The sequence below is a fragment of the Curtobacterium sp. ER1/6 genome (assembly GCF_001742745.1).
In the GTDB taxonomy this organism is placed as follows: Bacteria; Actinomycetota; Actinomycetes; order Actinomycetales; family Microbacteriaceae; genus Curtobacterium; species Curtobacterium citri.
In genome coordinates this window covers 56,004-111,534 of record NZ_MJAK01000006.1, presented here as the reverse complement: position 1 = coordinate 111,534, position 55,531 = coordinate 56,004, and the positions used below count along the sequence as shown (strand labels likewise).

55 protein-coding genes and 3 tRNA genes (2 of these 58 only partly in view) are annotated in these 55,531 nt (G+C 71.6%); 28 read left to right on the top strand and 30 right to left on the bottom strand.

Annotation, left to right across the window (positions count from 1 at the left end; all coding sequences use genetic code 11):
- On the top strand, positions 1 to 328 hold the 3' portion of the coding sequence (locus Cus16_RS10945) for a VOC family protein (RefSeq protein WP_069712691.1). 41 nt of this gene lie to the left of the window's left edge; only the last 328 of its 369 coding nucleotides appear in the window; its start codon lies beyond the left edge, outside the window; the stop codon is at positions 326 to 328.
- A 28-nt stretch (positions 329 to 356) separates the two neighbouring features.
- Here the strand turns inward: Cus16_RS10945 and Cus16_RS10940 are convergent, their stop codons facing one another.
- Together Cus16_RS10940 and Cus16_RS10935 are read right to left on the bottom strand one after the other, a co-directional pair.
- Positions 357 to 707, bottom strand: a complete 351-nt coding sequence (locus Cus16_RS10940) for a hypothetical protein (protein ID WP_069712690.1) — start codon at positions 705 to 707, stop codon at positions 357 to 359.
- A gap of 105 nt (positions 708 to 812) precedes the next feature.
- Positions 813 to 1,253: an NUDIX hydrolase gene (locus Cus16_RS10935; protein ID WP_069712689.1), complete on the bottom strand. Its 441-nt coding sequence runs from the start codon at positions 1,251 to 1,253 to the stop codon at positions 813 to 815.
- Between the two features lie 294 nt (positions 1,254 to 1,547).
- Here Cus16_RS10935 and Cus16_RS10930 point away from each other — a divergent pair, with 294 nt between their 5' ends.
- Positions 1,548 to 2,831, top strand: a complete 1,284-nt coding sequence (locus Cus16_RS10930; protein WP_069712688.1) for an alpha/beta hydrolase — start codon at positions 1,548 to 1,550, stop codon at positions 2,829 to 2,831.
- Positions 2,832 to 2,850: 19 nt separating this feature from the next.
- Entirely contained in the window at positions 2,851 to 3,618 is a 768-nt protein-coding gene (locus Cus16_RS10925) for a DUF4184 family protein (protein ID WP_069712687.1), read from the top strand.
- Positions 3,619 to 3,671: 53 nt separating this feature from the next.
- Here Cus16_RS10925 and Cus16_RS10920 read toward each other — a convergent pair whose 3' ends face one another.
- The 3 genes from Cus16_RS10920 to Cus16_RS10910 all read right to left on the bottom strand — a co-directional run bounded on the left by Cus16_RS10920 (position 3,672) and on the right by Cus16_RS10910 (position 7,075).
- The gene (locus tag Cus16_RS10920; protein WP_069712686.1) at positions 3,672 to 4,262 is read right to left on the bottom strand and encodes a TetR/AcrR family transcriptional regulator; all 591 of its coding nucleotides are present in this window, start codon (positions 4,260 to 4,262) and stop codon (positions 3,672 to 3,674) included.
- Positions 4,263 to 4,361: 99 nt separating this feature from the next.
- Complete coding sequence (locus Cus16_RS10915) at positions 4,362 to 5,684, bottom strand: carboxylesterase family protein (RefSeq protein WP_069712685.1); 1,323 nt, start codon at positions 5,682 to 5,684, stop codon at positions 4,362 to 4,364.
- Positions 5,685 to 5,782: 98 nt separating this feature from the next.
- Complete coding sequence (locus Cus16_RS10910; protein ID WP_069712684.1) at positions 5,783 to 7,075, bottom strand: MFS transporter; 1,293 nt, start codon at positions 7,073 to 7,075, stop codon at positions 5,783 to 5,785.
- A 243-nt stretch (positions 7,076 to 7,318) separates the two neighbouring features.
- Here Cus16_RS10910 and Cus16_RS10905 point away from each other — a divergent pair, with 243 nt between their 5' ends.
- Complete coding sequence (locus Cus16_RS10905) at positions 7,319 to 8,119, top strand: sugar phosphate isomerase/epimerase family protein (RefSeq protein ID WP_069712683.1); 801 nt, start codon at positions 7,319 to 7,321, stop codon at positions 8,117 to 8,119.
- Entirely contained in the window at positions 8,116 to 9,231 is a 1,116-nt protein-coding gene (locus tag Cus16_RS10900; RefSeq protein ID WP_069712682.1) for a Gfo/Idh/MocA family protein, read from the top strand. The genes Cus16_RS10905 and Cus16_RS10900 overlap by 4 nt, the downstream gene beginning before the upstream one ends.
- A gap of 119 nt (positions 9,232 to 9,350) precedes the next feature.
- On the opposite strand, the gene Cus16_RS10895 is transcribed toward Cus16_RS10900, so the two are convergent.
- Both Cus16_RS10895 and Cus16_RS10890 read right to left on the bottom strand, forming a co-directional pair.
- Complete coding sequence (locus tag Cus16_RS10895) at positions 9,351 to 9,575, bottom strand: DUF2530 domain-containing protein (protein WP_069712681.1); 225 nt, start codon at positions 9,573 to 9,575, stop codon at positions 9,351 to 9,353.
- Entirely contained in the window at positions 9,566 to 9,964 is a 399-nt protein-coding gene (locus Cus16_RS10890) for a hypothetical protein (protein WP_141718941.1), read from the bottom strand. Before Cus16_RS10890 ends, Cus16_RS10895 begins: the two co-directional genes overlap by 10 nt.
- 481 nt (positions 9,965 to 10,445) lie before the next feature.
- On the opposite strand from Cus16_RS10890, the gene Cus16_RS10885 reads away from it, so the two are divergent.
- On the top strand, positions 10,446 to 10,901 hold the full coding sequence (locus Cus16_RS10885; RefSeq protein ID WP_069712679.1) for a hypothetical protein: 456 nt from the start codon (positions 10,446 to 10,448) through the stop codon (positions 10,899 to 10,901).
- 34 nt (positions 10,902 to 10,935) lie between these two features.
- On the opposite strand, the gene Cus16_RS10880 is transcribed toward Cus16_RS10885, so the two are convergent.
- Positions 10,936 to 11,739 (bottom strand): SDR family NAD(P)-dependent oxidoreductase, encoded by an 804-nt coding sequence (locus Cus16_RS10880; protein WP_069712678.1) that lies wholly within the window; start codon positions 11,737 to 11,739, stop codon positions 10,936 to 10,938.
- A 147-nt stretch (positions 11,740 to 11,886) separates the two neighbouring features.
- Here Cus16_RS10880 and Cus16_RS10875 point away from each other — a divergent pair, with 147 nt between their 5' ends.
- On the top strand, positions 11,887 to 13,410 hold the full coding sequence (locus Cus16_RS10875) for an MFS transporter (protein ID WP_223246590.1): 1,524 nt from the start codon (positions 11,887 to 11,889) through the stop codon (positions 13,408 to 13,410).
- Positions 13,403 to 14,395 carry an alpha/beta hydrolase gene (locus tag Cus16_RS10870; protein ID WP_069712677.1) on the top strand — a complete coding sequence of 331 codons (993 nt, stop codon included), beginning with the start codon at positions 13,403 to 13,405 and terminating at the stop codon, positions 14,393 to 14,395. The genes Cus16_RS10875 and Cus16_RS10870 overlap by 8 nt, the downstream gene beginning before the upstream one ends.
- Before the next feature lie 91 nt (positions 14,396 to 14,486).
- Here the strand turns inward: Cus16_RS10870 and Cus16_RS10865 are convergent, their stop codons facing one another.
- The 4 genes from Cus16_RS10865 to Cus16_RS10850 form a co-directional block, all read right to left on the bottom strand.
- Complete coding sequence (locus Cus16_RS10865) at positions 14,487 to 15,413, bottom strand: carbohydrate ABC transporter permease (protein WP_223246589.1); 927 nt, start codon at positions 15,411 to 15,413, stop codon at positions 14,487 to 14,489.
- A complete protein-coding gene (locus Cus16_RS10860; protein ID WP_141718940.1) occupies positions 15,410 to 16,393 on the bottom strand; it encodes a carbohydrate ABC transporter permease in 984 nt (327 codons plus the stop codon). Before Cus16_RS10860 ends, Cus16_RS10865 begins: the two co-directional genes overlap by 4 nt.
- Positions 16,394 to 16,461: 68 nt before the next feature.
- A complete protein-coding gene (locus tag Cus16_RS10855) occupies positions 16,462 to 17,790 on the bottom strand; it encodes a sugar ABC transporter substrate-binding protein (RefSeq protein WP_069712676.1) in 1,329 nt (442 codons plus the stop codon).
- Between the two features lie 34 nt (positions 17,791 to 17,824).
- Complete coding sequence (locus tag Cus16_RS10850; RefSeq protein ID WP_069712675.1) at positions 17,825 to 18,973, bottom strand: ROK family transcriptional regulator; 1,149 nt, start codon at positions 18,971 to 18,973, stop codon at positions 17,825 to 17,827.
- Positions 18,974 to 19,188: 215 nt separating this feature from the next.
- Between Cus16_RS10850 and Cus16_RS10845 the strand changes: the two genes are divergently transcribed.
- The 4 genes from Cus16_RS10845 to Cus16_RS10830 all read left to right on the top strand — a co-directional run bounded on the left by Cus16_RS10845 (position 19,189) and on the right by Cus16_RS10830 (position 24,548).
- Positions 19,189 to 20,094, top strand: a complete 906-nt coding sequence (locus Cus16_RS10845; protein ID WP_069712674.1) for an ROK family protein — start codon at positions 19,189 to 19,191, stop codon at positions 20,092 to 20,094.
- Between the two features lie 82 nt (positions 20,095 to 20,176).
- Positions 20,177 to 21,541: a hypothetical protein gene (locus tag Cus16_RS10840; protein ID WP_083263889.1), complete on the top strand. Its 1,365-nt coding sequence runs from the start codon at positions 20,177 to 20,179 to the stop codon at positions 21,539 to 21,541.
- Complete coding sequence (locus Cus16_RS10835; RefSeq protein ID WP_069712673.1) at positions 21,538 to 22,821, top strand: hypothetical protein; 1,284 nt, start codon at positions 21,538 to 21,540, stop codon at positions 22,819 to 22,821. Before Cus16_RS10840 ends, Cus16_RS10835 begins: the two co-directional genes overlap by 4 nt.
- Positions 22,822 to 22,844: 23 nt before the next feature.
- Positions 22,845 to 24,548 (top strand): beta-N-acetylhexosaminidase, encoded by a 1,704-nt coding sequence (locus tag Cus16_RS10830; protein WP_069712672.1) that lies wholly within the window; start codon positions 22,845 to 22,847, stop codon positions 24,546 to 24,548.
- A gap of 102 nt (positions 24,549 to 24,650) precedes the next feature.
- On the opposite strand, the gene Cus16_RS10825 is transcribed toward Cus16_RS10830, so the two are convergent.
- The 3 genes from Cus16_RS10825 to Cus16_RS10815 all read right to left on the bottom strand — a co-directional run bounded on the left by Cus16_RS10825 (position 24,651) and on the right by Cus16_RS10815 (position 26,128).
- Positions 24,651 to 25,265: a TetR/AcrR family transcriptional regulator gene (locus tag Cus16_RS10825; RefSeq protein WP_069712671.1), complete on the bottom strand. Its 615-nt coding sequence runs from the start codon at positions 25,263 to 25,265 to the stop codon at positions 24,651 to 24,653.
- 75 nt (positions 25,266 to 25,340) lie between these two features.
- Complete coding sequence (locus tag Cus16_RS10820) at positions 25,341 to 25,898, bottom strand: MarR family winged helix-turn-helix transcriptional regulator (RefSeq protein WP_069712670.1); 558 nt, start codon at positions 25,896 to 25,898, stop codon at positions 25,341 to 25,343.
- Positions 25,899 to 25,945: 47 nt separating this feature from the next.
- Positions 25,946 to 26,128: a hypothetical protein gene (locus tag Cus16_RS10815; protein ID WP_069712669.1), complete on the bottom strand. Its 183-nt coding sequence runs from the start codon at positions 26,126 to 26,128 to the stop codon at positions 25,946 to 25,948.
- 154 nt (positions 26,129 to 26,282) lie between these two features.
- On the opposite strand from Cus16_RS10815, the gene mgrA reads away from it, so the two are divergent.
- Complete coding sequence (gene mgrA, locus Cus16_RS10810; RefSeq protein WP_069712668.1) at positions 26,283 to 27,326, top strand: L-glyceraldehyde 3-phosphate reductase; 1,044 nt, start codon at positions 26,283 to 26,285, stop codon at positions 27,324 to 27,326.
- Between the two features lie 103 nt (positions 27,327 to 27,429).
- Here the strand turns inward: mgrA and Cus16_RS10805 are convergent, their stop codons facing one another.
- Together Cus16_RS10805 and Cus16_RS10800 are read right to left on the bottom strand one after the other, a co-directional pair.
- Positions 27,430 to 28,221 (bottom strand): alpha/beta hydrolase, encoded by a 792-nt coding sequence (locus tag Cus16_RS10805; protein WP_083263904.1) that lies wholly within the window; start codon positions 28,219 to 28,221, stop codon positions 27,430 to 27,432.
- The gene (locus tag Cus16_RS10800; RefSeq protein ID WP_069712667.1) at positions 28,221 to 28,748 is read right to left on the bottom strand and encodes a phenolic acid decarboxylase; all 528 of its coding nucleotides are present in this window, start codon (positions 28,746 to 28,748) and stop codon (positions 28,221 to 28,223) included. The genes Cus16_RS10805 and Cus16_RS10800 overlap by 1 nt, the downstream gene beginning before the upstream one ends.
- A 62-nt stretch (positions 28,749 to 28,810) precedes the next feature.
- On the opposite strand from Cus16_RS10800, the gene Cus16_RS10795 reads away from it, so the two are divergent.
- From Cus16_RS10795 to Cus16_RS10785, 3 genes are all read left to right on the top strand, one after another.
- A complete protein-coding gene (locus Cus16_RS10795; RefSeq protein ID WP_069712666.1) occupies positions 28,811 to 29,281 on the top strand; it encodes a MarR family winged helix-turn-helix transcriptional regulator in 471 nt (156 codons plus the stop codon).
- 108 nt (positions 29,282 to 29,389) lie between these two features.
- Positions 29,390 to 29,830 (top strand): Hsp20/alpha crystallin family protein, encoded by a 441-nt coding sequence (locus Cus16_RS10790; protein ID WP_069712665.1) that lies wholly within the window; start codon positions 29,390 to 29,392, stop codon positions 29,828 to 29,830.
- An 11-nt stretch (positions 29,831 to 29,841) separates the two neighbouring features.
- Positions 29,842 to 30,156, top strand: coding sequence for a hypothetical protein (locus Cus16_RS10785; RefSeq protein ID WP_069712664.1), 315 nt, complete (start codon positions 29,842 to 29,844; stop codon positions 30,154 to 30,156).
- 98 nt (positions 30,157 to 30,254) lie between these two features.
- On the opposite strand, the gene Cus16_RS10780 is transcribed toward Cus16_RS10785, so the two are convergent.
- Positions 30,255 to 31,136 (bottom strand): manganese catalase family protein, encoded by an 882-nt coding sequence (locus Cus16_RS10780; protein WP_069712663.1) that lies wholly within the window; start codon positions 31,134 to 31,136, stop codon positions 30,255 to 30,257.
- 148 nt (positions 31,137 to 31,284) lie between these two features.
- On the opposite strand from Cus16_RS10780, the gene Cus16_RS10775 reads away from it, so the two are divergent.
- From Cus16_RS10775 to Cus16_RS10765, 3 genes are all read left to right on the top strand, one after another.
- Positions 31,285 to 31,968: an SDR family NAD(P)-dependent oxidoreductase gene (locus Cus16_RS10775; protein ID WP_069712662.1), complete on the top strand. Its 684-nt coding sequence runs from the start codon at positions 31,285 to 31,287 to the stop codon at positions 31,966 to 31,968.
- 316 nt (positions 31,969 to 32,284) lie between these two features.
- Entirely contained in the window at positions 32,285 to 33,574 is a 1,290-nt protein-coding gene (locus tag Cus16_RS10770; protein ID WP_083263888.1) for a sensor histidine kinase, read from the top strand.
- Positions 33,571 to 34,257, top strand: a complete 687-nt coding sequence (locus Cus16_RS10765; RefSeq protein WP_069712661.1) for a response regulator — start codon at positions 33,571 to 33,573, stop codon at positions 34,255 to 34,257. Before Cus16_RS10770 ends, Cus16_RS10765 begins: the two co-directional genes overlap by 4 nt.
- 7 nt (positions 34,258 to 34,264) lie before the next feature.
- On the opposite strand, the gene Cus16_RS16035 is transcribed toward Cus16_RS10765, so the two are convergent.
- On the bottom strand, positions 34,265 to 35,260 hold the full coding sequence (locus Cus16_RS16035; RefSeq protein WP_083263887.1) for a matrixin family metalloprotease: 996 nt from the start codon (positions 35,258 to 35,260) through the stop codon (positions 34,265 to 34,267).
- Positions 35,261 to 35,500: 240 nt separating this feature from the next.
- Positions 35,501 to 35,587: transfer RNA gene (locus Cus16_RS10755), tRNA-Leu, on the bottom strand.
- Between the two features lie 110 nt (positions 35,588 to 35,697).
- Between Cus16_RS10755 and Cus16_RS10750 the strand changes: the two genes are divergently transcribed.
- The 7 genes from Cus16_RS10750 (at position 35,698) to pknB (ending at position 44,923) form a co-directional block, all read left to right on the top strand.
- The gene (locus tag Cus16_RS10750; protein WP_069712660.1) at positions 35,698 to 36,378 is read left to right on the top strand and encodes an FhaA domain-containing protein; all 681 of its coding nucleotides are present in this window, start codon (positions 35,698 to 35,700) and stop codon (positions 36,376 to 36,378) included.
- The gene (locus Cus16_RS10745; RefSeq protein WP_069712659.1) at positions 36,375 to 36,932 is read left to right on the top strand and encodes an FHA domain-containing protein; all 558 of its coding nucleotides are present in this window, start codon (positions 36,375 to 36,377) and stop codon (positions 36,930 to 36,932) included. Before Cus16_RS10750 ends, Cus16_RS10745 begins: the two co-directional genes overlap by 4 nt.
- A 7-nt stretch (positions 36,933 to 36,939) precedes the next feature.
- Positions 36,940 to 38,310, top strand: a complete 1,371-nt coding sequence (locus tag Cus16_RS10740) for a Stp1/IreP family PP2C-type Ser/Thr phosphatase (protein ID WP_069712658.1) — start codon at positions 36,940 to 36,942, stop codon at positions 38,308 to 38,310.
- Positions 38,307 to 39,746 (top strand): FtsW/RodA/SpoVE family cell cycle protein, encoded by a 1,440-nt coding sequence (locus Cus16_RS10735; RefSeq protein ID WP_069712657.1) that lies wholly within the window; start codon positions 38,307 to 38,309, stop codon positions 39,744 to 39,746. The genes Cus16_RS10740 and Cus16_RS10735 overlap by 4 nt, the downstream gene beginning before the upstream one ends.
- Positions 39,743 to 41,197 carry a peptidoglycan D,D-transpeptidase FtsI family protein gene (locus Cus16_RS10730; protein ID WP_069712656.1) on the top strand — a complete coding sequence of 485 codons (1,455 nt, stop codon included), beginning with the start codon at positions 39,743 to 39,745 and terminating at the stop codon, positions 41,195 to 41,197. The genes Cus16_RS10735 and Cus16_RS10730 overlap by 4 nt, the downstream gene beginning before the upstream one ends.
- Positions 41,194 to 42,966 (top strand): protein kinase domain-containing protein, encoded by a 1,773-nt coding sequence (locus Cus16_RS10725; protein WP_069712655.1) that lies wholly within the window; start codon positions 41,194 to 41,196, stop codon positions 42,964 to 42,966. Before Cus16_RS10730 ends, Cus16_RS10725 begins: the two co-directional genes overlap by 4 nt.
- A gap of 121 nt (positions 42,967 to 43,087) precedes the next feature.
- Positions 43,088 to 44,923, top strand: a complete 1,836-nt coding sequence (gene pknB / locus Cus16_RS10720; RefSeq protein WP_223246588.1) for a Stk1 family PASTA domain-containing Ser/Thr kinase — start codon at positions 43,088 to 43,090, stop codon at positions 44,921 to 44,923.
- Positions 44,924 to 45,094: 171 nt separating this feature from the next.
- Here pknB and Cus16_RS10715 read toward each other — a convergent pair whose 3' ends face one another.
- Entirely contained in the window at positions 45,095 to 45,739 is a 645-nt protein-coding gene (locus tag Cus16_RS10715) for an anthranilate synthase component II (RefSeq protein ID WP_069712653.1), read from the bottom strand.
- An 82-nt stretch (positions 45,740 to 45,821) separates the two neighbouring features.
- Here Cus16_RS10715 and Cus16_RS10710 point away from each other — a divergent pair, with 82 nt between their 5' ends.
- A complete protein-coding gene (locus Cus16_RS10710) occupies positions 45,822 to 46,076 on the top strand; it encodes a cell division protein CrgA (protein ID WP_069712652.1) in 255 nt (84 codons plus the stop codon).
- Positions 46,077 to 46,413: 337 nt separating this feature from the next.
- On the opposite strand, the gene Cus16_RS10705 is transcribed toward Cus16_RS10710, so the two are convergent.
- Together Cus16_RS10705 and Cus16_RS10700 are read right to left on the bottom strand one after the other, a co-directional pair.
- A complete protein-coding gene (locus Cus16_RS10705; RefSeq protein ID WP_069712651.1) occupies positions 46,414 to 47,280 on the bottom strand; it encodes a rhomboid family intramembrane serine protease in 867 nt (288 codons plus the stop codon).
- 5 nt (positions 47,281 to 47,285) lie between these two features.
- Positions 47,286 to 47,825, bottom strand: coding sequence for a peptidylprolyl isomerase (locus Cus16_RS10700; protein WP_069712650.1), 540 nt, complete (start codon positions 47,823 to 47,825; stop codon positions 47,286 to 47,288).
- A gap of 117 nt (positions 47,826 to 47,942) precedes the next feature.
- Between Cus16_RS10700 and Cus16_RS10695 the strand changes: the two genes are divergently transcribed.
- Complete coding sequence (locus Cus16_RS10695) at positions 47,943 to 48,518, top strand: hypothetical protein (RefSeq protein WP_083263886.1); 576 nt, start codon at positions 47,943 to 47,945, stop codon at positions 48,516 to 48,518.
- Positions 48,519 to 49,067: 549 nt separating this feature from the next.
- Here the strand turns inward: Cus16_RS10695 and Cus16_RS10690 are convergent.
- From Cus16_RS10690 to recF, 7 genes are all read right to left on the bottom strand, one after another.
- Positions 49,068 to 49,140: transfer RNA gene (locus tag Cus16_RS10690), tRNA-Ala, on the bottom strand.
- Positions 49,141 to 49,172: 32 nt separating this feature from the next.
- A tRNA-Ile gene (locus Cus16_RS10685) sits at positions 49,173 to 49,249 on the bottom strand.
- A gap of 76 nt (positions 49,250 to 49,325) precedes the next feature.
- Positions 49,326 to 49,733, bottom strand: a complete 408-nt coding sequence (locus Cus16_RS10680) for a DUF3566 domain-containing protein (RefSeq protein WP_069712649.1) — start codon at positions 49,731 to 49,733, stop codon at positions 49,326 to 49,328.
- On the bottom strand, positions 49,726 to 52,383 hold the full coding sequence (gyrA, locus tag Cus16_RS10675) for a DNA gyrase subunit A (RefSeq protein ID WP_069712648.1): 2,658 nt from the start codon (positions 52,381 to 52,383) through the stop codon (positions 49,726 to 49,728). The genes Cus16_RS10680 and gyrA overlap by 8 nt, the downstream gene beginning before the upstream one ends.
- A gap of 133 nt (positions 52,384 to 52,516) precedes the next feature.
- On the bottom strand, positions 52,517 to 54,526 hold the full coding sequence (gene gyrB, locus Cus16_RS10670; protein WP_069712647.1) for a DNA topoisomerase (ATP-hydrolyzing) subunit B: 2,010 nt from the start codon (positions 54,524 to 54,526) through the stop codon (positions 52,517 to 52,519).
- A 133-nt stretch (positions 54,527 to 54,659) separates the two neighbouring features.
- On the bottom strand, positions 54,660 to 55,160 hold the full coding sequence (locus Cus16_RS10665; RefSeq protein WP_069712646.1) for a DUF721 domain-containing protein: 501 nt from the start codon (positions 55,158 to 55,160) through the stop codon (positions 54,660 to 54,662).
- Positions 55,160 to 55,531, bottom strand: the 3' end of a protein-coding gene (gene recF, locus Cus16_RS10660; RefSeq protein ID WP_069712645.1) for a DNA replication/repair protein RecF. 807 nt of this gene lie beyond the right edge of the window; the window shows 372 of its 1,179 coding nt (coding positions 808-1,179); its start codon lies off the right edge, out of view — the gene reads right to left on this strand; it ends in the stop codon at positions 55,160 to 55,162. The genes Cus16_RS10665 and recF overlap by 1 nt, the downstream gene beginning before the upstream one ends.

The window sequence follows — 55,531 nt, the reverse complement described above, 5'->3', positions numbered from 1 at the left end:
TGACGTGCCCGAGGCCCGGGCCTTCTACGAGGGCGTGCTCGGGCTCCCCGTCCGCGAGGACCACGGCATGCTCGTGCTCGAGGTCGGCGACGGTCCCGGGGTGCTGGTGTACCCGAAGGGTCCGGCGCACGAACCGGCGTCGTTCACGGTGCTGAACTTCCCCGTGCCGGACGTCGACGCCGCGGTCGACGAGCTCACGGCGAAGGGGATCGCGTTCCTCCGGTACGAGGGCGTCACCGACGAGCGGGGCGTGAACCGACGGGGCGGCCCGCTCATCGCCTGGTTCACGGACCCGTCGGGCAACGTGCTCAGCGTGCTCGAGTCCTGACGCGGCCGGGTCCGGCACCCGATCCGGTTCAGCGCGGGGCGGACCGCAGTCGGTCCCACCGATCCCCGACCGGACCGACGGGCACGATGCCGTCGAGCTCGGCCGTCAGCGTCGTCAGCGCCGCCAGGTGGTCCGGCAGGAGCAGGTCCCACGGCGGTGGCGCGACGCGTTCCAGGGACCGGAGCGTGGCGGTGTCCGGAGCGGCCCCCCACTGCTCGGCGAGGGCGTGCACGAGGACGTCCTGCTCGAGGCGCAGCGTCTGCAACCGGTCGAGCAGGGGGTCGGCGCGGGCCGCGTCGTCGACCGCGAGGACCAGGCGCCCGAGCACGTCGCGTTCGTCCCAGAGGCGCGCGGACAGGTCGGTGGCAGCACCGCTCACGTCCGTCCTCCTCGGTTCGTCACGCCGCCGAGGGTACCCGGACGCCCTCAGCGGTCAGTGGTCAGTGGTCCGGGCGGTCGGCAGCCGGACGGGCGGGCACCGCGCTCAGGCGCGCAGGGCCCCCGCCCAGCCGAGGGCGATCGGGACGAGCAGCCCGTGCCGGCGACGGGGCAGCTCCGCGACCGGCACCCACGCGGCCTCGTCCGTCGAGCCGTCGGTCTCGTTGCGCAGGGTGCCGCCGGTGACGGTCGCCCGGAAGACCACCTGCACCGCCTTCATCGGCCGGCCGTTGTCGTGCATCCGGCGCTCCTTCGGCACGATGTGGTGCCGCACGCCGAGCAGGGGGCCGCAGATGGCCTCGTACCCGGTCTCCTCGAGGACCTCGCGCACGACGGCCTGCTCGACGGTCTCGTCGAACTCGACCCCGCCGCCGGGGAGCGTCCACGTCCCGGCCTCGGGGACGCGCAGGCGGGCGAGGAGCACGCGGTCGCCCTCGGTGACCACCGCGTAGGCGGCGAGCCGGGTGTCGTAGTCCGTGTACTCCATCCGCCGACCCTGCCAGCACGGACCACCCGCGGCTCCCAGACGCGCCGCGCACGTCGGGCTCGAGGCGCCGGTGCGTCCACCGTCGGCCGCCGATCGGTGGCCGACCGGAGACGGCGGTCCCGTCACCCGGCCACGTTCGGTGCGGGCCTGCTCAGGGTCAGCCGGGAAGGCGCCGAGGAAGCTCGATCCCGGCGCCGTGCGGACACCTCCGCTCGCTACGGTCGCGGGACGACGCCGCTCCCGCCCGTCCCCCGCCGCCGGCACCCGGGAGGGCCCCGACCGCCGGAACCACCCGTGACGACCCTGCCGCTCCTCTCCGCCCACGTGCTCCTGCCGCTGTACGCGCTGACCCTGCTGGCCGCGGTGGTCGTCGCCGCCGCGGTGCGCCGGTCGTGGCGGTGGGTCGCGGTGGCGGTCGTCGCGGGCGCACTGCTCGGGACGCTGCTGTCGTGGTTCCTCGGCGACGTGCTGGACGTCCTCGGCATCCCGCCCACCTGGGTCGACCGGGTGTGGACCGGGGTCGTGTGCGCCCTGCTCGCCGTCGCGGTGGTCGGGCTCGTGCGCGGACGCCTGCTCGCCCGGACGGTGGCGGTCCTGCTGGTGCCGCTCGCGCTCGTCTCGGGCGGACTCGCGGTGAACCGTGACGCGGGACTCTTCCCGACGATCGCGGACGCGCTGGGCGAGTCCCACGTGCCGGCGCTCCGTCTGCCGACGGACCCGCACCCGGGGCCGCGGCTCGCCGACGCGTCGGACTGGCGGCCGCCGCACGACCTGCCCGCACACGGTCGGTACGGTTCGGTGCGGATCCCCGGGACGGTCTCGCACTTCCGCGCGCGTCCGGCGCTCGTGTGGCTGCCGCCGGCCGCGCTGGTCGACCACGCCCCGGAACTCCCCGTCGTCGTGATGCTGTCCGGGCAGGGTCCGGGGGCGGCCCCGGCGAACATCCTCGAGGCCGGACGGATGGCGGACCGGCTCGACGAGGTCGCACGGCGGCACCACGGGCTCGCCCCGATCGTGGTGATGCCGGACCAGCTCGCCGAGGCGACGAACAACCCGATGTGCGTCGACGGTCCGCTCGGCAACAGCGCGACCTACCTGACGCGGGACGTCCCGGCATGGGTGCAGGCGCACCTGCACGCGGCGACCGACGGCGCCGACTGGGCGGTCTCGGGGTTCTCGCAGGGCGGCACGTGCGCCCTGCAGCTCGGGACCGGACGGCCGGACCGCTTCGGCTCGTGGATCGACGTCTCCGGACAGCTCGGGCCGATGCTGCGCGATCGTGACGACACCATCACGAGGGGTTTCCGCGGTGACGATGCGGCGTTCCGGGCGGCACAACCCCTCCAGGTGCTCGCCGAGCACGCGCCCTACCCCGACTCCGCAGCGTTCATCGCAGCGGGTGCCGACGACACCCGCTACGGGCCGGTCGTGCCCCGGGTCGCGGCCGCCGCCCGTGCCGCCGGGGTCGCCGTGACCGAACGGGTGGTCGAGGATGGTGGACACGACTGGCACACCGCCGGTGTCGCCCTGGCCGAGGGCGTCGTGTGGTTCATGCACCGGACGCACCTGGCCCGATGACGAGGACGAGGACCCGACCGTGCCCTTCACCGTGAGCCACGCGGTCGTCGCCCTGGGCGTGCGCCGGCTGCCCCTGCCGGTCGCCGCCGTCGCGGTCGGGTCGATGGCGCCCGACGCCGTGCTCTTCGCCCCGTTCCTGCCGCCGTACGACGCGGCCCACTCCTGGTGGGGCGTGCTGACGATCGACCTCGCCGTCTCCCTCGTGGTGCTCGCGGTGTGGTGGTTCGTCGTCCGCCCGGCCTGGACCCCGGTCGTGCCGGCCGCCCGGCGACGGCTGCCCACGGCGTGGCACCGGCGGCCGACCCCCACCGTCCGCGACGTGGTCCCCGTGCTGGCCGGTTGCGTGCTCGGGAGCGTCACGCACGTCGTGTGGGACGGCTTCACGCACGAGTCCGGGTTCGTGGTGCGCGCCTGGCCCGCACTCCGGGACGCAACGGTCGGCACCTACCCGCTGCCGTTCCTCCTGCAGGACGCGTCGAGCGTGCTCGGGCTGCTCGCGTTGCTCGTCGCGGCGGTGGTGTGGTGGCGTCGGGCCGAGGCCCGCGCGGTCCGTCCGCTCGGCAGGGTCGAGGTCGCGGTGCCGGTGGTCGCCCTCGTCGGGGTCGTCGGCGCCGCCCTCGTCGTCGGGGTCCGGGTCGTGGTGGCCGGCGGCGGAGCGACGGACGTCGTCACGGCGCTGGCCTTCCGTGTGCCGGCCCTCGTCGCGGTCGCGCTCGTCGCGGGGGCGGTGGTCCTCTTCGCGAACCACCGGTGGACCGGTCGTGGGACGGAGCGGGTGGCCCGCTAGCAGGACGCGACGAAGCGGACGCCCACGGGGGCGTGCTCAGGCCGTCGTGCCGTTCAGGCCGTGACGGCCGCGCCGGCCCAGCCCGCCCGCATGCGCGCGACGGCCCGGTCCCAGCCGGCGAGCAGGTCCGTCCCGTCGAGGAGCATCGCCTGCAGCTGCAGCCCCTCGAAGAGCGCGACGAGCTGCTCGGCGGCGTGCCGCGGCGAGGTCCCCCGCGTCTCCCGTCCGGCGACGACGTCGCGCACGAGGGCGAGGGCGACGTCCTCGAACGAACTCGTGTACTGGTGCCGGAACCACCCGGACGCCGGGTGCCCCGGTGCGGAGGCGGCGCTCAGCAGGGCGATCCGGAGCCGCACGAGCCCGGGCTCGCGCTGCCCGTCCTCCAGGCGCGCGCGCAGGTACGCGACCGCACCGTGCCGCTCCGCCACGCTCCAGGTGGCTCGTCGCCCGCCGTTGCTCCAGCGGTCGACCACCGCGACGACGAGGAGGTCCCAGGACGGGAAGGCCCGCCGGACCTCCTCGACGGTGACCCCGGCGTGCGCCGCGACCTCCACCGGACCGACCTGGTGGAAGTCCGTCGCCCGGTACGCGTCGGCGGCACCGCGGACGATGCGGGCGCGGAGGTCGACGTCGCTCTCGGGCATGCGTCGATCCTGCACGGGCGCGCGGACCGCCGCGACCGCCCGTTCGGGGGCGTCACCGATCCCCGGCCGAGGCGACACGGGTGCTCCCGCCGGACCCGGTCAGCCCCGGTCGAACACGAGCGTCTCGTCGTCCGGCGCGGTCACGGTACCCGTCCGGGCGAACTCCGCCCACACCGCACGGAAGGCCCGCCCGCGCCGCTCGACCTCCGCCAGGTCGCGCTCGGGGACGAAGCGGCTGCCGCCCCACACCTCCCGTCCGCCGAGCAGCAGCGGCAGGTCGCTCATGTGGACGGCACCCACCGGCACCACCGACGGGTGCCGCAGCAGCCGGTAGACGGTCGCGCGGCCGCCTGCCGCCCGGTGCCGCCGGGCGAACCGGCGGGCGTCGCGCCCGTAGATCACCTCGGTCAGCGGTCGGACGAGCAGCCAGCGCAGCAGGGGTCGCACGAGTCGCGACCGTGCCGCCCTCCCGAGGCCGGGCACGAGCGGCACGTACGTGCCCGCCTCGTCGGACCCCGAGCCGATGAGCACGTCGACGTCGGGGGCGACCGCGCGCCAGGCCCGATCCGTGTCCCGCTCGGCGGGCAGCGGCGCGAAGCCGTACTGCGTCCCGAACGGCATGCCCCCGGCGAGCCCGTACCGCGCACCGGCCTTCGTCGCGAGCTCCTGGCGCTCGAGGACCGTGTCGAGCGGGGCGTCCTCCGCCACCGTCCCCACGGCCCGGACCATCGCCCGGTTCATCCGAGCCCGCCCGCGGGAGAGGCCGAGCGGCGCGCTCTGCACGATCGCGCGACGGAAGAGTCCCCGTGCCCCGTCGCTGATCATCAGGTGCGCGGCGGCGTCGCCCCCGGCGGACTGCCCGAACACGGTGACCGTCCCGGGGTCCCCGCCGAACGCGGCGATGTTCCGCTGCACCCAGCGCAGCGCCTCGACCAGGTCGAGCAGTCCGAGGTTGGCCGGCACCGACCCACCGTCGCCGAGGAACCCGAGCACGCCGAGTCGGTAGGTCACCGTCACCACGACGACCCGCTGCTCGGTGACGAGGTCGTGCGCGTCGTGGATCGGCAGGTCGCCGCCGCCCAGGACGTACGACCCGCCGTGGATCCAGACCATCACGGGCAGCCGGTCGTCCGCACCCACGTCCGAGGGCACCGTGACCGTGAGGCGTTGGCAGTGCTCGTCGACCCGCAGGTGGTCCATCCGCGGCAGCAGCTGGTCGACGAGGAGCGCGGTCGGCTGCGGCGGGACGGGCGCCGGCGTGTCCGCGCGGAACGGTTCGGCGAACGCCGGCTGCGGCTCCGGCGGCGCGAAGCGCGCCGCCCGTGCGTAGGGGATCCCCATCGCACGGGTCACGTCGCCGTCGACCACCGCCTCGATCGTGCCGGCAGGGGTGTCGAAGGGACGGGTGACGGGCTGGAGCATCCGTTCACGGTACCCAGGAACCAGTGGACGGACGGGAGACACGGTGCCAGCTGGCACCGCGCCTCCCGTCCGTCCGGTGTCGCGTGTCGCGACCGCCGCTACCGGACCCGCTTGATCGGGATGACCACGAGGGCGCCCAGCAGGGCGACCACCCCGGCGGCCCAGCACATGAGCGTGTAGTTGTCGGCGTGCACGCTGCCGATCGACAGGAAGAACAGCGAGATCGCCGGGGCGAGCGACTGCGGCAGCGCGTTCGCGATGTTGATCACGCCGAGGTCCTTGCCCGGCCGGTCGGCGTTCGGCAGCACGTCGACGACCAGCGCGGTGTCGATCGCGGAGTAGATGCCGTAGGCGAAGCCCATGACGACCTCGGCCACGTAGAACCCGGTCACGGTGTCGGCGTGTGCCAGCACCACGAGCCCGACGGCGAACAGCGCCGTCGACCCACCGACGAACACCTTGCGGCGGCCGAGCCGGTCCGACGCCCAGCCGGACAGCGCCGCGCTCACGAGCAGGGCGAGCGTGTACAGGAGCACGCCGAACGCGACGGCCGCGGTGGCGTCCTGCAGCTTCTCGATCCCGAGGTGCTCCTGCATGTAGAGCAGGCGGTACGTCGTGAACATGAAGGTCGCGAGGATGATGAGGAAGCGCGACCACCACGCGAACGCGAAGTCCGGGTTCTTGATCGGGTTCGTCCAGAACGACGAGACGAGGTTCAGCCAGGTGAACTTCTTCAGCGTGTACGTCGGGAGCTCGTCGCGGGCGACGAGGGCGTAGACGAGCACGAGGACGATCGCCAGGATGCCCGGCGCGATGAACAGGACCGGCAGGTTCGCCACGAAGAACACCGACAGGTAGGTGCCCGCGAGCACGGCGGTGTTCTGCGCGAGGGCGATGATGCTCGACGACCGGCCGCGCTGCAGCTGCGGCACGTTGTCGGCGAAGCTCGCGAGCAGCGTGGCGAGCGTGGCGTTGGCCGCGAGCTGGGCGAGCAGCCACCCGAGTGTCAGGTTGAGGACGTCCGGCGCGTAGGCGATCCAGGCCAGGGCGATCGCGAAGACCACGACGCCGCCGAGCAGCCACGGGCGCCGACGACCCCAGCGGGTGCGGGTGCGGTCCGACAGGGCACCGGCGAGGGGGTTCATGATGAGCGCGCCGAACGCGCCGATCGGCAGGACCGAGCCGATCACGGTCGCGGCGTCGTCACCGACCAGGGCCTGCGCCTTGATCTGCATGCTCACGTAGACCGGGGCCATGAGTGCCACGAAGAGGCCGAACTGCCCGAGGAACAGGGCGACCTGGTAGCCGATGCCGACCCGCATGGTGCTGACGGGTTGGGTGATGCCCTCCGGGTCCAGTACCGCGCGGCTGCCGGGTTCGGGTGTGCTCATGACGCCTCCTTGAGTCGAACGGAAACCTTGTGCTGCAAGGTTTTCCGTCGGCGAGTGTACATCGCTCGGCCCGCGTGCGACACGTGTTGCGCAAATTGCCGATGGACGACGCGCGACAAAAACTACACAGCGGGTGGTTTTTGGGGTAGCGTCGTGATCGATCTCGCCGGGGAGCATCGATCCTCGACGGGCTGCGACACCAGATGCCGCGACACCCAGACAGGACCGAAGGAGCCCTCTGCCATGCCCACCACCTCTGTGCAGCTGTACTCGCTGCGCGACGCCATCGCCGAAGACCTCGACAAGGCCATCGCCCGGGTGCGCGAGATCGGCTACGAGAACGTCGAGCCGTACGCGTTCGTCGAGCGCGCCGCCGACCTCGAGAAGGCCTTCGCCGCCACGGGCCTCAAGGCCCCGTCCGGTCACGTCGCCGTGATCGACGCCGAGGACACCGCGCCGATCTGGGACGCCGCCGAGCGTCTCGGCATCCAGACGGTCATCGACCCGTTCATCCCGACCGACCGCTGGCAGACCGCCGACGACGTCGCGAAGATCGCCGAGCGCGTCAACGAGCTCACCGCCGAGGCCACCGCCCGCGGCCTGCGCTTCGGCTACCACAACCACCAGTGGGAGTTCACGAACAAGGTCGACGGCCGGACCGTCTACGAGCTCTTCGTGTCGCAGCTCTCGCCGGAGACCGTCCTCGAGGTCGACACCTTCTGGGCGACCGTCGGCGGCGCCGACGCACCGGCCGTCCTGCAGTCGCTCGGCGACCGCGTCGTCGCGATCCACGTCAAGGACGGCAAGGTCGACGGTGACATCCTCACCGCGCTGCCCTCGTCCGAGAGCGCGCTCGTCGTGCCCGAGGCCCTGCAGCGTGCCTTCGAGAACCAGACCCCGGCCGGCCAGGGCGACGTCGACGTGGCGGGCATCCTCGCCGCCGCGCCGCAGGCGATCCGCGTGGTCGAGTTCGACGCGTACTCCGGCGACGTCTTCCAGGGCATCACCGAGTCGCTCGCCTGGCTCAAGGGCAACGACAAGTGACCCGCGTCGGAGTCGGCATCATCGGTGCCGGCAACATCTCGGACCAGTACCTGACCAACCTGACGCAGTTCGCCGACGTCGAGGTCCTGATGGTCGCCGACCTCATCCTCGAGCGCGCGGCCTCGCAGGCCGAGAAGTACGGCGTTCCCGCGTCCGGCACGGTCGAGGAGCTCCTCGCCCGCGACGACATCTCGATCGTCGTCAACATCACGATCCCGGCCGAGCACGCCAAGGTCGGCCAGCAGATCATCGCCGCCGGCAAGCACACCTGGAGCGAGAAGCCGGTCGCCACCACGGCCGAGGACGCCCAGGCGCTGCTCGCCGCCGCGTCGGCCGCCGGTGTCCGGTACGCGACCGCCCCCGACACCGTGCTCGGTGCCGGCATCCAGACCGCGATCCGCGCCATCGCCCGCGGTGACATCGGCACGCCGCTCACCGCGACGACGATGTTCCACGTCCCCGGCCCGGACCAGTGGCACCCGGACCCCGAGTTCCTGTACGCGCAGGGCGCCGGTCCGCTGTTCGACATCGGCCCGTACTACGTCACGACCCTGCTCCACGCGTTCGGCTCCGCCTCGCGCGTGCAGGCGGTGGCGTCGAAGTCGCGCGAGACCCGCGTGATCGGCTCGGGTCCCCGCGCCGGCACCGAGTTCCCCGTCGAGGTGCCCACGCACCACGCCGCGCTCATCTCGTTCGCCGACGGCCAGTCCGCGCAGACGACCCTGTCGTTCCAGCACGCCCTGCCCCGCAACGGCTTCGTCGAGATCAACGGCTCCGAGGGCACGATCGTGCTCCCGGACCCGAACGTCTTCGACGGCGACAGCACGCTGTGGACGCTCGGCAAGGACGAGCCGACGACCCTCGAGCACAAGGGCTCCACGTGGGGTCGCGGCACGGGCGTCGTCGAGATGGCACGCGCCATCGCCGAGGGCCGCCCGGAGCGTGCCTCCGGCGCCGTCGCGTCGCACGCGCTCGACGTGATGCTCGGCATCCGCGACGCCGCCGACTCCGGCCAGGCCGTCGAGATCACCTCGCGCATCACGAAGCCGGAGCCACTGCCGGAGGACTTCGACCCCGCGGCCGCCGTGCTCGCGGAGGGCGTGGACGCGTAGTCAGCCACCAGGACGGGCGCGCCCCGCTCAGCGGCAACGCGAAGCGTTGTGCGGGGCGCGCCGACCGAGCTTGCGAGGGAGGACGGTGCCAGCTGGCACCGCGCCTCCCGTCCGTCGGTTCAGGGCCTCGTGTCCCGTCGACGGGGATGGCGAGCCGTCGTGCCGACGTAGACGCCGCTCACCCCCACGGCGAGCCCGTTGAGCGCCGCGCCCACCCACTGATAGGGCGTGTCCACGGTGCTGGAGAAGAACGCAGAGCCGGCCACCAGCAGCACCACGGCAACGGCGACCGCGAACCAGACGTTCGTCAGGACCGACGCCACGGCTCGGGCCTTCAGGCGCACCGGGGTGCCCTGTGCGAGATCGGGTAGACGCGGAGGGACTTGGTACCGCACCGGACACCACCACCGTTGCTGATGGCGTTGCTGGCGAGGAGTGCAGCCACCTGGGCGACTGCGCACACCGCGGGACCGAGCGCGCACATGCCGGACGCGATCGCCGTCAACGCACCGCTGATGATCAGGTTCTGGTCGAACGCGTTGAAGGCGACGAACATGCCGTACTTGTCGGTCCCAGCACCCAGCCGAGCACTGGTCCCGCCCGTGTTCAGTTCCAGCGTTGCCCCGTCGTCGCCCTCGATCACGACGGTCTTCGTTCCGTCGGCCTCGGTACGCTCGTCCGCGACAGCACCTGCCGATCGGGCTTCCTCGACGGCTCGCCGGACGGTCTCCATCGCGAGCGGACGGCTGCCGGCGTCGATCGGGACGACGGACGCGTCGACCGGTGGGCCAGTGGCAGCGTTCGCAACGGGTGCGTTGACCAGCCCGCCGGTGATGACGAGAGCGCCGGCGAGTGCGACACCGATCGATCGGCTCCGGAAGTTCGACATGGTTCCTCCCTCTCTCGAGAACCGGGAGGCCTTCACTCCCGGCAGTCCGACCGTAAGCGGAAAGGACCCCGGGACCGCGTGTGATATACCACAGGCTTCCCTCGTGTCACGGGCTGAGGGACTCCCTGCTGGCTCCGGCACCGTGCGTCGTCGTTCCGACGGTCCGACCAGCCGACCGGCCGGTCGGCTTCGTCCCGCAGGAGGATGCCGACGGAAGGGGTGCCGTGTCAGGGTCGGGACGAGGGGGATCCGACCGCTTGTCGAAGGAGGCGCCACGGACACGACGCACGACCGAGCACCACGACGACGGGGCCTGCCGGTCCTCGTGCCGGCTGCCGCGCTGGCCGTCGTCGTCACGGGGGCCGGCGTCGGCGTGCACCTCGAGCACGCCGCCGAGACCGCGCGACGCCTCCCTCCGGCGAGCGCCTCGTCGGAGCAGGTGCTGCGGGTGTACCTCCGCGCCGCCGAGGCCCACGACTGCGCGGTGACCGAAGCCCTCACGGCTGCGCACGCACCGTCGTCACCCGACCAGGCGTGGTGCGGGCAGCGGCAGCCGACGTCCTGGCTCGACGAGCACCCGGACCTGCTCGCCCACCGGAACGTCGGCAGCGTCGAGCGACGGCCCGCGGACGAGAACGGCGGGGTCGCGGTGCAGTGCATCCCGGTGGACGTCACGCAGACGAACATGACCGGCGACGACCCGGGGACGCTCGCGGGGTGGCAGTTCTGCTTCCGCCACACCGCCGACGGTTGGCGGCTGTACAGCGAGGGCTACGGGTGAGCAGCCCCTCCCGGTGACCAGCCGGCCCGGACGATCACTCCCCGCCGGTGACGAGCGCCGACATCCGTGCCATCAGTCCGCGCGGGACGAACCGGTGCGCGTTCGCCGTCACCGCGTTGCCGAGGCCGGACACCACCGTCGGGCCGCCCTGCCGCGCGAACGCCCGGAGTCCCACGGCCGCGACCTGCTCCGCCGACTGCCGCCCGCGTTCCATGACGCCCGCCGACCCCGCTCCCCGCGCCGCCTCGTCGAAGAAGCCCGTCGCGGTGGGGCCGGGGCAGAGCGCGAGGAACCTGACTCCGCTCCCCCGGTTCTCCTGCCAGACCGCCTCGGTGAAGGACAGCACGAACGCCTTCGTCGCGCCGTAGACGGCCATCTGCGGCGTCGGTTGGAACGCGGCCGTCGACGCCACGGTCATGACGCCGCCGATCCGGCGCTCGAGCATGGCGGGCAGGAACGCGTGCACGAGCCGGACGACCGCGGTGCAGTTGAGGTCGACCTGAGTCCGGAGCCGGTCGTCGGTCGCGGCGGCGAAGGGACCGTGGTCCCCGACGCCGGCGTTCGCGACGACGATGTCGACCCGGGTGCCCTCGAGCCGTTCGACGATCCCGTCGACGCCGTCCGCCGTGGCGAGGTCCGCGGGGAGCACCGTCGCCGTCACGCCGTGGTCGCGGCGGATGCGCTCGGCGAGCGCGTCGAGCCGCCCCTCGGACCGGGCGACCAGCACGACGTCGGCGCCGGCTGCGGCGAGCCCGAGGGCGAGCGCCTCGCCGATCCCCCCGCTGGCGCCGGTGACGAGGGCTCGGAGGCCGCGGAAGGGAGAGTGGGGACGGCTCATGGATCCTGCGTACACCCGGCGGTGGCGCGGTCGACCGCGATCGCGGTACAGTCACGCCCAGAGGGAAAAATCCTGCTCCGCTCCGGCGGACGGGAGCGAGCACGCGTCTCACGGGAGTCGCCACTTCTTCATCGAAGGAGTGCACCCGTGCCTACTCGGATCCCGCCTGCTCACACCCCACCCGCTCGCACCGAGCCCGCCCGCCTGCGCGACGCGTGGGTCGCCCTCGCCGGACTGTCCGCGGTCTTCCTGTTCGAGATGCTCGACAACTCGGTCCTCACCGTGGCGTTGCCCACCATCGGACGGGACCTCTCCGCGTCGACCACGTCGCTGCAGTGGGTCTCCGGCGCCTACTCCGTGGCGTTCGGCGGGCTCATGCTCCTGTTCGGGTCGGTCGCCGACCGGTTCGGCCGACGGCGCACGATGCTCACCGGCCTGGTGCTCCTCGCCCTGGTCAGCGCGGCGACCCCCCTCGTCACGTCGGTGGAGCAGCTCGTCGTCGTCCGTGCTCTGATGGGGCTCGCCGCCGCGATGACGACGCCCGGCTCGATGGCACTGACCTTCCGGCTCGTCGCCACCGATGACCTGCGGGTCCGCGCTCTCACGGTGGTGTCGACCGCGGGCCTCGTCGGGCTCGCGGTCGGGCCGACGATCGGCGGCCTCGTCCTGGCGGTGGCCCCGTGGCAGGTCCTCCTGGTCGCGAACGCCCCGATCGCACTGGTCGCGCTGGTCGGCATCCGTGCCGGGGTGCGACCCGACGGCCCCGACGACCTGCACCGCGAGCCGCTCGACCTGGTCGGCGCCGCCCTCGGCACGGCCGCCGTCACCGGTGTCCTCGTCACGCCGACCCTCGCGGTCGAGGGTGCCGGGACGGTCGCGTGGGCCGTCGCCGCCGCGACGATCGCGGCCGTCGTGGGGTTCGTCCTGCGCGAGCGCACCGCCCGCTCGCCGATGCTCGACATCGCCCTGCTCGCCCGGCCGCTCGTCGCCAGCGGGCTCGCGCACAAGGCGGCCGCGGGCCTGGCGACTGCCGGGCTCTCGTGGCTGGTGACCCTGCAGCTCCAGTCCGCCTGGGGGTGGCCGCCCGCACTCGCCGCCGTCGGCACCCTGCCCCAGGTCGTCGTCCTGCTCGCCGCCGGACGCTTCGTCGGACCCTTCGTGCGGCGCGTCGGGCTCGAGCGTGCCGCGTGGACCAGCGCCACCGCGGTCGTCGTCGGCCTGGCGGTCTTCACCGTCGCCGGTCGGACGGGCTACCCCGCGGTCGCCGGCGCACTCGCCCTGGTGGCGGTCGGCATGCGGGTCGTGGGCGCTGTGGCGGGGAGCAACGTCCTCTCCGGGCTGCCCGCCGACCGCACCTCGATCGGCGCGGCACTCGTCGACACCGCGAGCGAGCTCGCCACCGCGGTGGGCATCGCCGCCACCGGCACGGTCCTCGCCGTGCTCGTCCCCGGCAGCGTCACCGTTGCGCACCCCACCGCAGCCCACACGACGGCGGTCCTCGGTGCCGTCCAGGTCGCCGGTGCCGTCGTGACGTGCGCCGCCGCACTGCTCGTCGGCGTCGGCGTCCTGCGCGGTCGACGGCGCCGCACCGACCCCGCACCGACCTCCGCTCCCCTCCCGTCCACGCAGCAGCCCGCACCCACCACCTCCCAGGAGTCTTCCCGTGCCTGACACCACGACCCGCCCGCCGTTCGACCCCGAGCTCGACGTCTTCCTCACCGCGCTGACGGCCCGGGGTCCGTTCACGATCGACGCCGCCGCCCTCCCCCGCATGCGTGCGCTCGAGGTCACCGAGCAGGAGCTCGACGACCGCCTGCGCGCCCGCGGGTACGAGCGCCGCACCGTCAGCGTCCCCGGTCACCTCGGCGTCCCGATCGACCTGGCGGTGATCCAGCGCACCGGACGGACCGGCCCGACCACCGCGGTCTACACAATCCACGGCGGCGGGATGGTGATGGGGCACCACCTCGGCAACCTCGACTCCTACGACGACTGGCTGCTCGACCACGACGTCGTGCTCGTCAGCGTCGACTACCGCCTCGCCCCCGAGCACCCGGACCCCACCCCCGTCGAGGACTGCTACGCCGGGCTCGTGTGGGTCGCGGACCACGCGGACGAGCTCGGCATCGACCCCGCACGCATCGTCGTCGCCGGCCAGAGCGCCGGCGGCGGGCTCGCCGCCGGGACCGCACTGCTGGCCCGCGACCGCCGGGGGCCGGAGCTGTTCGCCCAGGTCCTGGTCTCCCCGATGCTCGACGACCGCGACGACACCGTGTCGACGCACCAGATCGACGGGGTGGGGATCGCGGACCGACAGGCGATGCACTTCAGCTGGGGCGCCTACCTGGGCGACCGACGCGGTACGGCCGACGTCTCGCCGTACGCGGCACCCGCCCGCGCGGACGACCTGTCCGGGCTCCCGCGCACGTACATCGACTGCGGCAGCGCCGAGGTGTTCCGCGACGAGACCGTCGCCTGGGCGAGTGCCCTGTGGGCGGCCGGGGTCGACGCCGAGCTGCACGTCTGGCCGGGCGCGTTCCACGGCTTCACGAGCATGGTGCCCGGTGCCGCGGTGTCGCGGTCCGCGACCGCAGCCCTGGCCGACTGGACCACGCGGCTGCTCGGTCCCCCGAGCCCGGTCACGAGCCGGGGCTGACCGGACCGCAGCAGGCGGGCGGATCCGCGACGCGACCAGCGGACGGACGGGAGGCGCGGTGCGGGCCCGCACCGCGCCTCCCGTCCGACGGTCAGCCCTTGACGGCGCCGGCGGACATCCCGGAGACCAGGTTGCGCTGGACGATCATGAAGAACACGACGACCGGCAGCGAGAACAGCACCGACGCCGCCATCTGCCCCGTGAAGTCCGTCCCGGTCGTCTGCGTGGTGAACGACGCGAGCCAGACCGGCAACGTGTACTGCGCCTGGTCCTGCATGAACGTGTACGCCACGATGTAGTCGTTCCACGCAGCGATGAACGCGAACACGCTCGTCGCGATCATCCCCGGCATCACCAGCGGGAACAGCACCTTCGTCAGGACCTGCCACGTGCTCGCGCCGTCGATGCGGGCGGCCTCCTCGACCTCCATCGGGATCGCCAGGAAGAACCCGCGCATCACCCAGATCGAGAACGGCAGCACCGCGGCCACGTACGCCAGGATGAGCCCGGCGTAGGTGCCGGTCAGACCGACCTGGTTGAAGATGAGGAACTGCGGGATGAGCAGTGCGGTGCCGGGCAGCATCTGCACGAGCAGGATCGCGACGAGGATCGGGCGGCGCCCGCGGAACCGGAACCGCGACAGCGCGGCCGACGCCAGGATGCCGAGCGCGAGCGACAGCACGACGGCACCGACGACCACGATCGTCGAGTTCCCGAGGTAGACGAGGAAGTCGGCCCGGGTGAACGCCGTGACGAAGTTCTCGATCGTCGGGTGGGCGGGCGCGAACAGCGGTGTGCTCGTCAGGGCCTCGGACCGCGGCTTGAACGCGGTGTTCACCATCCAGTAGACGGGGAAGATCCACACCAGGCAGAACACGACCGCGATGGTGTTGCTGATCCAGCGGACCGGGCGACGACGACGGCGGATCCGCTTCGTCGCCGCGATGCCCTCCGGGGTCGGGACGGCAGTGGGGACGTCGGCCTCGACGGGGACGCCCGTCGGCATCGCGGTGGTCACAGGTCTTCTCCCGATCGGACGAGGTTCCGGATGTACAGCGCACTCAGCACCATGAGGATGAGCGCGGCGATCACGGCGACCGCGGACCCGGTGCCGATGTCGTGCCCGACGAAGGCGGTGACGTAGGTGAAGACGCCCAGGGTCGAGGTGGCCCCGTCGGGACCGCCCTGCGAGACGAGCCAGATCTGGTTGAAGACGTTGAAGTCCCAGATGATCGAGAGCATCGTCACGAGCAGGAGCGTCGGGCGGAGGTACTCGATGGTCACCACGCGGTAGACGGTCCACTCAGAGCCGCCGTCGAGCCGGACGGCCTCCTTCACCTCGAGCGGGATCTGGGTCTCGGCCGCGTACAGCGTCAGGGCGATGAACGGCACCGCCTGCCAGACCACGAGCATCCAGATCGACGTGTAGGCGAGCCCGGCGCTGTTGCCCCAGTCGGTGTCCGTCATGTCACCGAAGACCCGGAGCTGCGTGAGGGCCCAGTTGACGACCCCGTACCCGGGCTGGAACAGCCAGTTCCACACGAGCGACGACGCCACGTTCGGCATGCCCCACGCGAAGATGAGCACGATCGTGACGGCGTACCGCAGCACGACGCCGAGCCGGGTCATGAGGTGGGAGACACCCGCACCGATGAGGATGCTGCCGACCACCATCGCGGCGGTGAACAGCACCGTCCGGACCAGCGCCGCCCAGAAGGCCGGATCGGTCAGGATCTGCCCGTACTGCGCGAGGCCGACGGCGTCGTAGGCACCGGTGAACAGCGAGCGCTGGTCGTAGTCGGTGAACGACGTGAAGACCAGGAAGACGATCGGGGCGACCGTCACGAAGACGAGCACCAGCCCGGCCGGGGTGAGCAGCCAGAAGGGGGCGGACGAGCGGGTGGTGCGGCGCCGCGGGGGGCCGCCGGGGCGATCGCCGCGCGAGCGTGTGGGACGGTCCGGGCGCTCCAGGCTCGGGCGGGTGGCGGAGACGGTCACGTCTGGCCTTTCCGTGAGGGTCGGACGGTGCGGGTGCCGGAGCACCCGCACCGTCCTGCTGGGTCGTCCTACTGCTTGTTGAGGGTGCTGTCGGCGGCCCCGTCGAAGGTCGCCGCGGCCTGCTCGGGAGTCTTCGAGCCGGAGACGACGCTCGAGAACAGGTCGTTGATGCTCAGGTCGCCCTCGAGGTCCGCCCACCGGGCGTTCGCGGGGGTCGCCTTCGAGTTGAGCGCGGCGGTGAAGAACGCCTTGTTGATCTCGCTCAGGCTCGAGTCAGCGGCCTTGATGCCCTCGGCGCTGTTCGGGATCCACCCGGTGTCGCCGTAGACGTACTTGCTCTGCACGTCGGGGCTCGTCGCGATCTTGACCCATGCCAGCGCCAGGTCGGAGTTCTTGGACTTCGCCGCGATGCCCCAGTCGGAGCCACCGAGCATGACCGGCTGGGTCTTCCCGGACTTCCCCGGGAACGGGAAGGTGCCGAGGGCGTCGGCGGTCATCTTCGGGTTCGCCTTCTCGATGAGCCCGAGTGCGCCGCTGGTGCTGAGGATCGCCGAGGACTTGCCGTCCGCGAAGACCTGGGTCATGTCGGGGCTGTCGGTGTTGAGCGTCGCCGACGCCTTCGTCGAGTACGCGTTCGCGAACTCCTTGAAGTCCTGCAGGCCCTGCTGCGCCTTCGCGTCGCCGAAGCCGGCCTTCCACTTGCCGCCGTCCTCCGTGGCGATCTCGCCGCCGGCGTCCCACACGAACTGCATGCCGGCGTACCAGTACTGCCCGGGCAGGTAGAAGGCCGAGAAGTCGCTCGCGGAGTTCTTCGCCTTGACCTTGTCGAGGTCTGCGGTGAGCTCCTCGTACGTGGTCGGCGCCGAGGTGATGCCGGCGTCCTTCCACATCTGCTTGTTGTAGATGACCGACCGCGCACCGGCGAACCCGGGGACGCCGTACAGCGAGCCGTCGACCGTCGCCGGGTCGGACAGGCCGTCGAGCCACGTCTGCCCCTGCGCGAGGTCCTTCTTGTACGGCGTCAGGTCGAGCAGCGCACCGTTCGCGGCGTAGCTCGCCACCTGCGTGTTGCCGAGGTCGATCACGTCCGGCGGGGTGTTCGTCGCGAGTGCGGTGGACACCTTCGTGGTGATGCCGTCCCACTGCTGGATCTGCACCTTGACCTTCGCGCCGGTCTCCTTCTCGAACTGCTCGTTGATCGCGGCGATGGTCCCGTCGGAGTAGTCCCCGGTCATCGCCCACACGGTCAGCGTCTTGCCGTCGCCCTCGACGTCGCCGATCGCCTTGGTGCCGCCGCTGCCACCGGCGCCGGCGTTGCCGGCGCTGGAACAGGCGGTCATCCCGAGGGCGACGGTCAGGGCCACGGCAGCTGCTGCCGCGAACTTCTTCGTACGCATTGCTTCTCCTTGGTGGTCGTTCTGCTGTGTCGGGTCAGCTGACCCCGAGCTCCGCGGCGAGCAGGAAGGCTGCTCCGCCCCGGAGGATCAGGTCGCTGTTGGTGGAGGTGGCCGTGACGGCGAGGTCGTCGCCGACGCTCGCGAGCGTCCGGGCCGAGACCGTGGCGTGCACCGCGTCGACGAAGGGACCCTCGACCAGTTCGGCCGGTCCCGTGACGACGATCTCGGTGATGTTGACCGCGCTGATGATCGGGGCGAGGACACGGCCGAGGGTGTCGCCGGCGGAGCCGAGCAGGGCCTCGCGGTCGGCTGCGGGCGCAGCGTCGAGCCGTCGCGCCAGGTGGTCGGCCCCGATGATGACCTCGAGGCACCCGCGCCGCCCGCAGGGGCAGGGTTCGCCGTCCTCGTCGATCGTGAGGTGCCCGATCTCACCGGCGGCGTACCGTTCGCCGAGGACGAGGCGCCCGCCGAGCACCATGCCCGTGCCGACGCCGTGCTCGAGCGCGACGACGAGCAGGTCGCGGGTCGGGTCGGCCTCGAAGGCGTGCACCCCGAGCGCGGCGACGTTGGCGTCGTTGAGCACGTGCACGGGGAGTCGGAAGTGGTCCGCGAGCTGCTGCTGGAGGGGCAGGCCGCCGCCGAGGGCCACCGAGTCGAGGACCGTCCCGGTCTCGTCGATGACACCCGGGCACCCGACGGCGATCCCGAGCAGGCGGCGCGAGGTCATCGCGGAGAGCCGCTCGACCAGGCGGATGATGCGGTTGAGCGCCTGGTCCCCGACGGCACCGTCGACCTCGATCCTGGCGCTGTCCACCACGTCGCCGCGCAGGTTGGTGACCGCGCCGACGAAGTGGTCCGGGACGGACAGGTCGACGACGACGATGTGGAAGGCGTCGACGTTCAGGTTGATGAGGGTCGCGGGCTTGCCCACGCGGAGGTCGCCGCGCGGCCCGAGCTCGGTGACGAGGGCGTCGGCCTCGAGCTCCGCGACGAGGCCCGACACGGTCGGCCGGGTGAGGCCCGAGTGGCGCGACAGGTCGGCTCGGCTCATCGCGCCGTCGGTGAAGAGCGTCTGCAGGATGAGCGACCGGTTCAGGGCCCGGCTGTGCTGCGGGAGCGCCTTGCTCCGCGGGCGGCGGAGCTGCGGGGCGAAGGGTGCCGGAGCATCCGTCTCGTTCACCATCAGATCTCCCTCGTCGAGCGGTTGCCTTAGTAAAGGACCGTTCCTAATCCACTGTCAACCCCCGATCTGCAGCCGTAACATCCGCGTGATCTCGGGGAAACGTGGCGTAGAAGACGCTTGCCAGGGGACAGTTAGGCGTGTTTACTAACCCGCATGCGCTGCCCTGACGCGGCGTCCTCGACGGCGAGGTCGCTCGCCCTGACGACGGGAACACCATGAGGATCGGCCTGGACATCGGCGGGACGAAGATCGACGGCGTCGCCGTCGCACCGTCCGGTGCGGTGCTCGACCGGGTGCGCGTCGCGACCGGGTCCGGACCGGACGCCGTGCTCGCGAACACCCTGCGGGTGATCCGGTCCCTGGTCGACCGGACCGGGACCCCGACGACCGCGGTGGGCATCGGCATCCCGGGGCTGATCGACCACGAGACCGGCTGGGTCCGGCACGCGGTCAACCTCGGGCTGTCCGAGGTCGCCCTCGGCCCGCTGGTCGCCGACGCGCTCCGGGTGCCGGTGCAGGTGGAGAACGACGTCAACGTCGCCGCCCTCGGTGCCGCGCAGGCCATGCAGCTGGACGGACCGCGGGCGTACCTGAACATCGGCACGGGTCTGGCGGCCGGACTCGTCGTGGACCGACGGCTCTGGCGCGGAGCGCGGGGGAACGCCGGCGAGATCGGCCACATCCCGGTCCTGGCGGACGGACTGTCCTGCGTGTGCGGGCAGCGGGGCTGCCTCGAGACCGTCGCCTCCGGGTCCGCGCTCGCCACCGCGTGGCCCGGGCACGCCGGCAACGCCGCGACGGACCTCTTCGACTGCGCGGACGCGGGCGACCCCACCGCGGTCGCCGTGCGGGACCGCTTCGTCGCGGGCGTCGCCTCGGCGGTCCGGATCCTCGTCGTCACGGTCGACGTCGAGTCGGTCGTGATCGGGGGCGGGCTCGCCGTCCTCGGCGACCGCCTGCTCGCTCCCCTGCGCGCCTGCTTCGACGCCGCTGCCCGCTCCTCCCCCTTCGTCGCGTCGCTCGGCCTGTCGTCCCGCGTGCTCCTCGCGCCCACCGACCAGCCGCTCGCCGCACTCGGTGCCGCGTTCACCGCGCCCGAGTCAGCCGTCGCGCCCGCCTGACGCGGACCGACCGGCCGCCCGCACCGCCTCCCCTGCACGGATCCACCGATCGCCGCACCGACGCGGCGGAAGTGAGCAACCCATGACCGAGACGAACCGTCCGTCCGCCCCCCGGAGCGGCCTCGGCGACCGGACACCCGGTACGCCGCCCACCCTGACCCGACGCGGGATGGTGCTCGGCGGTGCCGCCACCGTCGCCGCGGCCGCCGTCGCCCTCGGAACGCCGAGCGTGGCGTCCGCCGCCCCGAGCGGCGCCGCGTCCACGGCCACGGCGCACCGACCCGGTCGCCCCGCGCTCTCGCGCAGCCGGTCGCGGGACCTCGCCTACGACTACCTCGACCTCCGCATGGACGAGTACGGCGCGGGCAGCGCGCCCCGCCTGCCACGTTCGTACTCCGGCGGGTACTTCGCGACGCTGCCGACCGAGTTCGTGTCCTCCTTCGCCTACGACGACGCACTCATGGTCCTCGCCTGGCTGGCACGCCGCCGACGCGGTGACGTGCAGCGTGCGACGGCGCTCGGCGATGCCCTCCTCGCCCTGCAGGCGGCCGACCCGATCGGCGACGGCCGCACCCGGGCCTCGTACCAGCCGGACACCTTCCCGGTCGCGGACCCCCCGCGGCCGATCGACATCGGCTCGCCGGCGGCGTACACGGGCAACCAGTCCTGGGTCGGCCTGGCGTTCTGCCGGCTGTTCGCGGTGACCCGGCAGCGTCGGTTCCTCGACGGGGCGCTCCGCCTCGGCACGTGGATCGAGACGAACGCCCGTGACGACGCGCGTCGACCCGCGGGCTACACGGGCGGCCGGAACGCGGACGACCAGCCGATCACCTACAAGTCGACCGAGCACAACATCGACGTCACGGGCTTCTTCACCCAGCTCGCCCAGCTCACCGGCGACCGGACGTGGGCGCGCCGTGCCGCGCTGGCCGAGTCGTTCGTCCGCGCGATGCAGGACCCGACCGACGGGCACCTCTGGACCGGCACCGACCCCGACGGCACGACGATCAACCGCACCCCGATCCCGGAGGACGTGCAGACGTGGGCGTACCTCGCCACGCTCGACCGTCGGTACTCGTCGTCGGTCACCTGGGTGCTCGACCGGCTGACCGCGCACGACGGGCCGTACACGGGCCCGTCGTTCTCCGACGCGGACACGAGCAAGGTCTGGTTCGAGGGGTCCGGCCACCTGGCACTCGCACTGGAGGCCCGGGGTGCGCGGGGAGACCGGGCGCGTGCGGCGTCGATCCTCGACAGCGTGCAGCTCGCGCAGCGCACGGAGCCGAACGGGGACGGCAGGGGCATCGTCTCGGCGTCCTCCGACGGCCTCGACACCGGCTTCGGCGACCTCTACTACGCGAGCCTCCACACCGGTGCGACCGCCTGGTACCTGCTGGCCGTCACCGGGTCCAACCCGTACCGCCTCGACCGCGGACCCCGCCGGTGAGCGCCGGACCGCAGTCGGGCGACCCGGTGGACGCCCGCCTGGTGAGCCGACGAGGCCTCCTGCTCGGCGCCGGAGCCGCCGCGGTCGTCGCGGTGTCCGGGTCGCTCGCGGGCGGTACCCGTCCCGCGGCGGCGGCGAGCGCCGCGACCACGGCGACGACCGCCCCCACGGCCGCGTCGACCGGCGCCGCCTCGGCGTTCCTCGCCGCGAAGATGGACCAGTACGGCACCGGCAGCACCCTCCGCGTCCCGCAGAGCTACACCGGCGGGGTCGAGGGGCGGTCCGGGTTCGTGTCGAGCTTCGCCTACGACGACGCGATCGTCATCGCGGCCTGGGTCGCGGCCGGCGACGCCACGAGCCTGCAGTACGCCACGGTGCTCGCCGACTCGCTGCTCTGGGCGCAGTCGAACGACCCGTACGCCGACGGTCGGACCCGCGCCTCGTACCAGCCCGACCCGTTCCGGACCGCGAACGGCCCGTCCATCGGCTCCCCCGCGAGCAACACCGGCAACCAGGCGTGGGTGGGCATGGCCCTGCTCCGCCTGTACCGGGCGACGAACCAGTCGCGATTCCTGCAGGGTGCACTCCGGCTCGCGCAGTGGATCCAGTCCGTGGCGTGGGACGGGCAGCGGTCGCCGGTGGGCTACACCGGCGGGCGGGACGGCAACAACGCGGCGATCACCTACAAGGCAACCGAGCACAACATCGACGTCGGTGCGTTCTTCACGATGCTGGCGACGCTGTCCGGTGACGCGGTGTGGTCCTTCCGCGCGTCGTCAGCGTTCTCGTTCGTCGCCGCGATGCGGGACAGCGCGACCGGGCACCTCTGGACCGGGACCGGCGCGGACGGCGTCACCGTCAACCGGTCCCCGGTGCCGGGCGACGTGCAGAACTGGGCGTACCTCGCGACGCTCGACCCGCAGTACTCACCGGCGGTGACCTGGGTGATCACCACGCTCGCGGCGTCCGACGGTGGGTACAGCGGTTCGTCGTACAGCACCTCCGACGTCTCGAAGGTCTGGTTCGAGGGCACCGCGCACCTCGCCCTCGCCGTCCGTGCACGGGGTGCGTCCGGCGACCCGGCGCGGTACACGACCCTCGTCTCGAGCATCCAGGACGCCCAGGGCCGCGCCGCGAACGGCGACGGCCGGGGCATCGTCGCCGCGTCGAACGACGGGCTCGTCACCGGCTTCGGGGACACCTACAACCAGACACTCCACCTCGGCGCCACGGCCTGGTACCTGCTCGCCGCCCGCGGGACCAACCCCTTCCGCCTCTGACCACCTCCTCGAAGGACAGCCGCATGCTCATCCCCCAGCCCCGCTCCCGTGTCGACGGTGTCGGCACGTTCACGCTCGACGAGCGGACCCGCGTCGCCGCGGACCCGGCCGCCGAGCCGGTCGCGCAGTACCTGCAGCAGGTGCTGCGCGCCTCCACCCGACTGCCCCTCCTCGGTGCCGGCGACGCGACCGACGTGCCGGTCGTCGCCCTGCGGATCGCCACCGATCCCGAGGGGCTGCCGGCCGGCCCCGGGGGCGACCGCTCCGAGGCCTTCCGGCTCGAGGTCACCACGGACGGCGTGCTGGTCACCGGCGGCGGCCCCGCGGGCGTCTTCTACGGCGTCCAGGCCCTGCTCCAGCTCCTGCCCGCCGACGTGTACCGCCGCGGCCAGGTGCGGACCGACGGGTGGACGCTCCCGGTCACGGTCGTCGAGGACGCCCCGGCCTTCGCCTGGCGCGGGGTGATGCTCGACGTCGCTCGGCACTTCCGCACGAAGGCCGAGGTCCTGCGCCTGGTCGACCAGCTCGCGGTGCACCGCATCAACCGCCTGCACTTCCACCTCACCGAGGACCAGGGCTGGCGGATCGAGATCAAGAAGTACCCGAGGCTCACCGAGGTCGGCTCGTGGCGCACCGAGTCGCAGGTCGGCGCGCACGTCCCGGACGCCGACGGCACGCTGCAGGTGGCGGGCTACGACGGCCGCCCGCACGGCGGCTCCTACACCCAGGACGACATCCGGGAGATCGTCGCCTACGCCGAGGACCGCTTCGTCACCGTGGTCCCGGAGATCGAGACGCCGGGCCACGTCCGCGCCGCCCTCGCCGCCTACCCGGAGCTCGGCGTGCACCCCGAGCGCGACCTCGACGTGTGGACCGAGTGGGGCATCGCGCACGACGTCCTGAACGCCGAGGACAGCACGGTGCAGTTCTTCCGCGACGTGTTCGACGAGGTCGTCGCGCTGTTCCCCTCCGAGTACATCGGGCTCGGCGGGGACGAGTGCCCGAAGGACCAGTGGGAGGACGACCCGCGGATCCAGGAGCGCATCCGCGAGCTCGGGCTCCACGACGAGGAGCAGCTGCAGGCGTGGATCGTCGGGCAGCTCGCCGCGCACCTCGAGTCGCACGGCCGTCGGGCCTTCGGGTGGGACGAGATCCTCGAGGGCGGGACGCTCTCGCGGTCCGCGACCGTCGTGTCGTGGCGCGGTCTGCAGGGTGCGGTCACGGCAGCGCGCCGGGGTCACGACGTCATCTCCACGCCGGACGACCAGGTGTACCTCGACTACCGCCAGAGCCACCTGCCGAACGAGCCGATCCCGGTGTCGATCGTGCTGACGCTCGACGACGTGTACGCGTTCGACCCGGTCCCCACCTCGCTGACCGACGAGGAGCGCGCGCACGTCATCGGCGGCCAGGCGAACATGTGGACCGAGCACGTCGACACCGTCCGTCGGCTCGACTACCAGCTGTTCCCGCGCGTGGTCGCCCTGTCCGAGGCACTCTGGTCGGCCGACGTCGCCCGACCGCGGGACGTCGCGGACTTCCGGCGGCGGCTCGAGGAGCACCTCGCACGGCTCGACGCCCTCGGCGTCGAGTACCGCCACGAGTCCGGCCCGCGACCGTGGGAGGAGCGGCCCGGCGTGCCGGGACGGCCGCACAGCCGCGAGGAGCGCGCGGCCTACATCGACGCGATCACCGCGAACATCGCGGACGGTGCGCCGGCGCAGTAGGCGTCACCGGCGGACGGACGGGAGGCACGGGGCGGGCCGGCACCGCGCCTCCCGTCCGTTGCGTGGTCGGTCCCGCCGCGGTGGCCGGGTCGTCCCGCGTCGTCAGCCGTCCGCGGGCGGGATGATCGTCTCGAGCAGCCGGAGCACGCGCTCCCCGTCGACGGCCTCCGGGTCGAGCAGCCACTGGACCTGCAGACCGTCGGACGCGGCGATGCCGAGGCTCGCCAGGTCGACCGGGTCGAGGTCGGCCCGGATGCGTCCGGCTGCCTGGTCGGCTGCGATGAGCTCCGCCAGGTCCGCGCGGAGCCGGGTGAAGCGCTCCCGCATGAACTCACGTGTCGCGGGGTGCCCCTCCTGCACCGCGTCGGCGGCGAGGGTCGTGTACAGCTGCACGAGCCCGGGCACCTCGCGGTTCCGCGAGGCGCTCTCCCGCATGTCGCCGATCGCCGACCGCATCCGGTCGGGGGCGTCCTGCTCGCGCACCTCGTGTTCGCGGTAGACCGCGAGCAGGAGTTCGTCGCGGCTCGGGAAGTAGTGCCGGAGCGCGGCGTGGGTGATGCCGAGCGCGTCGGCCACCGATCGGAGGGACGAGGCGTCCACGCCCTGCGCGGCGACCATCCGGATCATCTCGTCGAGGATCTGGGCGCGACGCTCGGTGCCCTTGCGGTACCCGCCGCGCCGGGGCGGGGTCGCGTCGTCGTCGACCTCGTGCGTCATCCCCCCAACTTACCGCTGGAAGGTTTTCGCACCACCCTCGCCGGGGCGCCCTCGTCGGGCCGTCCTCGTCGGGCGCTACGAGTCGATCGGCTCCGCGGCGCCGTCGGGGTCGACCGTGTACTCGTCGACCGGGGTCGGGGCACCGCCGGCGAGCGCGTCGGTGATCTGCGTGAGGCACCGTGCGAGCACCTCGTTGTCCTCGCTCGACAGGTGGTCCATCACGCCCACGACCGCCTCGTGGAACCGGGCGTAGGACGAGTCGATCTTCTCGGCGGCCTGCACCGTCGGCTCGAGCACCTGTGCGCGGCGGTCGGTCGGGTGCGGCACGCGGACGATGTCGCCCTTCGCCACCAGGCCGTCGACGATCTTCGTGACCGAGGCGTTCGACACGTTGAGCATCACCGCGAGGTCCTTCGGGCCCATCGCGCGCCCGTCGCGGTGGGCCTGCAGCATGTACCGGACCGTCAGGAACTCGTTCTTCGTCAGACCGCTCTCGGTCCGGGCCTGCTCGAGTTGCTGCTCCTCGGCGTGCTGCAGCCGGAGCAGGGCGTCCACGGCGACCTTGGCCGCGCGCGACCGCGGCTCCCGGGCGTAGAGGTGCACGTGCTCACGGCGGACGACGGTCAGTGGCATCTGCGGGTCGGGTCTCTCTGTCGGGCGGATCCGGTCGGAGCGGAGGGCTACGCGGTGGGCGCCGTGAAGAAGTCAGCGTACGACGGTTCGGTCCGCACGGACAGGAGCGCCGGGTCGTGGATGCGGCGGGACACGTAGGCGTCGATGACGGCCGGGTCGGTCAGGCCCACCCGCGTGGAGGTCGCGGTGGGTCGTGCGGTCCTCGGCATCCCGGAGTAGGTGCTGTACATGCGTGGTCCCGCCTTCCTGCGTCGGTGGCGTCCGTCGGTGTCGTCCGGTCCGGACGGCAGAACTGTTTCACGGCGCGAACGATCAGCGCAACGAACCTTTCGCGTTCTGTACGGTTCGCGCAGCACTCGACGGGGCGGGGCCAGGATGGGTCCCATGGCCTACATCGCCGCGGACGACCGCTACGACTCCATGCCCTACCGCCGGACCGGCCGCTCGGGCCTCGACCTGCCGCTGCTCTCGCTCGGCTACTGGCACAACTTCGGGGACGACAAGCCGTTCGAGACGCAGCGCGCGATCAGCCGCCGCGCCTTCGACCTCGGCATCACGCACCACGACCTCGCCAACAACTACGGGCCGCCCTACGGTGCGGCCGAGGTGAACTTCGGTCGGCTCATGCGCGAGGACTTCCGGCCGTACCGCGACGAGATGGTGGTCTCGACCAAGGCCGGGTGGGACATGTGGCCCGGTCCCTACGGTCAGGGCGGCGGCTCGCGCAAGTACGTGCTCGCGTCGCTCGACCAGTCCCTGCAGCGCACGGGTCTCGACTACGTCGACGTCTTCTACTCGCACCGCCTCGACGCCTCGACGCCGCTCGAGGAGACGATGGGCGCGCTGCACACCGCCGTGCAGCAGGGCAAGGCGCTGTACGTCGGCATCTCGTCCTACGACGCCGAGCGCTCCCGGCAGGCCGCCGCGATCCTCCGTGACCTCGGGACCCCGCTGCTCATCCACCAGCCCTCGTACTCGATGCTCAACCGCTGGATCGAGACCGAGGGGCTCCTCGACGCCGCCGGCGACCTGGGCTTCGGCGTGATCGGCTTCACCGCCCTCGCCCAGGGCCTGCTCACGGGGCGGTACCTCGACGGTGTGCCGTCGGACTCGCGCGCGGCGGCGGGCAAGTCCCTCGACGCCGGCACCCTGACGGACGAGGTCGTCGAGCACCTCCGAGCGTTGAACGACATCGCGTCCGAGCGCGGCCAGAGCCTGGCGCAGCTCGCGCTCGCGTGGGCGCTCCGCGACGAGCGGGTGACCTCACTCGTGATCGGTGCGTCGCGCGTCGAGCAGCTCGAGCAGAACGTCGCGGCGCTCGGGAACCTGTCGTTCACCGACGACGAGCTCCGTCGGATCGACGAGCACTCGGTCGGCGTCCTCGACGTCGACCTGTGGTCCGGCGCCCGTTCCGGCCAGGTGAGCTGACCCCCGCCCCTTCCCGCAAGACGCAACGTCGGCGGGTGCGCGCAGCGCGATACCGCTGCGCCCACCCGCCGATGTTGCGTTCTGCGGGAGCGGGAGCGTCGCGTCAGGCCAGCCCGAGCCGCGCGTCGAGCACCTCGAGCAGCCGCTGCCGGAACGGCACCGACGACCACCCGTGGTCCGCCCCCTCGACGACCGTCAGGACGGCGCCCGGCAGGAGCTCGGCGTAGCGGCGCCCGTACGACACCGGCACGATCGCGTCCTCGGTGCCGTGCACGACGTCCGCCGGGCCGGTGTACTCGGCGACGGGCGCGTACACGTCGAGATCGTCCTCGACGTCGGCGAGGAACGCCGTGCCGAGCACCATCCCCCCGAAGTCGAACCACCCCTGCTCCCGCGCCGGGGCGAGGGGCTGGCCCTGGATCGCGTCGTGCTCGGTGATGTCGTCGACGACGACGCCCGCCGGCGACCACAGCGTCAGGCTGCGCACCGCGTCCGGCACCCGGGCCGCGGCGAGCGCCGACTCCACCGCGCCGAGGCTGTGCGCGACGACGTGCACGCCCTGCCCCCGGTCGGCGGCGTTGATCATCGCGACGACCTGCTCGACCTCGTCACGGATGGTGATGTCGGCGAACTCACCGTCGCTCGCGCCCTGTCCGAGCCGGTCGTGGCTGCGGACCACCGCGCCCCGGGCGACCAGGTGCCGTGCGGTCTGCACGAACAGCTGGTGGCCGCCGAGGGCGCTGTCGCTGAAGCCGTGGACGAGCAGCACCACGGGGGCGTCCGGTGCGGCACCGTCCCGCGGTTCCCACTGCCATCCGCGGATCGTCGCCCCGCGGTGCTCGAGGGTCGTCGCGGTGGTCCGGGGGTCGACGCCGCGCAGGGGCACGGTCGCCATCAGTTCGTCCGGTCCGCCCACCCGGCCGGCAGGTCGCCGGGCGCGGTGTCGACCACGGACTCGTCGTCCTCGCCGACGTGCTCGAACAGCGTGATGTGCGCGAACTCGGGCACGACGTAGATCGGGTAGGTCGGTCCCTCGTCGCGGAACCGCTGCATCTCGTCGAGGTGGTCGTTCTGGAAGAGGACGGTCTTCTGCCCGTCGAGCTCGATCCAGCGCGGGAAGAAGATGGTGCCGTGCAGGACGCGCTGCTCGGGCAGGACGTTGACGACGACGCTGGTGCCGGTCGGCTCGTTCCAGGAGACCTTGTACACGCCGGGCGCCAGCGCGACGAGGTCGACCGTCTGGTCCTTGACCCAGCGACCGCCGACGTGGCCGGTGTGGATGCGGTAGTCGATGGTCGTGGCGTTCTTGACGTACATCTCGTACTGCCAGCCGTTGGCGTACGTGTAGACGAAGCGGTGGCCGACGATGCCGGTCAGGTCCTGGGGCGGTTCGGGGTGCTCGACGGAGGTGGTGGTGTCCATGCCCCCAGAGTGTACCCGAAGTGGTTTTGTTGCAAACAAAACTGCCTGGTAGTCTGCCGAGCATGCGGGGTACCGGGGACGAGACGGCACGGGTCGCACGGCGACTGAGCGACCGGATCGGTCCGTTCCGCCGAACGCTCCTGCGGACCTCGCGGGTCGCCGCCGGTCTGCCCGACATCCCGGACGCCCAGGTCGAGGTCATGCGGGCGCTCGGGGCCGACGAGGCCGGCTCCGCACCGTCGGCACTGGCGTCCCGCCTCGGCCTGGCGCGCTCGACCGTCAGCAACCTCGTGTCGTCGATGGAGCAGGCGGGCCTGGTCGAGCGGCGGCTCGTCGGCGGCGACGGACGGCGTGCCACCGTGCACCTGACCCCGCTCGCGGCCGAGCGACTCCGCACCTACGACGAGGCCGCGACCACCGTCCTCGTGGACGCACTGGGTCGCCTGTCCGCGGACGACCGTGCCGCGCTGGCCGCCGCCCTCCCCGCCCTCGAGCGCCTGCACCACGAGATCACCCCGCCGCCCACATCCTGACTCCCAGTTCCTTCCGAGCGCTCTCTCGGCACTCCTGAGGGGGAAGTGCTACAACAGATCGCAGTTGAGTCGAGGGGACTCAACCAGGACACGAAGGAGTTGATCTCGATGACGATGCAGTTCGACCCGTTCCGCGAGCTCGACCGACTCGCCGGCTCCCTGCTCGGGGCCGGAGCCGGTGCTCCGCGCTCCATGCCGATGGACCTGTACCGCACGGGTGACCACTACGTCCTCGACGTCGACCTGCCGGGCATCGACCCGGGCTCGGTCGACGTGGACGTCGACGGTTCCGTGCTCACCATCCGGGCGGAGCGCACCCTCGGTGCTCCGGAGGGCTCGCAGTGGCTCACCCGCGAACGCCAGCCCGGCACGTTCGTCCGGCAGCTGACGCTCGGCGACCACCTCGACACCGCACGCATCACCGCCGCCTACGACAACGGCGTGCTGAGCGTGACGATCCCGGTCAAGGAGTCGGCGAAGCCCCGCCGGATCGACGTCACCACCGGTGGCGGCGCCCAGCAGCTCGCGGTCGGCACCGCCGAGCAGTAGGCGGGGGCGCGGTGACGACGTTCATCAACGCGCTCCTCGCCGTCGCGGTCGTCACGGCGGCCCTCGTCGTGACGAGCCTCGACCGCCGGACCGCGGTCCTCCTCGGCGCGGCCGGCAGCACGACGGGCAGCTTCCTCACCTGGCTCGTCGCGCCGGACGCCTGGTCGGGGATCCCGGTCGTGCCGTGGCTCGCCGCCGTGGGCGGGACGGTCGCGCTCATCGCGCTGTGGAGCGCGACGCGCCTCTGGTCCGGCATCTTCGAGCCGCCGCGACCGGTCGCGCACGACGACACGGCCGCCCTGGTGACCGTGGGCGCGGAGCAGTGACCACCTGACGGACGGGAGGCCCGGTGCACGCTCGCACCGGGCCTCCCGTCCGTCGTCGGGTCGCGCCGGACGATCCTGTCAGGCGACCCGGATGACCGTCACTCCTTGTTGAGCTTGTCCTGCACCAGGCCGGCCGTCTTCTCGACGACGTTCGGCAGCTCGGTCGTGCCGTAGAACCGCACGTCCGGGTGCGTGGGCGGCGGCATCGGCACCGACGAGGTGGGGCCGTCGTGGTACGAGTACTCGCCCTTGCCGTCGAACGACGGACCGCTCGCCCACGGGCCGTCACCGGCCTGCTTCCCGTCCGAGAAGTTCAGGTACTGGTAGCTGAACTCCGTGTGCTCCTTCGCCTGCGGGAACTTGTTCGGGACGGGGAAGTCCTCGATCCCCTTCTCACGCAGCTCGGCCGCGGCCGTTGCCCACATGTTCTGGTGCATCGTGTCGCGGGCGAGGAGGAACGAGAGCAGGTCCCGCACGCCGTGGTCGTCGGTCATGTGGTAGAGCCGAGCGACCTGCACGCGGCCCTGCATCTCGGCGTTGGCGTTCGCCGTGAAGTCGGCGAGCAGGTTGCCGCTCGCGGTGATGTAGCTGCCCTGCCAGGGGTTGCCGTTGCTGTCGACAGGGCGCGCGCCCGCGCCGGCGACGATGCCCTGCTGGATGTCGGTGCCCCCGACGACCGCGGCGACCGTCGGGTCGTCCTGCACGGCGTCCTCCGTGATGCCGAGGGGGCTCTTCTCGAGCAGCTGCGCGATCATCGTCGCGAGCATCTCGACGTGGCCCATCTCCTCGGCACCGATGCCGAAGACCATGTCGCGGTACTTGCCGGGCATGTGCATGTTCCACGCCTGGAACTGGTACTGCATCGCGACGGAGATCTCGCCGTACTGACCGCCGAGCACCTCCTGCAGCTTGCGTGCGTACACGGCGTCCGGCTTGTCCGGGGTCGACTTGAACTGGAGTTCCTGCTTGTGGAAGTACAACGCGTTCTCCTGCTTCGTTGGCGGTCGGGTCGTCGAGTCCGACGGTCCGCGCGGCCGTCTGGGTGCCCGTCCGGGCTGGACGGATCGCGCGGGATCGGTGGCCGGATCGCGCGGACCGCCGGTTCCGGATCGGCCTACGGTGTGCGGCATGGACCTCGAACTGCGTGACCGTGTCGCCCTCGTCGTCGGCGGACGGGGGTACATCGGCGCCGTCGTCGCCGAGACCCTCCGTCGGGAGGGCGCGCGGGTCGTGGTCGCCTCGCGGAGCGCGGACGGCGACGACGCCGTCGCGATGGACACCGCCTTGCAGGAGTCGGTCGACGCGGCCGTCGCCCGGGTGCTCGAGCAGCACGGCCGCATCGACGTCCTCGTCGTGACCGCGGCGCCGGCGGCCGGCACCCTGGACCCCGAGCGCGCGTCGGACCCGGAGCAGGTCGCGGCGGCGATCGACGGCAAGGCGCTCGGCTTCCTGCGGGTCGCGAACGCGGTGCTGCCGCACCAGCGCGCGGCCGGGTCCGGACGCGTGGTCGTGATCAGCGGGCAGAACGCCTACCTGGCCGGGAACGTCACGACGTCGCTCCGGAACGCGGCGACGAGCATCATCGCGAAGAACCTCGCCGACCAGGTGGCCGGCACGGGCGTCGCCGTCAACGTCGTGAACCCCGGCTCCGTGACGGACGAGCCCGCTGCCGAGGTGCAGCGGGGCGCCGGCGGGGAGTCCAGCCCACAGCAGATCGCGGACCTGGTCGCGTTCCTCGCCTCACCGCGGTCCGCGGTGAGCGGCGAATCCGTGTCGATCGCGCACCGCGTGCTCGGGCAGCTCACGATCTGACGGGGCACCGATCTGACTGGACGCCGTGCCGGACGGGAGGCGCGCGGTGCGGCCGCCACGGGCCTCCCGTCCGATGCGTGGCAGGTCACGAGCCGTGCTCGCTTCGTCCTGCAGGACGACGGCCTTCGTCCCTCCGCCCGATGCCCCGCTACCGGGTGATCGGCGAGGCTCGGTGGCATGGAGAGTTCGACCAAGCACGTGATCGCCACCCTCGCCACCTGCGCCGCCATCGTCGTGGTGACCGCCGTCGCGCTCGTCGCGATGTCGCCCGTCCCGTGAGCCGGTGGCCGCGCGGCCGTCGTGCGATGATCGAGCCGTGACGGACCGGCGCACGTTCCTCCGGCCGATGCGGATCCGGTCGATCGTCGCCGACCTCGTCTGGGCCGCACTCGCCGCGCTGCTCTTCACCGCGCCGATCGAGCTCGAGCTCGAGCGCGCGAGCCTGCTCGCGGTCGTCGCCGCGTGCGCCGCGATCGCCCTGCGCCGCCTGACGCCGAGCGGCGCGATGGTGATGACGGTCGTCCTCGGGGCCGTGCAGGTCACGGGCGGTGAGCGCCCCTCCCTCGTCGACCTCGCGATCGCCGTGGTCATCGGCACCGCCGCCGTCCTCGGCACCCGGACCGAGGCTGTGGTCGCCGGCATGCTCGCCGTGGTCGCCGGGGTCTCGGCATCCATGTACCTCTCCTCGACCGGTTACCGCTACGCGCTGCTGCTGAACGGGCCGAGCGATCAGGTCGCCCTCGTCCTCGCGGCCCCGTCGCTCGTCCTGCTCTCCGTGTGGGCCGGCGGACTCGCCGGGCGGGCCGTCCGCTCGCAGGTCGCCGAGGCCGCACGGCGTGCCGAGGCCGAGGCGGCCGCGAGCCGCGCCGAGGCCGTGGCCAACCGGGCCGAGGCCGTCGCCACCCGCGCGGTCGACGAGGCCGAGGCTGAACGCATCCGCGCCGACATCGCCCGTGACGTCCACGACGTCGTGGGGCACTCGCTCGCGGTCATCATCGCCCAGGCCGACTCGGTGCCGTTCCTCGACGACGAGGCCCGCATCCGCGAGGTCAGCGCCACCATCGCGAGCACCGCCCGCAGCTCCCTCGTCGAGGTCCGGCAGGTGCTCGGGCACATCGACGGGTCCGAGGCCGCAGCGGACCCGACGTCGTTCGACGAGATCGTCCGCGGCATCCGCGAGGCCGGTGTCGATGTCGACCACGCCGTCCGCGGTGTCGCCCGACCGCTCGGTGCGGTGCACGGCACGGCGGCACGACGGGTCCTGCAGGAGATGCTCACGAACGCGCTGCGCCACGGGGTGCCCGGCGGCTCCGTCGAGGTCCGCGAGACCTGGCGCTCGGCCGACCTCGTGCTCGAGGTGGAGAACGCCGTGCCGACCGCTGCCCTGCCCGTCGGCGGCGAGCTCGGACTCGAGGAGCTCGCCGCGCGCCCCGTCACCGGCGAGCAGCCGACGGTCGCCGGCACCCGCGGTTCCGGGCGCGGCCTGACCGGCATGCAGACCCGACTGACCACGATCGGCGGGTCCTTCGACGCCGCCGTGCTGGACGCCGTGTTCGTCGCGCGCGCCCGCATCCCGTTCGACGTCCGAGGGGGGACGACACGATGACCGACCCGATCCGCATCCTGCTCACCGACGACCAGGCGCTCTTCCGCGCCGGGCTGCGCGTCGTGCTCGACGCACAGCCCGACATGGAGGTGGTCGGCGAGGCCTCCGACGGCGCCGAGGCACTCGACCGCGTCCGCGAGCTCCACCCCGACGTGGTCCTGCTCGACATGCGGATGGCGGGCGTCGACGGGGTGGAGACCGTGCGTCGGCTCTTCTCCGGCGAGGTCGAGGGACCGCTCCCCCGCGTGGTGGTGCTCACGACGTTCGGGCTGGACCCGGCCGCGGCGACCGCGATCCGCCTCGGCGCGAGCGGCTTCCTGCTCAAGGACACCACCCCGCCCTTCCTGTTCGCGGCGGTGCGGGCCGTCCACGAGGGCAGCTCGGTGATCGCGCCGAACGACCTGTCGCAGCTGTTCGGCGCGGACGTCGACCGCGCACCGGCCCCGCAGCCCGAGGCCTTCCAGACGCTGACGGACCGGGAGCGCATCGTGTTCGGGTGGGCCTCCCGAGGGCTCTCCAACGCGGAGATCGCCGCCCGGGAGTTCGTCACCGAGTCCACCGTGAAGACGCAGATCTCGAGCATCCTCGGCAAGCTCGCGCTGCGCGACCGGGTGCAGCTCGTCGTCTACGCGCACGACCACGGGCTCGCGGGCGCCCGCGAGGACGGACCGGCTCCCGCCTGACGCCGGGTCAGCTCGCGGCGTCGATCCCCAGGGCGTCGCCGAGCCCGAGGGTGCGCTGCGCCAGGTCGCACTGCGACGACGCGGGCTTCATGACGAGTCCGGACGCCTGCGCCGTGTGGCCGAGCCCGTAGGCGTGCCCCCACTCGTGCGTCGCGACGCCGCGCAGGTCGAACCGCGCCCCGGAGCACGTCGCCGACGACGACCACGCGTACGAGGTCGTGTACCGCTGGTCCATCTCGACCGCGACGCCGGAACGCGACCACACGCACGTGGTGGCGAGGGTGCCCGAGCGCAGCGAGCCCCACCCGGTGACGCTCGCACCGCTCGGCGAACCGCAGCCGCCGTTCGCCGTGACGGCCGGGGCCTGCGTGGTCGTGCCGAGGTAGGTGTTCGCGGCACCGGAGGTGATCGTCCGACCGCAGGTCTTCAGGGTCCCGGTCCAGGCGTTCGCGGCCGCCCTGAGCGCCGCGGCGTCCGTCGCCCGGGCCCCGGACGGGTTCGACGACCAGCGGACGGGCGTCGTCCACCGGTACCCGAGCAGCGCGTACGTCCGGTTCGTGCAGCTCGACGCGGGAGCGGGCTTCGTCGCGGTCGCCGCCATCGGGTGCGCGGTCGTGCCACCACCGGTCAGCCCCTCGTGCAGGCTCCGGACCTTGCGGATCGCCGCCGGCGCACCAGACCACTCGCCCTCGACCGCCACCGCGACGCCCGAGCGGCCCGTGTTCGTGATCGACACGTCCCCGGGGTCGACCGCGCCCGCGGCCGCGACCGGGAGCGCCGACACGGTCGTGCCGGGCGACGGCACCACGAAGCGGCGGCCGTCCGGCAGCGTGACCGTGCCGCGCTCGACGGCGCACCCGCGGCCGAGGTCGCGGACGGTGATGCGGTCACCGCTGCACGTCGACGCGGCCTCGGCGGGCGCGACCCCGACGGACGTGGACACGATCGCGACGAGCACGGTCGAGAGGGCGACCGCGGCAGCGATCACGGACGGCGTCCGCACGATGGGCCTCCTGGGGCACGAGCACCGGACGGACCCGGAGCGACGCCGATCAGTGTGCGCAACGCTCCGCGGGACGGTCAACCCCCCGACCCGGGATGCCCCGTCCGGGTGTCGCCGACCGACCGGGTGACCGACGAGACGGGGGCGGGGCGAGCCTCCAGGCCGGGTCCCGCGGGTCGTGACGACCGCGCGGGAACGCGGAACGGCCCCCGGGATTCCTCCCGGGGGCCGTTCCCCACCTGGTGCGCGAGGGGGGACTTGAACCCCCACGCCGTTTCCAGCACACGGACCTGAACCGTGCGCGTCTACCAATTCCGCCACTCGCGCCAGCCCGGCAACACTAGCACGCGGCGGACGGTGCCCGTGACCACGCACAGACGAGCAGGAGCGCCAGCCACTACCATGCAGGGGTCCCTGACCGACGACCGGGAAGACACATGGGCCTCTTGGACAGCTTCGAGCGTGGGTTGGAGCGCGCCGTGAACGGCGCGTTCGCGAAGACCTTCCGCTCCGGCGTGCAGCCCGTGGAGATCTCGAGCGCCCTGCGCCGCGAGCTCGACACGAAGGCGGCCGTGGTCTCCCGCGAGCGGATCCTCGTGCCCAACGAGTTCACCGTGCGGCTCGCCCCGCCGGACCACTCGCGCATGCACGACGTCGGCCAGCCGCTCATCGACGAACTGACGCAGATGGTGCAGCAGCACGCCGTCGCGCAGAACTACTCGTTCTCCGGCCCGGTCTCGATCCGGCTGCAGCAGGACGGCACGCTCTCGACCGGTCTCCTCGAGATCGACGCCTCGACCGTGCAGCGCGACGTCGCCTGGGTCGCCGTGCTCGACATCGGATCCCAGCGCCACCGGCTCCGACGCGGCCGCACCGTGATCGGGCGCGGGACCGACGCCGACATCACCGTGGCGGACACCGGGACGAGCCGGAAGCACGTCGAGGTCATCTGGGACGGCAAGCACGCCCAGGCGAACGACCTCGGGTCCACGAACGGGTCGAAGCTCGACGGGGAGCGCTTCGAGCAGGCCATCGTCGAGCCGGACTCGACCATCGAGATCGGTCGTACCCGTATGGTGTTCCGGGTGATCCCCGAGAGCGACGGAGGTGCTCGATGACCACAGGCCTGACCCTGCTCGTCCTGCGCTTCGCCTTCCTCGCGGTGCTGTGGCTGTTCGTCTTCGTGATCGTCTTCGCGCTGCGGAGCGACCTGTTCGGCCAACGCGTCCGCACCGTCCCGACCGATCCGAAGGCCGGCGCGTCCGGTCCGACGACCCCGACGGTGCCGGCAGCGGCCGCCGCGGCTCCCGCCGGGGCGGGTGCGTTCACCGAGATCATCGGCCAGCCCGCCGGCGGACAGCAGCGTCCGTCCACCACGGGCACGCCCACGCGGCTCGTCATCACCGAGGGCTCGCGCGAGGGCCTGGAGATGCCCCTCGGCGGCGGCCCCATCACCATCGGGCGCTCCAGCGAGTCGAACGTCGTCATCCGTGACGACTACACCTCGACCAACCACGCCCGCCTCGACCTCCGGGCCGACGGCTGGGTCCTGTCCGACCTCGAGTCCACGAACGGCACGTTCGTCGACGGTCAGAAGGTGACCGCTCCCGTGCACGTCGCGGAACGGACGCCGATCACGATCGGGACGACGACGTTCGAGCTGCGGCGGTAACCGGGACATGACGGCTCGCACGCTGAGCGCCGCTGTGTCCCACGTGGGGCGCATCCGTGCCAACAACCAGGACTCCGGGTACGCCGGCACGCACCTGTTCGCCGTCGCCGACGGCATGGGCGGGCACGCCGGTGGCGACGTCGCCTCGGCGATCGCCATCCGCCGGATCCGCGAGGTCGACCGCGAGTTCCCCTCCGCGCACGACGCCGAGTTCGCTCTGCAGTCCGCGCTCATCGCCGCGAACCAGCTCGTCACCGAGACGGTCTTCGAGCACCAGGAGCTCACCGGCATGGGCACCACGGTGTCCGCCCTCATCCGCGTCGGCGAGCAGATCGCCATCGCCCACATCGGCGACTCGCGCATCTACCGGATGCGCGACGGCGAGCTGCAGCAGATCACGTCGGACCACACGTTCGTCCAGCGGCTGGTCGACAGCGGCCGGATCACGCCGGAGGAGGCGGCCGTGCACCCGCGCCGGTCGGTGCTCATGCGCGTGCTCGGCGACGTCGACGCCGCGCCCGAGGTCGACACGGCCGTCATGGACATCCAGACCGGTGACCGCTGGCTGCTCTGCTCGGACGGTCTGTCGTCGTACCTGGCCGAGGAGCGGATCCGGCACGCGCTGGCGTCCACGATGGACGCCAACCAGGTGACGCAGCGACTCGTCAAGGAGACGCTCGACCACGGCGCCCCGGACAACGTCACCGTCGTCGTGATGGACGTCACCGACTCCGAGCCCGAGGACGACGACGACGCCGCGACGACCGTCGGGTCCGCGGCCGCTCCGCTCACGTTCGAGGCGTCGACCGGCCGCAAGCCGATCCGCCTCCCCACGATCCTGCTCCACCCGCTCAAGGTCTCCACCGCCCCCGAGGACTCGCACTTCGAGCCGGAGTCCGACCAGTTCTTCGCCGAGCTCATCGCCGAGGACCGCCGGCGTCGGATCCGTCGCCGGATCGCGTGGACGATCGCCCTCGTGGTCGCCGTCGCCGCCCTCGTCGGTGCGGTCTGGCTCGGCTGGCGGATCACCCAGGCGCACTACTACGTCGGGACCGACCGCGGCACCGTCGCGATCTACCGCGGCGTGCAGCAGTCGATCGGCCCGATCGCCCTCTCCGACGTGTACGAGGACACCGACGTCACCGTCTCGTCGCTGCCCGACTACACGCGGGAGAACGTCCGCTCGACGATCAACGCGCAGTCCCTGTCGGACGCGCGCGACATCGTCGACCGCCTGCGCAAGGCCGCCGAGACCGGGCAGGACCAGGCCGGCACCGGTGGGGACGGCGGATCGTCGTCACCCACGCCGACGCCGTCCCGCTCCGCCGCGCCGTCGGGCAGCGCCTCGCCGTCGGCGTCGCCGGGAGCCCGCCGGTGAGCGCCGCGATCGCGCAGTCGTTCACGCAGGCGATCACGATCAAGCTGCGTGAGCCCGCCCGCGCCCGGAACCTCGAGCTCGTGCTGCTCGTCATCGCCTGCGGCATCTGCGCCGGTGCGATGGTGCTCGTGCAGCTCGGCACCAAGGGACGCCTGTTCGACACCGGCGTGCTGTGGGTCGGCGGCGGCATCCTCGGACTCGCGCTCGTCATGCACGTGGTGCTCCGGGTCGTCGCCAAGAACGCGGACCCGTTCGTCCTGCCGATCGCGCTCGTGCTCAACGGCATCGGCATCGCCGAGATCTACCGCATCGACGTGCACAACGGCCTGACCGGCTGGGACGCGATCGGCGTCAAGCAGATCGTCTGGACGATGCTCGCCATGGTCCTGGCGACCATCACGCTCCTGGCCGTGCGGAACCACCGGTTCCTGCAGCGGTACCGCTACATCTTCATGGCCGCCACCATCGCGCTGCTCCTCCTGCCGATGCTGCCGGGCATCGGGTCGAACGTCGGCGGTGCGCGCGTCTGGATCCGGATCGGCCCCTTCTCGTTCCAGCCGGGCGAGCTCGCGAAGATCACCATGGCGCTGTTCTTCGCCGGGTACCTCGTGACCGCGCGCGACTCACTGTCGATCGTCGGCAAGAAGTTCGCCGGGATGACGTTCCCCCGAGCGCGCGACCTCGGCCCGATCCTCGTCATGTGGGCCGCCGCGATGGCCGTCCTCGTGTTCCAGCGCGACCTCGGCACGGCGCTGCTCTACTTCGGGCTCTTCCTGGTGATGATCTACGTCGCCACGGCCCGGCTCGGCTGGGTCGTGATCGGCCTCGGTCTCTTCGTCGGCGGTGCCCTCGTCGCGCAGTCGGTCCTCGTGTACGTGCGTGGCCGGTTCGAGCAGTGGCTCGACCCGTTCGACCAGACGATCTTCGACCGGCAGACCCAGGGCAGCTACCAGCTGGTCCAGGGCCTGTTCGGCTTCGCCAACGGCGGCATCACCGGGACCGGCCTCGGGCAGGGGCGCCCGTACATCACCCCGGTCGCCAACGCGGACTACATCGTCGCGTCGCTCGGCGAGGAGCTCGGGCTCATCGGCGTCTTCGCGATCCTCGCGCTGTTCATCGTCCTGGCATCCCGGGGCCTGCGCGTCGCGTTCATGGCGCAGGACGACTTCGGCAAGCTCCTCGGCGTGGGCTTCGGCTTCATCATCGCGCTGCAGGTCTTCGTCGTCGTCGGCGGCATCACCCGGATCATCCCGGTCACGGGCCTCACGACGCCGTTCATGGCCGCGGGTGGATCGTCGCTCATCGCCAACTGGATCATCGCCGCGATGCTGCTGCGCCTCACCGACGCGATCCCCGCCGAACAACGCGTCCAGCAGGGCGCGATCCCGGCCGCCGCTCGCGGTCGCGGATCGTCCAGGAAGGAGCGCACCCGGTGAACCGACAGCTCCGCGGCGTCTCGACCGTCATCGTGCTCATGTTCGTCGCGCTCTTCGTGTCGACCACGTCCATCCAGTTCTTCGCTGCCGACTCGCTGCGCGCCGACTCGCGGAACTCGCGCACGATCCTCGACAGCTACTCGACCAAGCGCGGCGCGATCCTGGTCGACGGCAGCCCGATCGCCGAGTCGACCCCCTCGGACGACCAGTACCAGTACCAGCGCAAGTACACGAACGGCGGGCTGTACTCGGCCGTCACCGGGTACTTCACGATCGGTCAGGGCAACGCCGGCATCGAGAGCGCCGAGAACGCCGTGCTCTCCGGCAACTCGGACGCGTCGTTCTTCCAGAACCTCAACGCCATCCTCACCGGACAGGACGTCCAGGGCGACAACGTCAACCTGACGATCGACCCCGACGTGCAGCGGGCGGCGTACGACGCGCTCGGCACGAACACGGGCGCGGTCGTCGCCATCGAGCCGTCGACGGGGAAGATCCTCGCGATGGTGTCGAAGCCCGACTACGACCCGAACGCGCTCACCTCGCACGACACCGCCGAGGTCAAGGCACAGTACGACGCCCTGCTCCAGCAGACCCCGACGCCGCTGCAGAACCGCGCGATCGGCGGCGACCTGTACACGCCGGGATCGGTCTTCAAGCTCATCGTGGCGTCCGCGGCCCTCAAGGACGGCAAGTACGACCTCGACTCCGAGTTCCCGAACCCCTCGCGCCTGCAGCTGCCGGGCACCTCGTCGTACATCAACAACGCCGAGGGCGGCTCCTGCGGCGGTGGCGACACGGTCAAGCTGCGCACGGCGATCCAGAACTCGTGCAACATCCCCTTCGCGGAGCTCGGCCAGAAGCTCGGCTACGACGCCATCAAGTCCGTCGCGGACGAGTACGGCTTCGGTGACGCGATCGAGGTCCCGATGCGCGCGACCGCGAGCCAGTACCCTGACGTCGACTCGACCGCCCAGCTCATGCTGAGCGCCTTCGGCCAGGCCAGCGTCCGTGTCTCACCGCTGCAGATGGCGATGATCTCGGCGGGGATCGCCAACGGTGGCAAGGTCATGCAGCCGACGCTCGTCGACTCGGTCACGACCAGCGACCTGAAGACCGTCCAGTCGTTCTCGCCGAAGCAGTACAGCGATCCGCTGTCCGGCTCCGAGGCAGCCGACCTGACCGAGGCGATGCAGAGCGTCGTCAGCAGCGGGACCGGCACGAATGCCAGGATCGACGGTGTCGACGTCGCCGGGAAGACCGGGACGGCGGAAGGCGGTACGGGTGACCCGTACACGCTCTGGTTCACGGGGTTCGCCCCGGCGAAGAACCCCGAGGTGGCCGTCGCGGTCGTCGTCGGGAACGGCGGCGGGCTCGGGCAGTCCGGCGTCGGCAACACGGTCGCGGCTCCGGTCGCGAAGAAGGTCATGGAGGCGGTGCTGAACAAATGAGACCCACCAGCGGACTCACCTTCGGTGGGCGGTACCAGCTCTCCTCCCGGGTCGCGATCGGCGGCATGGGTGAGGTGTGGCAGGCGACCGACCTCGTCATCGGCCGGACCGTCGCACTCAAGATCCTGAAGGACGAGTACCTCGGTGACCCGGGCTTCCTCGAGCGCTTCCGCGCCGAGGCCCGGCACGCCGCCCTCGTCAACCACGAGGGCATCGCCAACGTCTTCGACTACGGCGAGGAGGACGGCAGCGCCTACCTCGTGATGGAGCTCGTCCCGGGCGAGGCACTGTCGACCATGATCGAGCGGGAGCACACGCTGCCGGTCGACAAGGTGCTCGACATCGTCGCGCAGACCGCGAACGCGCTGCAGGCCGCGCACGCGGTCGGCCTGGTTCACCGCGACATCAAGCCGGGCAACCTCCTCATCACGCCGGACGGCCGCGTCAAGATCACCGACTTCGGCATCGCCCGCATCGCCGACCAGGTGCCGCTCACCGCGACCGGCCAGGTCATGGGCACGGTGCAGTACCTGTCGCCCGAGCAGGCCAGCGGGCACCCGGCCTCGCCCTCCACGGACATCTACTCGCTCGGCATCGTCGCGTACGAAGCGCTGGCCGGGCGTCGCCCCTTCACCGGGGAGTCGCAGGTCGCGATCGCGATGGCGCACATCAACGAGCAGCCGCCCGCGCTGCCCGGCGACGTGCCCGAGCCGGTGTCCGCGCTCGTGCTCTCCTGCATCGCGAAGAAGCCGGCCGACCGGCCCGCCACCGCGGCCAACCTCGCCCGCGCGGCCCAGGCCCTGCGCCGTGGCGACGTCGCGGCGGCCACCGTGGCGGTCCCCGCGATCGGCGGCGACGGCACGGTCGCGTTCAACCCGCCGCAGGGCGCGGGCAACGACGCCGCGACGGCGCTCATCGGCACGCAGGCCGGTGGCGCGGTCGGTGGTCCCCCCGGCACCCCGGGGTCGCCCGTCGGGCCCGAGGACGAGGAACCGCGGAAGAAGCGCGCCTGGATCTGGTGGGTCGTCGGCATCGTCGCCCTCCTCGTCATCGGTGGGGTCGTCGCGGCCCTCGCTCTCGGTGGTTCGAGCCAGCCCGACCCGAGTGCCTCGTCGTCCCGGCCGGCGCCCACCCGGACCACCCCGCCACCGAGCCAGACGCCGAGCGCCACGCCCACGGCAACGCGCCTGTTCCTGAACAAGAGCGACTACGTCGGCCGCGCCACCGACGACGCCGCATCGGCGCTCCGCGACCTCGGCTTCGAGGTGACCGTGCAGGACGGCAGCCCGGCACCGGCCGCCGACCAGGCGAACACGGTGGCCGACCTCACCCCGACGGGGAGCGTGACCAAGGGCGCACTCGTCACGATCACGCAGTACACGACCCCGCCGACGGCCAACAAGCCGAACACCCCGAACGCCGGCACCGTGTCGGAGACCGGTCAGGTCACCTTCAGCTGGTCGGCGGCGACGTGCCCGGACGGCTACTCCGTGTCGAAGTACACGTGGACCGTGTCGAACGGCAAGGACGCCTCGGGCGCCACCTCCGGCGACACCTCGTCGACCGCGGTCACGATCCAGGCAGACGCGGCGGGCGACCAGGTCGTCTTCGCCTACAACGTGACCTGCACGAGCCAGTCCGTCGGCACGCTGGCCGCCTCGGAGAACTCCGATTCGGCGACCGCGACGTGGGAGGCCTCGGCCGAACCGACGCAGGACCCGTCCGACGGCACGAACCCGAGCAGCGGCACGCCGCAGGACCCCAACTGACCGTCACCCGAACGGGGGCTGTCGACACCGTTGTGTAACGGTTCGTCGGCGGCCCCCGTGGTCAGCCTCCCACCAGAGAGGGCTGCCGTACACTGACTCGGACGGACATTCGGAGGAGTACGTGCCTGAAGGTGTGACCGCGGGGATCACGCTCCTCGCGAACCGCTACGAGATCGGTGACGTCATCGGTCGCGGCGGCATGGCGACGGTGCACGTGGGCACGGACACCCGGCTCGGACGCAAGGTCGCCGTCAAGCTCCTCAAGCCGAGCCTGGCGAACGACCCCGCCTTCCGGATCCGCTTCCGGCAGGAGGCACAGGCCGCGGCCCGCATGGCGCACCCGACCATCGTCCGCGTCTACGACGCCGGCGAGGAGACGGTCACCGAGCCCTCCGGCGCCGAGGTGCAGGTTCCCTACATCGTCATGGAGCACGTCGACGGCCGCGCGCTGTCCGACGTCCTCGAGGACGGTCCGCTCGCCCCGGCCGAGGCGGTCCGCATCACCGAGGGCATCCTCACCGCGCTCGAGTACTCGCACCGCGCCGGCGTCGTGCACCGCGACATCAAGCCCGCGAACGTCATGGTGACGCACAGCGGCCAGGTCAAGGTCATGGACTTCGGCATCGCGCGGGCGATCACCGACACCTCTGCCACGGTCGCGCAGACGACGTCGATCCTCGGCACCGCGTCGTACTTCTCCCCGGAGCAGGCGCGCGGCGAGACCGTCGACGCCCGGACGGACCTCTACTCCACGGGCGTGGTGCTCTTCGAGCTCCTGACCGGCCGACCGCCGTTCACCGGCGACTCGCCGGTCGCCGTCGCCTACCAGCACGTCAGCGAGCAGCCGGTCGCCCCGTCGACCCTCTCGCCGGACGTGTCGCCGGCACTCGACGCCGTGACGCTGCACGCCATGGTGAAGGACCGCACCCGGCGGTTCCAGAACGCCGCCGAGTTCCGGACCGACCTGCAGCAAGCCGCCGCCGGTCGGGTCCCCGTCTCGACGCGCACGCTCCAGCAGAACGCCGCGCACGACGCCTCGACCATGCTGTTCGGCGTCAACCCGCGCACGACGTCGAACCCGGCCGTCGCCTTCCGCGAGCTCGACGACGACACCGCGGAACACCGTCCGCAGCGTACGCAGAACCGTCCGCCGGTCGCGTGGATCTGGCTCGGCATCATCCTCACCGCCGCGGTCATCGCCGGTGTCGTCTTCTTCGTCGCCAATCTCCAGCCGGGCAAGGCCCCGGTGTCGTCGTCGGTGTCGGTGCCGAACGTCGTCGGCGCAACGTGGGACTCCGCGCGCGGCGAGCTCGAGAAGCGCGACCTGGGCGCCGTGGAGGTCGGTGAGAACTCCGACGACGTCGCGAAGGACACCGTGATCCGCACGGAGCCCGGCTCCGGCACCAACGTGGCCCGCAACCAGAGCATCCGGGTGGTGGTGTCGCTCGGACCGGAGCAGGTCGCCGTACCCGACGTGTCGAAGCAGAGCCAGGACGCTGCCCAGCAGGCTCTGGAGGCTGCCGGCTTCGAGGTCGGCGCGATCAACTCCGACTACTCACCGGACGTGCCGGAGGGCACGGTCATGAGCACCGACCCGGCGAGCAGCACGCAGCTCGAGAAGGGCTCCGTCGTCAACCTGACGGTGTCGAACGGCAAGGTCCGGCTGCCGAACGTCACGCAGCAGCCGATCTCGGCGGCGAACACGACGCTCGCGAACCTCGGGCTCGACGTGCAGGCGTCCCCGACCTACACCTGCACGGGCAACACGGTCACGCAGCAGAGCGCCCCGGAGGGCGACGTCGCCCAGGGCAGCACCGTCGTGCTCACCTACTGCGCCGCTCCGGTGCGGCAGCCTTCGCAGCAGCCGTCGGCGCCCGCGCAGGACGGCGGCCAGGGCAACAGTGGTCAGGGTGGCGGCGGCCAGGGTGGCGGCGACCAGGGCGGCGACGGGCAGTAGTCCGCGCGCCCGGGGTCGACCGACCGGGTCCGACTGCTCGGTCCGGCCGGGAGGCACGGCTCGCGCCCGCCCCGCCGGTCCGGCGTGGTCAGCCGGTACCGTCCCCCGCCGTGCGCCTCCCGCGCGATCGTCGCGCTGCGCTCGCGCTGCCGTCGCAGGCGGTCGGTGCGCTCAGGCGCGATGCTCGGCGATCAGCGGGTTGAGCGCGGCCGCCCGCTCCGCGGCACCCTCGAGGCCGGTGGTCTCGAGCCAGTTGCCGACCATGCGGTAGCCGCCCTCGGTCAAGACCGACTCGGGGTGGAACTGGACCCCGTAGAGCGGGTGGTCCCGGTGCTCGACGCCCATGATGACGCCGCCGCCGGTCCGGGCGGTCACGGTGAGCTCGTCGGGCACGGTGCCGTCGACGATCGCGAGCGAGTGGTAGCGGGTCGCCGTGAAGGGGTGCGGCACGCCCGTGAACAGCACGCTGTCGTCGTGGTCGACCTGCGACGTCTTGCCGTGCATGAGCTCCTCGGCGTGCGTCACCGTCGCCCCGAGGGCCTCGGCGATGGCCTGGTGCCCGAGGCAGACCCCGAGCAGGGGCTTCTCCACCGCCATCGCGGCGTGCACGGTCGGGATCGACAGCCCGGCGTCTGCGGGTGTGCCGGGACCCGGGGAGAGCAGCACGCCGTCGTAGTCGGCGATCCGCTCGGCGATCTCGTCCTCGGCGAAGGCGTCGTTGCGCACGACGTCGGTCTCGGCGCCGAGCTGCTGCACGTACCCGTTCAGCGTGTAGACGAAGCTGTCGTAGTTGTCGATGACGAGGATCTTGGTCATGGTCGGATCACCGTACTCGTGGGGGATGTGCGCAGGCTCCTGAGGGTCTTCCCACACACGCGGTCACGGTAGGATACCGGCCATGGCCAAGGACAAGGACCGCACCAAGCCCGCCCGGAGGACCCGAGCCGACTCGGTCGACACGGCGGGTGACCAGCCCAACCCCGTGTGGTTCAAGCCGGTCATGTTCGGCTTCATGCTCGTCGGCCTCGCGTGGGTGATCGTCTTCTACATCTCGAACACGACGCTGCCGGTGCCGACCCTCGGTTCCTGGAACATCCTCATCGGCTTCGGCATCATGTTCGTCGGCTTCCTCATGACCACTCGGTGGCGCTGACCCCGCTCCCGACACCACACGCCCGTCGTACCCCTCGGTACGGCGGGCGTCGTCGTTCCGGCCTCGATCGCGCTCTCCACAGGGCCGCGGTCACTGATGCACGCTCGTCCACACCAGAACGGCGGCTTGTCCACAGTTCTCCACACATTCCACACGATCATCCACATCCAAGCCCCGGAGTTATCCACAGCGGAGTCCACAGTGGGGATAATCACACCGGTGTAACTCACCGAGTTTTCCCCAGTTGTGGAGAACTCGCGCGCGAGGTGTGGAGAACGAACGAACGCCCCGCTCCACCGAGTGGTGGAGCGGGGCGTTCGAGGAGTCGTTCGGCCGGTCAGCCGATCACGTAGCCACCGACGGTGAGGTACGCGGCGCCGATGCCGGCGACGAGCACCACCGCCTCGGCCACGAGCAGGCCGATCTGCAGCCGGCGCTGCCGGATGTTCCGGGTCTTCGAGAACACGAACCCTGTGACGAACCCGAGGACGATCCCGCCGACGTGCGCCTGCCAGGAGATGTTCGCCCCGGGCAGGAAGCCGAGCAGCAGGTTCAGGCCCATGATGACCAGGAGCTGCACGGCGTTGTTGCCGAGGCTCCGCTGGATCACGAAGAACGCCGCGAACAGCCCGAAGATCGCACCCGAGGCCCCGACGACCGGCGTCCCTGGCGTCAGCAGGGAGACGGCGAGGTCGCCACCGAGCCCGGCCAGGAAGTACAGCGCCAGGAAGCGCCACGTGCCGAGCAGGTTCTCGAGCATCCGCCCGAAGATGAACACCGCGAGCATGTTGAACGCGATGTGCAGGAACGAGGAGTGCACGAACAGGCCGGTGACGAGCCGCCACGGCTGCGTCCCCACCAGCGGGGTCCAGTAGGCCAGCCACTGGTTGACGAGGCCGCCGGAGAGCAGGTTCACCAACCAGATGACGACCGAGACGGCGATGATCACCACGGTCGCCTTCTGGTCGACCATGGCGAACCGGCGCCGAGCGACCGTCAGGCTGCTCGGCGCGCCGGACGCGCGACGGTTCGACTGGAACTGCGCCCGCTGCTCACGCACGCACTCCGGGCAGTGCACACCCACGGCGGCCGGCGTCTGGCACTCGGTGCAGATCGTCCGTCCGCACCGCTGGCAGAGGATGAAGCTCTGCCGGTCGGGGTGCCGGTAGCAGTAGTTCGCCCGGTCGGAGCCCTGGTCGGTCACCGAGTTCAGACGTCCTCGACGTCGATGCTCTCGATGACGACGTCGTCGACGGGCTTGTCGCGACCGTCGGTCGGCACGCCCTCGATCGCGTCGACGACCGCACGGGACTCGTCGTCGGCGACCACACCGAAGATGGTGTGCTTGCCCTGCAGCCACGGGGTGGCCACGGTGGTGATGAAGAACTGCGACCCGTTCGTGCCACGACCACCCTGGATGCCGGCGTTCGCCATCGCCAGGATGTAGGGCTCCTGGAACGTGAGCTCCGGGGAGATCTCGTCGTCGAAGCGGTAGCCCGGGCCACCGATGCCCTGGCCCAGGGGGTCGCCGCCCTGGATCATGAAGTCCTTGATGATGCGGTGGAAGACGACACCGTCGTAGAGCTTGTCGGTCGAGACCTTGCCCGTGCCGGGGTGCGTCCACTCCTGCTTGCCGGTCGCGAGGTCGACGAAGTTCTTGACGGTCTTCGGAGCGTGGTTGCCGAACAGGTTGACGCGGACGTCGCCCTTGTTCGTGTGGATCGTTGCGACAGCGGTGTGCAGAGACATGTGTCGATTCTCGCATGTACTCCCGACGGTGACACGGATCACACAGCCGACGATCCGTGACCTGTCAGGGTGCTCGGTGGCAGGATGGGGGTCACGCCGTTCCGATGGAGGTACCAGATGACGACGATCGAGATCCCGCGCAAGCGTCGGAAGCAGATCAAGAAGCTCAAGGGCAAGACCGCCTCGCTCCTCGGCGAGCAGCGCAAGGTCCTCGAGCACGCGAACGCGATCCTCGCCGAGGCCCGCTCGCACGCAGCAGACGCAGCTCGCAAGGACATCGCACCGCGTGTCCAGAACGCGATCGACAACGGCATCCGCCCCGCGGTCGCCACCGGCGTGCACGCCGCGACGTCGGCCGCACAGAGCGCCTCGCACCGCTTCCAGACCGAGGTCGTCCCCGGTCTCGTCGCGACCGCCGGCTCCGTGCTGAGCGTGAAGGACCTGGCGAAGGACCCGCGCGTCAAGAAGATCGTGAAGGAAGCCCAGAAGAAGGGCAAGAAGGCCGGCAAGGTCGCGGCGAAGTACACGCCCGGCCAGCAGAAGAAGGGGCTCGGCTTCGGCGGGGTCGCCCTGATCGTCGTCGGCGTGGTCGCCGTCGCCGGTGCCGCCTACGCCGCGTACCAGACGCTCCGCGCCGACGACGACCTCTGGGTCGCCGACGACGCCGACTCGGCGGAGAAGCCCGCCGCCTGACCTCCCGGTTCGATCGAAGGGCCCCGGCACTGCGCCGGGGCCCTTCGTCGTCCCGCGCCGGCCTGCCCGCCGCCGCACAGCACCCCTCGCCCGCCGCGAACGGGCACCCCCTGTCACCCTCAGCAGCCCTCCCCGACAGATCGCGCCCGCTCGGCGCCACGCACGCGGCACGTCCTGCCCGCTCGGCAACCGACGGCGCGAGGCTCGCCTGCCCGGCTTCCGTGGGAGCCGAGGTGCGGCGCGGTGCACGACGCTCGCCACCTCCGACCGGCCCCCGCGGCGCACGGGTGACCGTCTGTCGGACGGGAGGCGCGGTGCACCCCCGCCACGCGCCTCCCGTCCGGCGCACCGCATCACAGACGCGCCCGCGTGCGCCCCTCGAGGTCCCGGAACACGCCGCCCGGTCGCCGTCCGGGTCCCAGGGAGAGCCCGTCAGCCGCGCGAGATGCCGTCATTGCGGAACCCGGGGCGCCCACCGCGGAGCGGCGCAGCGCGAGCGCACGACGAAGCCCCCGGGGCCACGGAGTGGCACCCGGGGGCTTGCGGGAGTGGAGCCTGGGAGAATCGAACTCCCGACATCCTGCTTGCAAAGCAGGCGCTCTACCAACTGAGCTAAGGCCCCGTTCGGGCCAGCGTACCGGCCCCGGAGGGAAGTGGTGGGGCTACAAGGACTTGAACCTTGGACCTCTTCGTTATCAGCGAAGCGCTCTAACCGCCTGAGCTATAGCCCCTCAGACCGGATGAAAGCCTACCCCAACGATCCCGCAGAACGAAATCGAGCGGTGGGAACCCACCCGGCCGGGTGTGTCAGTTGTTCGTGAAGCCCACGAGCAGCCCGCCCGTGATCCGCACACTGAGGTTGTAGAGCACGCTCACGATGGCGCCGAGCACGGTGCCGACGACCACGTTGAGGATGCCGACCACGACGGAGAACCCGAGGACCTGCCCGAGGGAGAACTGGTCCATGATCGAGTAACTGTTCTGCCCGGTCACGTCTCGCAGCAGGGCGTCGATCTGCGTGAATACGCCCGTCTGGTTGAGGATGACCCAGACCAGTGCCGTCGCGACGACGATCACGATCGACCCGGCGAGGGCGATGAGGAAGCTGAGCTTCACCATCGACCAGAAGTCGAGGTACACCAGCCGCAGACGGACCTGCCGGGTGCCGACGGGCCGCTTCGCCTTCTTCTGGAGCTTCTCGGCGACACTACTCATTGTTCGACTGGTCCTCTCCGGCCTCGTCCTCGACAGGCTCGGTGTCGGCGGGGTCGGCGGGTTCCGGGGCCGCTTCGTCAGGGCTGACCGTCTCCACCGGGCCCGCAGGCTCGATCTCGGCGTCGTCCTGGTCGTCCAGGTTCCGCTCACTGTTCCGAGCCACCGCGATGATCCGGTCGTTCTCCGCGAACCTCGCGAAGACCACACCCATCGTGTCGCGACCCTTGGCGGGCACCTCGGACACGGAGGACCTTACCACCTTGCCCGATTGCAGCACGACGAGCACCTCGTCGTCGGCGCCGACGATGAGCGCGCCGACGAGGTCGCCCCGGTCGGCCGCGAGCTTGGCGACCTTGATGCCGAGACCACCGCGGCCCTGCACCCGGTAGTGCTCGACGGCGGTGCGCTTGGCGTACCCGCCCTCGGTCATCACCCAGACGTAGCCGTCGTCCGAGACCACCCGGGCCGCGAGGAGCGCGTCGTCGCCGCGGAATGACATGCCCTTCACGCCGGAGGTCGACCGACCCATCGGGCGCAGGGTGTCGTTCGTCGCGGTGAAGCGGAGCGACATGCCGTGCTTCGACACGAGGAGCAGGTCGTCGGTCTCGTCGACCAGCAGGGCCTGGACGAGCTTGTCGCCCTCGCGGAGGTTGATCGCGATGATGCCGCCGGTGCGGTTCGTGTCGTACTCGGTCAGCGCGGTCTTCTTGACGAGACCCTGCTCGGTCGCGAGGACGAGGTACTGGGCGGCCTCGTAGTCGCGGATGTCGAGCACCTGCTGGATCTGCTCGTCGGGCTGCATCGCGAGCAGGTTGGCGACGTGCTGCCCCTTGGCGTCACGGCTCGCCTCCTGCAGCTCGTACGCCTTGGCCCGGTAGACGCGGCCCTGGTCGGTCAGGAACAGCAGCCAGTGGTGCGTCGTCGTGACGAAGAAGTGCTCGACGATGTCGTCCGCTCGGAGCTGGGCGCCCTTGACCCCACGTCCACCGCGGTGCTGCGAGCGGTAGTTGTCGCTGCGCGTGCGCTTGACGTACCCGCCGCGGGTGATGGTGACGACCATCTCCTCCTCGGGGATGAGGTCCTCGATCGACATGTCGCCGTCGTAGCCGAGCATGATCTCGCTGCGACGGTCGTCGCCGAAGCGGTCGACGATCTCCGCGAGTTCGTCGCCGATGATCGTGCGCTGCCGGGTCTCGGAGCCCAGGATGTCCTGGAAGTCGGCGATCTTGCGCTCGAGCTCGTCGGCCTCGTCGTGGATCTTCTGGCGCTCGAGCGCGGCCAGGCGGCGCAGCTGGAGCTCGAGGATCGCGCGGGCCTGGATCTCGTCGACCGAGAGCAGGTCCATCAGACCCGTGCGCGCTTCTTCGACGTCGGGCGAGCGACGGATGAGTGCGATGACCTCGTCGAGGGCGTCGAGCGCCGCCAGGTAGCCGCGGAGGATGTGCGCGCGCTTCTCGGCCTCGCGCAGCCGGTACTGGGTACGACGGACGATGACGTCGATCTGGTGGTCGACCCACGCGGAGATGAACCCGTCGAGCGCCAGCGTGCGGGGCACACCGTCGACGATCGCGAGCATGTTCGCGCCGAAGTTCTCCTGCAGCTGCGTGTGCTTGTACAGGTTGTTCAGGACGACCTTGGCGACGGCGTCGCGCTTCAGCACGATGACGAGGCGCTGGCCGGTGCGACCCGAGGTCTCGTCGCGGATGTCGGCGATGCCGGAGAGCTTGCCGTCCTTCACGCCCTCGGCGATGCGGATCGCGAGGTTGTCCGGGTTGACCTGGTACGGCAGCTCGGTGACGACCAGGCACGTGCGGCCCTGGATCTCCTCGACGTTCACGACGGCACGCATCGTGATCGAGCCGCGGCCCGTGCGGTAGGCGTCCTGGATGCCCTTCGTCCCGAGGATCTGCGCCCCGGTCGGGAAGTCCGGGCCCTTGATGCGCTGCATGAGCGCGCCGAGGAGCTCCTCGCGCGTCGCGTCCGGGTGGGCGAGCGCCCACTGCGCGCCCTCGGCGACCTCGCGGAGGTTGTGCGGCGGGATGTTCGTCGCCATGCCGACCGCGATGCCGACCGACCCGTTGACGAGCAGGTTCGGGAAGCGGGCCGGCAGGATCGCCGGCTCCTGGGTGCGGCCGTCGTAGTTGTCCTGGAAGTCGACGGTGTCCTCGTCGATGTCCCGGACCATCTCCATGGCGAGCGGCGCCATCTTGGTCTCGGTGTACCGCGGGGCCGCGGCGCCGTCGTTGCCCGGGGAACCGAAGTTGCCCTGGCCGAGCGCGAGCGGGTAGCGGAGCGACCACGGCTGCACGAGGCGGACGAGCGCGTCGTAGATCGCGCTGTCACCGTGCGGGTGGAACTGGCCCATGACGTCGCCGACGACGCGGGAGCACTTCGAGAACGCCCGGTCCGGCCGGTAGCCGCCGTCGAACATCGCGTAGATCACGCGCCGGTGCACCGGCTTCAGGCCGTCGCGGACCTCCGGCAGCGCACGACCGACGATGACGGACATCGCGTAGTCGAGGTACGACCGCTGCATCTCGAGCTGCAGGTCGACCTGCGAGATGCGGTCGCCGGAGACGACGATGTCCCCGCTGTCGCCGTGCACGATCTCGGGCTGCTCGTCGGCGCCGTTCTCGTTCTCGTCAGCCATTGGCTTGCGTTCCCTTTCTGACGGCCTGGAGGCCGTGGTGACGTTCGTCGCGGTGGGCGCGACCACAGGTGGTCCGGACCGGGACGCGCGGCTGGCACCGCGCCTCCCGTCCGGCTCGAGACGGGGACCCGGGTCAGATGTCCAGGAAGCGGACGTCCTTCGCGTTCTGCTGGATGAACTGGCGTCGCGACTCGACGTCCTCACCCATCAGGGTCGCGAAGACACTGTCGACCGCGGCGGCGTCCTCGAGGGTGACCTGCAGGAGCGTGCGGGTGTCCGGGTTCATCGTGGTGTCCCAGAGCTCCTTGTAGTCCATCTCGCCGAGACCCTTGTAGCGCTGGATCCCGTTGTCCTTCGGGATGCGCTTGCCGGCCGCCAGGCCGGACGCCATCAGGGCGTCGCGCTCCCGGTCGCTGAAGACGTACTCGTGCGCGGAGTTCGACCACTTCAGGCGGTACAGCGGCGGCTGTGCGAGGTACACGTAGCCGCGCTCGATGAGCGGCCGCATGTAGCGGAACAGCAGTGTCAGGAGCAGCGTCGTGATGTGCTGGCCGTCGACGTCCGCGTCGGCCATGAGCACGATCTTGTGGTACCGGGCCTTGTCCGGGTCGAAGTCCTCGCCGATGCCGGCGCCGAACGCCGTGATCATCGACTGGATCTCCTGGTTCGCGAGCGCGCGGTCCAGGCGGGCCTTCTCGACGTTGAGGATCTTGCCGCGCAGCGGCAGGATCGCCTGCGTCATCGGGTTGCGGCCCTGCACGGCGGAACCGCCGGCGGAGTCACCCTCGACCATGAAGATCTCCGACAGCGTCGGGTCCTTCGACTGGCAGTCCTTGAGCTTGCCGGGCATGCCGCCCGACTCGAGCAGACCCTTGCGCCGGGTGGTCTCGCGGGCCTTGCGCGCGGCGAGGCGGGCCTGCGAGGCCTGGATCGCCTTCCGCACGACGTCGCGCGCCTGCGCCGGGTTGCTCTCGAACCAGTGGGTGAGCTCGGTGCCGACGACGCGCTGCACGAAGGACTTCGCCTCGGTGTTGCCGAGCTTCGTCTTCGTCTGGCCCTCGAACTGCGGCTCGCCGAGCTTCACGGAGATGACGGCCGTCAGCCCTTCGCGGATGTCGTCACCCGTGAGGTTGTCGTCCTTCTCCTTGATGATCTTCGTCTCGCGTGCGTACCGGTTGACGAGGCTCGTCAGCGCCGCGCGGAAGCCCTCCTCGTGGGTGCCGCCCTCGTGCGTGTTGATCGTGTTCGCGAAGGTGTGGACGCTCTCCTGGTACGAGGTGTTCCACTGCATCGCGAGCTCGAGCGCGATCTTCCGCTCGGTGTCCTCGGCCTCGATCGCGATGACGTCCGGGTGGACGAGGTCCGCCTTCTTCTGCGCGTTGAGGTACTCGACGTAGTCGGGGAGCCCGCGCTCGTAGCGGAAGGAGTCGCGACGGGACTCCTCGCCCTCGTCCGGGGTGCGCTCGTCGGTGAGGTTGATGCGGAGGCCCTTGTTGAGGAAGGCCATCTGCTGGAAGCGCGTGCGGAGCGTCTCGTAGTCGAACTCGACGGTCTCGAAGATGTCGGCGTTCGGCCAGAACGTGATCGTCGTGCCGGTGGTGTCGGTCGCCTCGTCCTGGGAGACCGGTGCGACCGGGACGCCGTCAGTGTAGCTCTGGCGCCAGACGCTGCCCTGCCGGCGGACCTCGACGTCGAGCTCCGAGCTCAGGGCGTTCACGACCGAGGAACCGACGCCGTGCAGACCGCCGGAGACCGCGTAGCCGCCGCCACCGAACTTGCCGCCCGCGTGCAGGACGGTCAGCACGACCTGGAGCGTCGAGACGCCCTCGGCCGCGTGCACGTCGACGGGGATGCCGCGGCCGTTGTCGACCACGCGGACGCCGCCGTCCTCGCGGATCGTGACGTCGATCGTGTCGCAGTAGCCCGCGAGGGCCTCGTCCACGGAGTTGTCGACGATCTCCTGCACCAAGTGGTGGAGACCGCGCGGCCCGGTGGAACCGATGTACATACCGGGGCGCTTGCGGACGGCCTCGAGCCCCTCCAGCACCTGAATCTGGTCTGCGCCGTACGATGGTTCCGTCGGTGGGGCCTGCTCGGTCTCGTCCTGCGGGATCGTCCGGTCGTCGTCAGATTCTGATGTCATGTCGGGATTGCTCCTGCCTGCGCGCGGAACGCCCGCACACTGCACTCGCCAGTCTACCGCAGCGACCCCCGCCCCCGGGGCTGATTCCGCCGCTGGACGGGAGTTCTTCGTCCCCGAGGACGATTTCGTCTCGTCAGCCGTAGGTGTCGCGAGGACCGCGCCCCTGGACGGTCCTGGGGCCGCGTTTCCAGGTGGGGACGTCCGGCCCGGAAACTCGGATCGACTGCACACCCGCCTCGGGGTGCCGTTCGGCGATCGTCGTCGTGACCGTCGCACGCATGAGCCGGAGTTGCGTCGCCCAGGCCGTCGAGTCGCAGCGGATCACGAGCGCACCGTCGTCGATCGTCATCGGACGGGAGTGCTTCGCGAGCTCCTCACCGACCACCGCGGGCCAGTCGACGAACAGCTCGGAGCGGGCGAGCGGCTCCGTCCAGCCGAGCTCCTGGGCGAGGGAACCGACGACGTCGCCGAGTCCGCGCGGTTCGCGTCCGGAGCCGTAGGGGACGGTGTCGGCGTCGAGTTCGCGGGAGCGCCGGCGTCGGGCGTCGACGGTGCGCAGGGACGGGTCGCCGAGGACCGCCCGCAGGTGTCGGTAGACCCGTGCGGGCTCGCTCGGCCGCCACGGCTTCGGCATCAGGCGTCCACCTCGTCGGTCACGATCGTGCCCGCCTCGATCCGGACCGTGTGCGCCGCGAGCTGCGGGGGCACGTCGCCGAACACCGCCGCGGTGATGAGGACCTGCTCGTAGTCCGCGACCGCGCCGGCGAGGCGTTCCCGGCGCGACTCGTCGAGCTCGGCGAAGACGTCGTCGAGGATGATGATCGGGTCGCCGAGCGTCGACTCGGCGCGGAGTACCGCGGCGCTGGCGAGCTGCACGGCGAGCGCGAACGACCAGGACTCGCCGTGACTGGCGTAGCCGCGGGCGGGTAACCCGTTCAGCTCGAAGAGCACGTCGTCCCGGTGGGGCCCGACGAGGGTCAGGCCGCGGTCCAGCTCCTCACGTCG

Excerpts from the sequence above, each read along its gene's own strand:
- Cus16_RS10830 (WP_069712672.1), top strand. The coding sequence starts at position 22,845 with ATGCTCATCCCCCAGCCCCGCTCCCGTGTCGACGGTGTCGGCACGTTC.
- Cus16_RS10845 (WP_069712674.1), top strand. The coding sequence starts at position 19,189 with ATGAGGATCGGCCTGGACATCGGCGGGACGAAGATCGACGGCGTCGCC.
- Cus16_RS10910 (WP_069712684.1), bottom strand. The coding sequence starts at position 7,075 with ATGAGCACACCCGAACCCGGCAGCCGCGCGGTACTGGACCCGGAGGGC.
- gyrA (WP_069712648.1), bottom strand. The coding sequence starts at position 52,383 with ATGGCTGACGAGAACGAGAACGGCGCCGACGAGCAGCCCGAGATCGTG.
- Cus16_RS10800 (WP_069712667.1), bottom strand. The coding sequence starts at position 28,748 with ATGGACACCACCACCTCCGTCGAGCACCCCGAACCGCCCCAGGACCTG.
- Cus16_RS10815 (WP_069712669.1), bottom strand. The coding sequence starts at position 26,128 with ATGTACAGCACCTACTCCGGGATGCCGAGGACCGCACGACCCACCGCG.
- Cus16_RS10745 (WP_069712659.1), top strand. The coding sequence starts at position 36,375 with ATGACCACAGGCCTGACCCTGCTCGTCCTGCGCTTCGCCTTCCTCGCG.
- Cus16_RS10665 (WP_069712646.1), bottom strand. The coding sequence starts at position 55,160 with ATGCCGAAGCCGTGGCGGCCGAGCGAGCCCGCACGGGTCTACCGACAC.
- Cus16_RS10825 (WP_069712671.1), bottom strand. The coding sequence starts at position 25,265 with ATGACGCACGAGGTCGACGACGACGCGACCCCGCCCCGGCGCGGCGGG.
- Cus16_RS10725 (WP_069712655.1), top strand. The coding sequence starts at position 41,194 with ATGAGACCCACCAGCGGACTCACCTTCGGTGGGCGGTACCAGCTCTCC.
- Cus16_RS10750 (WP_069712660.1), top strand. The coding sequence starts at position 35,698 with ATGGGCCTCTTGGACAGCTTCGAGCGTGGGTTGGAGCGCGCCGTGAAC.
- Cus16_RS10850 (WP_069712675.1), bottom strand. The coding sequence starts at position 18,973 with ATGGTGAACGAGACGGATGCTCCGGCACCCTTCGCCCCGCAGCTCCGC.
- Cus16_RS10935 (WP_069712689.1), bottom strand. The coding sequence starts at position 1,253 with ATGGAGTACACGGACTACGACACCCGGCTCGCCGCCTACGCGGTGGTC.
- Cus16_RS10740 (WP_069712658.1), top strand. The coding sequence starts at position 36,940 with ATGACGGCTCGCACGCTGAGCGCCGCTGTGTCCCACGTGGGGCGCATC.
- Cus16_RS10820 (WP_069712670.1), bottom strand. The coding sequence starts at position 25,898 with ATGCCACTGACCGTCGTCCGCCGTGAGCACGTGCACCTCTACGCCCGG.
- Cus16_RS10775 (WP_069712662.1), top strand. The coding sequence starts at position 31,285 with ATGGACCTCGAACTGCGTGACCGTGTCGCCCTCGTCGTCGGCGGACGG.
- Cus16_RS10765 (WP_069712661.1), top strand. The coding sequence starts at position 33,571 with ATGACCGACCCGATCCGCATCCTGCTCACCGACGACCAGGCGCTCTTC.
- Cus16_RS10905 (WP_069712683.1), top strand. The coding sequence starts at position 7,319 with ATGCCCACCACCTCTGTGCAGCTGTACTCGCTGCGCGACGCCATCGCC.
- mgrA (WP_069712668.1), top strand. The coding sequence starts at position 26,283 with ATGGCCTACATCGCCGCGGACGACCGCTACGACTCCATGCCCTACCGC.
- Cus16_RS10880 (WP_069712678.1), bottom strand. The coding sequence starts at position 11,739 with ATGAGCCGTCCCCACTCTCCCTTCCGCGGCCTCCGAGCCCTCGTCACC.
- Cus16_RS10890 (WP_141718941.1), bottom strand. The coding sequence starts at position 9,964 with ATGGAGACCGTCCGGCGAGCCGTCGAGGAAGCCCGATCGGCAGGTGCT.
- Cus16_RS10920 (WP_069712686.1), bottom strand. The coding sequence starts at position 4,262 with ATGCCCGAGAGCGACGTCGACCTCCGCGCCCGCATCGTCCGCGGTGCC.
- Cus16_RS10790 (WP_069712665.1), top strand. The coding sequence starts at position 29,390 with ATGACGATGCAGTTCGACCCGTTCCGCGAGCTCGACCGACTCGCCGGC.
- gyrB (WP_069712647.1), bottom strand. The coding sequence starts at position 54,526 with ATGACATCAGAATCTGACGACGACCGGACGATCCCGCAGGACGAGACC.
- Cus16_RS10795 (WP_069712666.1), top strand. The coding sequence starts at position 28,811 with ATGCGGGGTACCGGGGACGAGACGGCACGGGTCGCACGGCGACTGAGC.
- Cus16_RS10805 (WP_083263904.1), bottom strand. The coding sequence starts at position 28,221 with ATGGCGACCGTGCCCCTGCGCGGCGTCGACCCCCGGACCACCGCGACG.
- Cus16_RS10915 (WP_069712685.1), bottom strand. The coding sequence starts at position 5,684 with ATGCTCCAGCCCGTCACCCGTCCCTTCGACACCCCTGCCGGCACGATC.
- Cus16_RS10710 (WP_069712652.1), top strand. The coding sequence starts at position 45,822 with ATGGCCAAGGACAAGGACCGCACCAAGCCCGCCCGGAGGACCCGAGCC.
- Cus16_RS10680 (WP_069712649.1), bottom strand. The coding sequence starts at position 49,733 with ATGAGTAGTGTCGCCGAGAAGCTCCAGAAGAAGGCGAAGCGGCCCGTC.
- Cus16_RS10695 (WP_083263886.1), top strand. The coding sequence starts at position 47,943 with ATGACGACGATCGAGATCCCGCGCAAGCGTCGGAAGCAGATCAAGAAG.
- Cus16_RS10715 (WP_069712653.1), bottom strand. The coding sequence starts at position 45,739 with ATGACCAAGATCCTCGTCATCGACAACTACGACAGCTTCGTCTACACG.
- Cus16_RS10855 (WP_069712676.1), bottom strand. The coding sequence starts at position 17,790 with ATGCGTACGAAGAAGTTCGCGGCAGCAGCTGCCGTGGCCCTGACCGTC.
- Cus16_RS10700 (WP_069712650.1), bottom strand. The coding sequence starts at position 47,825 with ATGTCTCTGCACACCGCTGTCGCAACGATCCACACGAACAAGGGCGAC.
- Cus16_RS10840 (WP_083263889.1), top strand. The coding sequence starts at position 20,177 with ATGACCGAGACGAACCGTCCGTCCGCCCCCCGGAGCGGCCTCGGCGAC.